The following is a 55,525-nucleotide window of genomic DNA, read 5'->3' on the forward strand; positions in this document are numbered from 1 at the left end:
TGCAGTCATGCGTAAATACCTGACTGGCGTCTGGGCTTGCCTGAAGCTCGGTGTGCCTTTCGATTCATCCGAGCTATTCAGCAATGAACACCTGAAAAACGCTTGACCACTAACAGAGTATCTACTGGTCGATCCTGACGGCATTGTGCAGTCGGCCACTGCCCACGCTCGTGTATTTCCACAGCAGCCGTTCGCCCGGCATCAGGTGCTGTTCCGGGGGGCTCAGCGATTGTGCTCGAGCAGTTTGCGCGCGGCCTCCTGACCGCTGAGCCAGGCGCCTTCGACGCGGCCCGACAGGCACCAGTCGCCGCAGACGTACAGGCCCAGGTCGGCATCGGCCAGGGCGCCCCACTGGTGGGCGCTGGACGGGCGGGCATAGAGCCAGCGGTGCGCCATGGCGAACAGCGGTGCCGGTACCGCGCAGCCGATCAGCTCGGCGAAGGCGCCGTGCAGGTGTTCGATGACCTGTTCCCTGGGCAGATCCAGGTGCTGGCGGCTCCAGCTGCTGGTGGCGTGCAGCACCCAGGTGTCCTGAGCCGCATCGCGGCCGGGCTTGCTGCGGTTGCGGGCCATCCAGTCCAGCGAGTCGCCCTGCACGAAGCAGCCTTCGATCGGGCTCTGCAGGTGTTCGCTGAAGGCCAGGGCCACGGCCCAGGTCGGCTCCATGCTGACCCCGGCGACGGTACCGGCGAGTTTCGGCGCGGCGGCCAGCAGGGTGCTGGCCTGGGGCGCCGGCGTGGCGATGATGACGTGGCTGAACGGGCCGTGGCTCGCACCCTCGGCGTCGAGCAGGTGCCAGTGCCGTTCGCCGCGAAACACCTCGGTGATGCGGCAGGAGAAACGCACCGGCAGGGCACCGAGCATGGCCCGGGTGATGGCGCTCATGCGCGGCTTGCCGACCCAGCGCACCTGCTCGTCGGCGGAAGGGCTCAGCACGCCGTTGGCGAACTGGTACAGGGTGGGCGTCCACTCCTCGACCCAGCCACGCAGTTGCCACTGCTGCACGGCGGCGGCGAAGCGGCGGTCGCGGGCGGTGAAATACTGGGCGCCGAGGTCCAGCGAGCCGACGTCGCTGCGCTTGCTGGCGATGCGTCCGCCGCTGCCGCGGCTCTTGTCGAACAATTGCACGGGCTGCCCGGCGGCATGCAGCGCTTCGGCGGCGGACAGTCCGGCCATACCGGTGCCGATGATGGCGATGGGAACCGTAGGGGTCATGGTCTACCTCACTTCGTATGGCTCCAGGCTACGCTTTGGACAAAAGCTATACAATGATCAGTTTTTGTATAAGCTTATGCGCTGTGTTTCGAGTCAAGCGATCCACGTGGTGCGCTCGTCCGGCCTGGAGGCATCTATTCTTCAGAATAGGCCTGCGCGGCAATAGTTTCCCCGATCTGTCGGACTCTGCGATCGGCAGCAGATTGTCCTTGAGCGTTACCCGCGCATTGGCGTCCAAAGCCGTGAGTCCACCAAGCGAGGAACATGCCATGCATATCCTGATCACCGGCGGCACCGGCCTGATCGGTCGCGCGCTCTGCCAGCAGTGGCTCGAACAGGGGCATCAACTGACGGTCTGGAGCCGCCGGCCGCAGCAGGTGCCGGTCGTGTGCGGCACCCGGGTGCGCGGCATCGGCCGGCTCGAGGAGTTGGGCGACGAGGCGCTGGATGCCGTGGTCAATCTGGCCGGCGCGCCGATTGCCGACAGGCCCTGGACGAAAGCCCGCAAACGCCTGCTCTGGGACAGCCGGATAAAACTCACCGAGCAGTTGCTCGGCTGGTTGCAGCAGCGCGAGCAGAAACCCGCGGTCCTGCTGTCCGGCTCTGCCGTGGGCTGGTATGGCGATGGTGGCGAGCGCGAACTGCACGAGGATTCGCCACCCGGCGTGGATTTCGCCGCCACGCTCTGCGTGGCCTGGGAGGAAACCGCACAACGCGCCGAAACCCTGGGCATCCGCGTGGTGCTGCTGCGCACCGGTCTGGTGCTGGCCAAGGACGGCGGCATGCTCAAGCGCCTGCTGCCGCCTTTCCGGCTCGGCCTGGGTGGGCGCATCGGCAATGGACGGCAGTGGATGCCCTGGGTTCACCTGGCGGATCAAATCGCCCTGATCGATTTTCTCTTGCGGCATGAGCAGGCCAGCGGTCCCTATAATGCCTGCTCGGTACACCCGGTGCGCAACGCCGAGTTCGCCAGCGAGCTCGGCCACGCGCTGCACCGGCCAGCGATCCTGCCGGTGCCGGCGTTCGCCCTGCGCGCCGGCCTCGGCGAGCTGTCCGGGTTGCTGCTGGGCGGCCAGCGCGCCCTGCCGGTGCGCCTCGAGGAAGCCGGTTTCGCCTTTCGTTTCACTCATCTGGATGTGGCTCTGGTGGATCTGCTGAGCCTTCACTAACGGGATATTGCATGACCGATCACGCCCTGCTCCTGGTCAACCTGGGTTCACCCGCCTCCACGCAGGTCGCCGATGTCCGGCGCTACCTCAACCAGTTCCTGATGGACCCCTACGTGGTCGATCTGCCCTGGCCGCTGCGGCGTCTGCTGGTGTCGCTGATCCTCGTGCGCCGCCCGGCCCAGTCCGCCCACGCCTATGCCTCGATCTGGTGGGAGCAGGGCTCGCCGCTGATCGTGCTGAGCCGGCGGCTGCAGGCGGCCATGCAGGCGCACTGGACCCAGGGCCCGGTGGAACTGGCGATGCGTTATGGCGAGCCGTCGCTGGACAGCGTACTGAGCCGCCTGGCGGCGCAGGGGATCGAGCGGGTGACCCTGGCGCCGCTGTATCCGCAGTTCGCCGACAGCACGACGACCACGGTGATCGAGGAAGCCAGGCGGGTGGTGCGTACGCGCAAGCTGCCGATCCGCTTCTCCATTCTGCAGCCGTTCTTCGACCAGCCCGAATACCTCGATGCCTTGGCCGACAGCGCCCGGCCCTATCTGCAGCAGGGGTTCGATCACCTGCTGCTGAGTTTTCATGGTTTGCCGGAGCGGCATATCCGCAAGCTGGTCAAGGGCATCGACCCGCAGCACGACCTGCGCAGCGCGAGCAGCGAAGGGGTCAGCGACGAGGTGCTCGCGGTCTGCTACCGCAGCCAGTGCCTGCGCACCGCCGAGGCGTTCGCCGCGCGCATGGGGCTGCGCCCCGGGCAATGGTCGGTGTCGTTCCAGTCGCGGCTGGGCAAGGACAAGTGGATCGAGCCCTACACCGAGACGCGCCTCGACGAGCTGGGCAGACAGGGGGTGAAGAAGCTGCTGGTGATGTGTCCGGCATTCGTCGCCGACTGCATCGAGACCCTCGAGGAGATCGGTGATCGCGGCCTGGAGCAGTTCCAGGCCGCCGGTGGCGAGCGCCTGGAACTGGTGCCTTGCCTCAACGACCACCCGAGCTGGGTGGAAGCGCTGAACCAGCTCTGCGCGCGCGCGCCGCAGCAGATCTGATCAGCCCGGACCGTCCTGCTCGGCCAGCGCCTTGCCCCGCCAGCCCTGGCCGCCCGGCAGCAGGATATTGAGCAGCAGGGCACAGATGGCGCACAGGGAAATGCCGGAGAGGGCGAAGTCGTTGCCGCCGATGACCATGCCGCCGATGCCGAACACCAGGGTGATGGAGACGATGATCAGGTTGCGCGCCTCGGACAGATCGACCTGGTGACGGATCAGGGTGTTCAGGCCGACCACCGCGATGGAGCCGAACAGCAGGCAGAGGATGCCGCCCATCACCGGCACCGGAATGCTCTGCAGCGCCTCGCCGAACTTGCCGATGAAGGCCAGGGCGATGGCGAAGAGCGCCGCCCAGGTCATGATCTTCGGGTTGTAGTTCTTGGTCAGCATCACGGCGCCGGTGACTTCCGCATAGGTGGTGTTCGGCGGTCCGCCGAACAGGCCGGCGGCCGATGTGGCCAGGCCGTCGCCGAGCAGGGTGCGGTGCAGACCCGGCTTGCGCACGAAGTTCTTGCCGGTGACGCTGCCGATGGCGACCACGCCGCCGATGTGCTCGATGGCCGGCGCCAGCGCTACCGGCACCATGTACAGGATGGCGCCCCAGTGCAGCTCGGGGGCGACGAAGGCCGGCATGGCCAGCCAGGGCGCCGCGGCCACCCGGCTGGTGTCGAAGACCCCGCAGAATGCGGCGACGCCGCAGCCGACCAGGATGCCGGCGAGGATCGGCACCAGGCGGAACAAGCCGCGGCCGAGGGCGGCCACCAGCACCGTGGTCACCAGGGCCGACATGGAGATGATCATGGCGGTCTCGTAGGGCACCAGCTGCGCGCTGGCGTCGCCGGCCTTGCCCATGGCCATGTTCACCGCCACCGGCGACAGTGCCAGGCCGATGGAGATGATCACCGGGGCGATCACCACCGGCGGCAGCAGGCGGTCGATGAAGCCCGGCCCCTTGAGCTGAACCGCCAGGCTCATGGCGATGTACACCAGCCCCGCGGCGACGATGCCGCCGAGCACCGCCGGCAGGCCGAACTCGCCCTTGGCGGCGAGGATCGGCGCGATGAAGGCGAAACTGGAGGCGAGGAACACCGGTACCTGGCGGCCGGTCACCAACTGGAACAGCAGGGTGCCGACGCCCGCGGTGAACAGCGCCACGTTGGGGTCCATGCCGGTGATCAGCGGCATCAGCACCAGGGCGCCGAAGGCCACGAAGAGCATCTGCGCGCCCGACAGCAGCTGCCGCCACAGCGGGTCGTTGAATTCGTCGCGCATCGATCAGGCGTCCTTCTGCTTGGTGCCGAAGATCTTGTCGCCGGCATCGCCCAGGCCGGGGATGATGTAGCCGTGTTCGTTGAGGCGCTGATCGATCGAGGCGGTGTAGATCTTCACGTCCGGGTGGGCGTCGCTGACCGCCTTGATGCCCTCGGGCGCGGCGACCAGCACCATGGCGCGGATTTCCCGGCAACCGGCCTTCTTCAGCAGGTCGATGGTGGCGACCATGGAGGCGCCGGTGGCGAGCATCGGGTCGATGATCATGGCCAGGCGCTCGTTGATTTCCGGTACCAGTTTCTCCAGGTAGGTATGCGCCTGCAGGGTCTCCTCGTTGCGCGCCACGCCCACGGCGCTGACCTTGGCCCCGGGGATCAGGCTGAGCACGCCGTCGAGCATGCCGATGCCGGCGCGCAGGATCGGCACCACGGTGATCTTCTTGCCGGAGATCTTTTCCACCTGTACCGGGCCGGCCCAGCCCTGGATCTCGTAGGTCTCCAGGGGTAGATCCTGGGTCGCCTCGTAGGTGAGCAGGGCGCCCACTTCCTGGGCCAGTTCGCGGAAGTTCTTGGTGCTGATATCGGCGCGACGCATGAGGCCGATCTTGTGGCGGATCAGCGGGTGGCGGATCTCGAGGATGGACATTGCGGGATCTCCGGCAAATTGGGCAAAAATCGCGTTAGATTAAAGCATTGCAGCTGCCGATGGGCGTTGTGCGGCGGGACTTTTTCCGTGGCCCGCCCGGGGGCCGCCGCCGTGCGTCGCCTGCCGGCGACAGGGCTTGCCCCGGCGCCGGCGGATGGGTACCTTTGCCGGCTTTTATTCTGACCCAGTGATCAGGTTATGGCGGCGGTTGCGCCGGCCGCCACAGGTCGCTACCCGAAGAGGACATGACATGCCCGCCGATCTCGCCCATATCCGCCAGGTGATGGCCGAAGCCGATTGCCTGTACAACGAAGCCGAGGTCGAAGCGGCCATCGAGCGCGTCGCCGCGGCCATCAACGCCGAACTGGCGCAGCGCAATCCCGTGGTGTTCTGCGTGATGAACGGCGGCCTGATCTTCTCCGGCAAGCTGCTGACCAAGCTCAACTTCCCCCTGGAAGCCTCGTACCTGCACGCCAGCCGCTACCGCAACCAGACCAGTGGCGGCGAACTGTTCTGGAAGGCCAAGCCGGAAGTGTCGTTCATCGATCGCGATGTGCTGATCATCGACGACATCCTCGACGAGGGGCACACCCTGGGCGCGATCATCGACTTCTGCCGCCACGCCGGCGCCCGCGCGGTGCACACCGCGGTGCTGATCGACAAGGATCATCAGCGCAAGGCTCGCCCGGACCTCAAGGCCGACTACGTCGGCCTGCCGTGCGTCGACCGCTACATCTTCGGCTACGGCATGGATTACAAGGGTTACTGGCGTAACGCGCCGGGCATCTACGCGGTCAAGGGGCTTTAGGGCCAGGGGGTAACTGCCCGCCTCCTGATTCTTGGCCTGCGCAACACCAGTAGGAGCGTCGCCCCCGGCGCGATGCGCTGGCAGCCATGCTGCGAGAGTCGCGGCATGGCCACGATTCGCCGCGAGGTCGCGGCTCCTACGCAACTGTGCGCTTCGCAGGGCGTATTCGCCGAACGTCTCGACAGGCTATGCCATCACCCTTGCATGCGCTCCTTGCGTAGCCCGGGTCGAGCGCAGCGACACCCGGGAAACCGCCCCCTGGGTATCGCTGCGCTCAACGCCAGGCTACGAGGCAAGCCGAAAGGCCGCTAGCGCCTTAATCGCCGCTATTTCGAAGACCTTGAAAGGCGCCTGTCAACGCCAGTCCAGGGCCATGCTCCTGGCCCGGGGCAGGTCGCGGGCATAGGCCAGTTGCCCGTGCTCGCGCTGCAGGCCGGCACGGCGCAGTTTCAGGCGCAGTTGCGCCGAGGCGCCGCTGAGGATCAGGCCGACGCCGTGCTTGCGGTAGTCGTGCAGCACGCTCTGCAGGGCGGCGAGGGCGGTCATGTCGAGCATCGGCACGGCGCTGATGTCGAGGATCACCACCTTCACCTGGGGATCGAGGCGGCGCAGCACGCTGAGCGCCTTCTCCGCCGCGCCGAAGAACAGCGGCCCGCGGATGGCATAGGCCAGGACATGCTCGGGTAGCGCCGGCAGCGCCTGGTGCGTGTGCCAGGGCAGGCTGGTGGTGTCGGTCAGCTCGCTCATGCGCTTGATGAACAGGCCGGCGGCCAGCAACAGGCCGACCCCGACGGCCAGCACCATGTCGAACAGCACCGTGAGGCTCAGGCAGGTGAGCAGTACCAGCACATCGTTGCGCGGCGCGATGCGCAGCGTGTGCACCACGTGGGGGGCTTCGCTCATGTTCCAGGCGACCATCAGCAGCAGGGCCGCCAGGGCCGCCATCGGCAGGTAGCTGAACAGCGGGGCGAGGAACAGGATCGCGCCCAGCACCACGGCGGCGTGGATGATCGCAGCCAGTGGCGAACAGGCGCCGGCGCGCACGTTGGCGGCACTGCGGGCGATGGCCGCGGTGGCGGTGATGCCGCCGAACAGCGGCGCCACCAGGTTGCCGATGCCCTGGCCGAGCAGTTCGGCGTTGGGGTCGTGCTTGCTGCCGGTCATGCCGTCGGCCACCACCGCGCAGAGCAGCGATTCGATGGCGCCGAGCATGGCGATGGCGAAGGCCGGTGCCAGCAACTGGCGGATCAGCTCGAAGGACAGGGTCAGTGGCTGGCCGTCGGCGCCCGGCAACTGCCAGGGCCAGGCGAACGTCGGCAGCATGGGGGGGATGCCCGGATGGGTGACGCCGTCGAGGCTGTAGCTGAAACGTTCGCCGAGCGTCGCCACCGGCAGGCCGCCGCGCTCCAGGAGCAGGCCGAGCAGGGCGCCGACCGTCAGCGCCACCAGGTGGCCGGGCACGCGGGGTACCCAGCGTGGCCAGAGCAGCAGCACCGCCAGGCAGGCGAGGGCGACCAGGCTGTCGCCCAGCTGGATGCCGGGCAGGGCCTGGACCAGCAGTTCGAGCTGTTCGAGGTAGTGGCTCGGCTGGCTGGCCAGCTGCAGGCCGAACAGATCCTTGATCTGCAGGGTGGCGATGACGATACCGATGCCGGCGGTGAAGCCCAGGGTCACCGGGTAGGGGATGAATTCGATCAGGCGCCCGGCGCGCAGCAGGCCCAGGGCGATCAGGATCAGCCCGGCGAGCAGGGTGCACAGCAGCAGGCCGCCGATGCCGAACTGCTGGGTGATCGGCAACAGGATCACCACGAAGGCCGCGGTCGGCCCGGAGATATTGAAGCGCGAGCCGCCGAACAGGGCGATCAGCGGGGCGGCGATCAGCACCGTGTACAGGCCGTGCTGGGGCGCCACGCCCACGGCGATGGCCAGGGCCATGGCCAGCGGGATGGCGATGATGCCCACGGTGAGGCCGGCGCCCAGGTCGCCGCGCAGGCTCGCCCAGGAATAACCGGCACGCAGAGTTTGACGCCAGGCAGCGAACAGTGGGGGCAATGACATGACGGCTCCAGATTGGCTGGGACGGAGTATACGGCCTGGACGGGATTGGCAGTGTTGACCTAAGTCGGCTACTGCGTCACCGGCTCTGCATGATAAAAGATCCGGCTGCCCCGCTTGCGCCGTGACGGGCGAAGCTGGACGCCGCGTTGAGCCGCTGCGCGGCCAGGGTTACACTGCCGCCCCGTGTGGTCTGGTCAGTTGGAGTGAACGATGCGCAAAGACAAGAAGCAGGTGATTGGCGATGAGGTGAGCGACGAGCAGATCAAGCTGTTTCTCGCCGTGGAGCCGGCGGATGCCTCGCCGCCGCCGCTGCACAAGCTGATCAAGGCCTACCGGGGCCTGCGTGCCCATGACTTCGAGCGCTTCATCGGCTTTTTCGTCGAGGCCGGCTACGACCTCGGGGCCAAGGATGCCAATGGCAATGACTTCGTCGCGCTGATCCGCGATCAACGCCAGTCCGAGCCCTACATCGAGGCGGTCGAGGCCGCCCGCCGCTGATTGCCTGTCCTCGACGCTTGGCGCGCTTTGACCGCTACGGCGGACGAGAAGCGCGCCCTCCCCCTCGGGGCGCGACAACGGTCATGTGTCGGCCAGGGTGGTAGTAGATGTGCCCGGGGCGGTGAACGGGGCAATCGTGGATGGCAGCCATAAGGCGGAAGCGGCCGTTCGTAGGGTGGACGACGCTTGCCTGCGCGGCCCGATCCGTCCACCGCCCCGCAATCGCAATGGTGGACAAAAAGAGCGTTGTCCACCCTACGTCTGAACGACAAGCAAACCGCACAGGCTCTCTCGTCCAGCTTTCCAGCCTCAAGCGCTTTTGATCGAAGGCCGAAGGCCGCTATCGCTTTTGAGGTCCACTCAGCCCGTTCGCTCTGATACGACATTTGATCTGTGATGCGGCACTAGACGGGATTCAATCTGTAGGATGGGTGATAACCCATCGGCAAATTGATGGGTTGCCACCCATCCTACATGCCTGTTTGCTGCGCTACAGGGCTGCGTGCCCCTCCCACAGTCACAGTGCCTCATCCACAAATGACCGCTTTCGCCAGCGGATTCAGTGGCAAGTGCCGCGGATGATTTTGCCGGATGGCCGCGATCGGGGGCCAGGCTCCTGCGGGTCAAGGATCGAGACATTGCCTCTCCGGGTATCTTTTGCCTACAGCACGCCGGCCTTTTTCCAGGCCAGGTAGCGGCTGACCAGCTCGGGTCCCAGTTCGCCGGGGCGGGCGTCGAGCACCGGGACGTTGTGAGCCTGCAGGCGCTCGTGCAAGGCGTTGCGCGCGTTCAGGTAATCCACCGCGCCGCAGTAGTCCAGTGCCGAGTCGTAGTGCTGCACCGGTTCCTGGCGCAGGCCGTCGAGGACCTCCTCGCGCAGGCTGGCGATCAGCACCCGGTGCTGGCGGCCGAGGCGTTTGACCGCACCGAGCAGCTCCTGATCGTCCTCGTCGCGCAGGTTGGTCACCAGCACCACCAGGGCGCGGCGGCGCTGGCGACTGAGCAGCGCATCGGCGGCGGCGCCGAAGTCGGCGGGGCGCTGGGTGCTCTGCAGGTCGTACACGGCGTTGAGCAGCACATTGACCTGGGCCTGGCCCTTGACCGGTGGCAGGAAGCGGCTGTGTTCGCCGGCGAAGGTCATCAGGCCCACGGCATCGCCCTGGCGCAGGGCCACGTAGCTGAGCAGCAGGCTGGCGTTGAGGGCATGGTCGAAGTGCGACAGCTCGCCATCCTGGCTGCGCATGCGGCGCCCGCAGTCGATGAGAAAGAGGATCTGCTGATCGCGTTCGTCCTGGTACTCGCGGGCGATGGGCGTGCGTTTGCGCGCGGTGGCCTTCCAGTCGATCTGGCGCAGCGTGTCGCCGTCGCGGAATTCGCGCAGTTGATGGAATTCCTGGCCCAGGCCCCGGCGCTGCTGCTGGCGCACGCCGAGCTGGCTGACCCAGTCGTCCACGGCCATCAACTGGGCGCCATACAGGCGGGCGAAGTCCGGGTAGACCCGCGCCTCGTCGCGCACCGGCAGGTAACGCCGCGCTTGCCAGAGCTGCAGCGGGCTGGGCAGGGCGATCTCGCACTGGGCGAAGACGAAATGCCCGCGCAGCAGCGGCCGCACCCTGTAGCTGAAGCGGGTCTGCTCGCCCGGGTGCAATGCGACGCGCTGGGGCAGGTGCTCGAAGGCCATGTCCGGCGGCACGTGATCGAACACCTGCAGCTGCAGCGCCCGGGCGTAGCCGTGATGGGCGGTCAGTTGCACCTCGCTCCAGCGCCCCAGCGGCAGGTTGCCCGGTAGCTGCCGCTCCAGGCGTGGCGAGGGTTGGCGGGACAGGCGCAGGGCGTCGACCAGCGCCGTGCCCGCCAGCACCAGCAGGGCGCCCCACCATAGCGCCTGGAGGGTCTCCGGCACGGCGATGGCGAGGGCGTCCAGAGCGCCGAGCAGGATGGCCACGGCGAGCAGGACGCCGAGCAGGGCGAGCAGAGTCGACGAAGGTTTCATGCCGCGCTATCCGGGGTCGAGGCGTTCATAGGCGCGGGGCGGGAACCTGGTCGAGCAGTTGCTGCAGCACCTGGTCGATCGACAGCCCTTCGATATCCAGCTCCGGCGCCAGGCGTACGCGGTGGCGCAGCACGGCCAGGGCGCAGCCCTTGATGTCGTCCGGCAGGACGAAGTCGCCGCCGCGCAGCAGGGCACGGGCGCGTCCCCCACGGACCAGGGCGATGGAGGCGCGCGGGCCGGCGCCGATGGCCAGGCCCGGCCAGCTGCGGGTGGCCCTGGCCAGGCGCACGGCATAGTCGAGCACCTGCTCGTCCAGCGGCAGGTCGCCGGCGATCTTCTGCATCACCTGGACGTTCTTGGCTTGCAGCAGGGTACGCAGCGGCGTGACCTCGAGCATGTCGGCCTTGGTCGAGCGGGTCACCTGGCGCACCATGCTCAGCTCTTCGTCCTGCTCGGGGTAGTCCATGTGCAGTTTGAGCATGAAGCGATCCAGCTCGGCTTCGGGCAGCGGGTAGGTGCCTTCCTGCTCGATGGGGTTCTGCGTGGCCAGCACCATGAACGGCAGCGGCACCGGCAGGGCGCGGCCCTCCAGGGTCACCTGGCGTTCCTGCATGACTTCCAGCAGCGCCGCCTGGGTCTTGGCCGGCGCGCGGTTGATCTCGTCGGCCAGCAGCAGGTTGGTGAAGATCGGCCCCTTGCGCAGCTTGAACTGCTCGCTCTGCAGGTCGTACACGGCGTGGCCGGTGATGTCGCTGGGCATCAGATCCGGGGTGAACTGGATGCGCGCGAACTCACCGCCGAAGCAGCGGGCCAGGGCGCGTACCAGCAGGGTCTTGCCGAGGCCGGGCACGCCTTCGAGCAGCACGTGGCCGCCGGCGATCAGGGCGGTGAGGACATCCTCGATCACCGCGCCCTGGCCGACCACCGCCTTCTGCAGCTCCTGGCGCAGTGCCTGGGCCAGCTGGCTGGCACGCTGACGCTGGACGGCGATGTTGCTGGCCGTCGGCGCCGCGGTGGCGGCGCTCGCGGGCGGGGTGGTCGGACTGCTCGGCTGGTCGGGCGTGTGTTCGCTCATAGGGCATTCCTGAGTGTTTGCAGGTGGGCGACCTGACGGGTGAAGTCGCTGGCGGTGAGGCGCTTTTTCGCCGGTGGCCGCATGGCCTGGCCGATGGCGCTGGAAGGCAGGCGGCTGAGACGGCCGAGTACCTGCCATTGTTCGGCGACGCCCAGGCGTTCGAAACCGGGGTGACGGCGCCGCGCACGGCGCAGGATATCCTGCTGCAGGCCCTGCAGCAGGCTGTGCTGGCCGCCATGCCGGAGGAGGAAGTCGGCACTGCCGCGCAGGTGCTCCTGCAACTGCCTGCGGCTGGGCGGCAACGGCTGTCGCAGCGGGCCCTGGCGCAGCCCGACGTGCCACAGCAGCAGGGCGACCAGCAGGGCGAAAGCCAGGAGCGCCGCCGGGAAGTGGCGTAGCAGCAGGGTGGCCAGGCCGTCGCGCTCGGCATGGTAGACCAGGGTCACGTCGCTGTCCTGGCTCAGGTACCAGAGCAGCCAGGCATTGTCGTAGTCGCCGAGTTGGTCGTTCTGCCAGATCCAGGCGTCGGTCAGCACGCTGACCAGGCCGTCGCCATGATAGATCTGCAGCAGGTGCGTGGCCCCGCCGCTGTTGGCCCAGACGTGGGCCAGGTCGTTGGCGTCGTAGAGGTGGAAGTCGGTGGCGAAGCCGATGTAGGCCGGGGCCTGTTCGTTTTCCAGGTAGAGCTTGGTCAGCTCGGGGTAGGCGTCCCGTGCCTCGGCTTCGACCTGATCCGCCTCGCTGCTGGCGGCCGCGTCGTCGCCGGCGACGCTTTCATCGTCTTCGTCGAGGTCTTCGACCGGGTACTGTTGCACGCCGAGGCTGTCGAGCAGCAGGTCGCCGCTCTTGCCTTCGTCCTCATCCCACATGCGCTCGGCGACGAACAGCAGGTGCCCGCCGTTCTCGGCCCATTGCAGCAGGCGCTCGCTCTGGCGCGGCGTGAGGTTGCTGCGGTTGCCGAGCAGCAGCAGGGTCTGCCCGCGGCTGGGCAGCGTCGACAGGCTGTTGAGATTCTCGGCGTGGCGTACCTTGAGGCCCTGCTGGCGCAGGAAGTGTTCGGCGCCGAGGTAGGGATTGGCGCGGGCCTGCGGCGAGGGGCCGTGGAGGATCACCTCATCGTAGGGCTCGGCGCGCCCCAGCAGGTAGCTGCCGAGCAGGCCGAGGGCGAGTACCAGGGCGGCACCGAGGGCGAAGCGCCATGGCCGGCTCATGGACGCCTCCCGTGTTCGACCAGGCGCCGCCAGTCGTTGCACAGCAGCGCGCGCGCTTCGCCCGGTGGCGGGCGGTGGCCATAGGCGAGGTTCTGCCAGTGGCGGGTCAGGGTCTGGCTGAAGTTGCTCAGCTCGGGATCGTCCAGGGTTTGCACCAGGGCGAGCACTTCAGCTTCGGTGTGCGCGCTTTTCAACGCCAGGCGCTGGTCGTGGATCAGCCGGCTGAGCAGGGCGCGATAGAGCAGGCCGAGCGCGGCGCGGGGATTTTCCTGCCAGAGGCGTTCGGCGCTGCCGGCAATGTCGTCGGGCAGGCTCTGCGGGGCGACTTCCAGGCCGAACAGCTGGCTCGGCGGGCTGGCCGTCTCGCGCTTCGGCAAACCGATGCGTCCGGCGAAGGTGTTGAGCCAGTCGCGGTAGCGCCAGATCAGCAGGGCGATCAGGCCGAACAGCAGGGCCCAGAGCACGGCTTCGAAGAACCGGGCGATGCCGTGCATGGCCTGCCAGTTCTCGCTCATCCTGAGCAGTTTTTCCAGACTCTCGGCGAAGTCCTTGCCGGCCTTTTCGTCGTCCTTGTCGGCGTCGCCGAGACGCCAGCGGGTGACCGTCTCGCGGTTCTCGAAGGGCGGCTCATCGAGTATCCGCATGGCGGCTTCGCGTGACGCCTGGCTGCTCAGCGGCTGAGCCAGCAGGCGCGGTGCGTCCGGGCCATCGGGGTCGTCGGCGGGGAGCGGGCAACTGCTTGGGGATGGCGCGGCCAGCGCCGGCGCGGGCGCCTGCAACGCCAGCAGCCCGATGCCCAGCAGCAGGGCATAGGCCACGCCGGTCAGGCGCTGGCGCAGTTGGCGGAACACCAGTTCGATATCCCAGGCTTCCAGCGCGGTGCGCCGGTTGAGGTACAGGCTGAACCCGCAAGCCACGTAGATCGGCTCCCAGAACACCAGGATCAGGGCGTAGGACAGGTTGGACAGGTGTTCCAGCCACAGCCAGTCGGTGGCGTCGGCATTGATCAGCGACTGCCAGCTCCACTCCAGCTCGACCTGCTGCGGCAACAGCAGGTAGGCCAGGGTGACCAGGCCGATCCACAGGGCCATTTCCAGGTGCACGCCGACCAGGGTCAGCCAGGTCGCGGCGCCGGCATCCTTTTGCGCCAGTACGCCCAGGCGCTGGCCGCGGGCCTTCCCGGCGAGGCCCTCGAGCTGCAGCACGGGCAGGTCGAAACTGCGTGTCGGGCTGAGGCGGCGCCAGGTCAGGCTGGCCAGCAATTGCGCTTTGAGCAGCCCCGGAAAGGCTCGCAACGCTTGCTTGAGCGTGGGCGTATCGCCGAACAGGGCGCGCGACAGGATATACAGTGGCAGGCGTTCGTAAGCCGGCTTCAGCCACCAGAAGACGAACACGGCCCAGGACGGCGATTGCCACAACAGCGCGCAGATCACGGCGAAGATCGGCAAGGTCACCAGCGCCCAGCTGGCCATCAGCAGGCCGGCATGACGACGGGCCATGAGCACGCCGAGATCCATGGCTTCCCAGGGATTGCGCGGGCGAATCGCCACGTCGGCGTCAGTCAGGCGCATGGCGCCCCCTGCCGGCCAGGCCCAGGTAGGCCAGTACCAGCAGCCACAGGCCGGCACCGACGATGTATTTGATATGCACGCTGGCAAAGGTCATCGATGACCAGTAGGCCTCGATGAAGGCGGCGATCAGCAGGAACAGCGTCGCGCCACCGACCAGCCGCACCGCGCGCCTGGCCGCCAGGCGCAGCGCCTCGCCGCGCGGCAGGCGGCCGGGAGCGAGCAGCGCCCAGCCCAGTTTCAGGCCGGCGGCGCCGGCCAGGGCGATGGCGGTCAGTTCGAAGGCGCCATGGCCGATGACGAACGACCAGAAGGTTTCGCTGTAGCCCAGTTGCGTCAGGTAGCCGGCCACGGCGCCGATCATCAGGCCGTTGAACAGCAGGAAGAACAGGCTGCCGAGGCCGAACAGCAGGCCGCTGGCGAAGGTCTGGAAGGCGATGCCGATGTTGTTCATGATGTAGAAGCCGAACATCATCCAGTCGTCGCCGGAGTCGCGTTCGCCGAAGCGGCCCAGGCGGCTGGTGTCGGGGTCGTACATGTTCTCCATCTCGCCGACCCGGCCGGGGTCGAGCAGGCTGTAGATCAGCTCGGGAAACAGGTAGACCAGCGTGCCCATCAGCGCCAGGCTGCCGAAGAACAGCAGGCTGGCAGCCATCACCAGGCGCCACTCCTCACGTACCAGGCGCGGAAAGCCGACGAGTACGAAACCGATCAACTGGGCGCCCAGCGGGCTGCGATGGCGATAGAACTGCTGGTGGCCGCGCAGCGCCAGTTGCTGCAGCTCGTCGATCAGGTGATTGCTGTAGCCACGTTCCCTGGCCAGGGCCAGTTGCTGGCACAGGCGCCGGTAGTCCGCGGCGAAGCCCTTGCCCTGCTCGGCTTCGCCCTTGCCGCGTTCGAGCCTGTCGAGTCGCTCGCCGAAGGCCTGCCATTCGCCCTGGTGCCTGCTTTCGAAAAGGCTCTGTTTCATGTCGGGCCCAACAAGCCGCGGGCGATGCCGTTGATCCGCGCTTCGGCCTGTTCGGCGTCGACCTGCAGGGGCTCGGCGAGAATCGCCGCCAGCTCGGCGCGGCGCGCGCTGGACAGGCCCTGGGCGCGCTCGGCGAAACCGAGCAGGGCGCGTTGTTCGCTCAGGTCGAGCGGCAAGGGCGCACGCACGGCCTCGGCCTCGGGCAGATCGGGGCGCGCGGCGGGCAGGTCGCGATACACCACCAGGGTGCCCGCGGCGATATCGCCCAGGCGCTTGAAGGCGCGGTGGCTGAGGCAACTGATGATCCCCAGGCTGTAGGCGAACGGCAGCAGGTCGACGAAGCGCAGCAGGTTGCGGGTCAGCGACGCGGCCCAGCCGACCGGGGTGCCATCGTCATGCACCACGCGCAGGCCGAGCAGTTGCTTGCCCGGCGAGCGCCCCTGATTGAGCACCTCGAACAGCACCATGTACCACCAGGTCAGCAGAAACAGCAGGATGGTCGCCAGGCCCATGCCGAACTGCCCGAGCAGGCCCAGCAACAGGTAGACGACGCCGAGAATGCAGCCGCGTATGAGCAGGTCGATGCCGAAGGCCAGCGCTCGCGGAACCAGTCCCGCCGGGCGCAGCATCAGATCGATGCCTTCGGGGGTTTCCACCTGATAACGCGTATCCAGCACCGGGCGCTGTGGTTGACGGGAATGGAGCGTCGAGGAAAAGGGCATCGTCACACTGCGCAGGGGAAAGCCCGATGCTAGGGGCTGTTGACGTTTCAGCGCAAGCCGCGTCGTCGCGAAAACAGGTCCCTGGCCAGCAGCGGGTAGAGGGAGCGGCCTGGCCGCCTGGCGGCCAGGTCACGCTACGCGGAACCTTCAGCGTGCTACGGGCAGTACGCCGAAGATGGTGCGGTACAGCACACCCATGGCCACCACGAACAACGGGATGGTCCAGATCAGGCCGATACCCAGCGGGATGGCGCTGATGGCCACGATCAGGCCGAGCAGCAGGAACAGGCCGAAGACCTTGAACCAGTGCTGGCTGAGGGCCTTGCGCGAGGTTTCCAGCGCCTGCCATGGCGACAGGCCACGCTCCACCACCAGCGGAATCGCCAGCATGTAGGCGACCGCCAGGTAGATGCCCGGGAGCAGCAGGAGGAAGAAGCCGAGGTAGACCAGCAGCATCATGACGATGGCGGTGATCAGCAGCGGTACGGTACGACCGAAGTGGCTGAAGATCTCGTTGAAGCTGAACGGCTGGCCGGCCGCGCGGCGGATGCCGACCATGTTCAGGCCCGCCATGAAGGGGTAGGACAAGGCCGAAGCGAAGAGGGTGGTGGCGATCTGGGCCAGGATGACCATGGCGACGCTTTCGCTGAGCGCGCTGAACAGGCCGAGCACGCCGCCGATGATGAACGAGGCGACGAACAGCACCACGTAGAACACCAGGAAGCCGCCGATGATGATGCCTTTGGTGCCCTTGGTCAGTTGCCAGGCTTCGCTGATCAGCTCGCCGATGCTGAAGTCGTAACCGCGGCTCAGCGCCTGTTCGATGCTCGGAACCAGGTCGGTGCCTGGCGCATCCTGCAGGGCGCTGTTGGGGATGGCGTAGGGGTTTTGCGAGATGGCGTCACTCATGAGTCATCCTTGGTTGAGTGTGGATAAGATTGTTTCGCAATGTTAGCGGCGCTGCCGGGAGCTAACAAGGGGCTCATGCCACGAGCATTCCCAGGTGTGCGGCCGGTCAAGTTTTGCCGTCGATGCTAGACTGCCGCGTCCTTTTGTCTACTGCTGCATTCTTTGCCTACAGGAAGCCACCGTGACCTCCAGCCTGTTCTGGTACGACTACGAAACCACCGGCATCGACCCGCGCCGTGACCGCCCGCTGCAAGTCGCCGGTATCCGTACCGACGAGCAGCTCAACGAGATCGGCGAGCCGCTGAACCTGTATTGCCAGCCCAGCGACGACATCCTGCCGCACCCGGCCGCCTGCATGATTACCGGTATCGAACCGCAGTTGCTGGCCAGCAAAGGGCTCGGCGAAGCCGAATTCATGACCCGCGTGCATGCCGAGCTGGCGCTGCCAGGCACCTGCGGGGTGGGTTACAACAGCCTGCGCTTCGACGACGAGGTGACGCGCTACAGCCTCTATCGCAATTTCTTCGATCCCTATGCGCGCGAATGGCAGGGTGGCAACAGCCGCTGGGACCTGATCGATCTGCTGCGAACCGCCTATGCCTTGCGCCCCGAGGGCATCGAATGGCCGCAGGAGGACGGGCGCGTGAGCCTCAAGCTCGAGCGCCTGACCGCGGCCAACGGCATCGACCACGGCCAGGCCCATGACGCCCTGTCCGACGTACGCGCGACCATCGCCCTGGCGCGCCTGCTGCGTGAGCGCCAGCCGAAGCTCTATGACTACCTCTATCGCTTGCGCAGCAAGCAGCGGGTGCTCGACCAGGTGCGTCTGCTGCAGCCCATGCTGCATGTCTCCGGACGTTTCGCCGGAGCGCGGCACTACCTGGGGCTGGTCCTGCCGCTGGCCTGGCACCCGCGCAATCGCAACGCGCTGATCGTCTGTGACCTGCATCTCGACGCGGCGCCGCTGCTCGAGGACGACGCCGAGAGCCTGCGCCGCCGTCTGTACACCCGCCGCGAAGAGCTGCCTGAGGGCGAGTCGCCGGTGCCGCTGAAGCTGCTGCACATCAATCGTTGTCCGGTGGTCGCGCCGCTGAACGCGTTACGTCCCGAGGATTGCGCGCGGCTGCAACTGGACAAGGCCGAGTACCTGGGGCGAGCCCAGCGTCTGATCGAGGCCCAGGCCGTGTGGCAGGACAAACTGGCGCAGGTCTATGGCGACGAAGCGTTCGCTTCGGCCGAGGACCCGGAGCAGCAGTTGTACGACGGTTTCATCGGCGATCGCGACCGGCGCCTGTGCGAGCGCGTGCGCAATGCCGATCCGCTGCAACTGGCTGGGGACACCTGGCCGTTCGATGATCATCGCCTGCCCGAACTGTTGTTCCGTTATCGGGCGCGAAACTTTCCCGCGACATTGAACGCGGATGAACAACAGCGCTGGCGGGATTTCTGCCGGCAGCGCCTGACCCGGCCCGAACACGGCGCGCCGAATACGCTGGCAAGTTTCGAGGCGGCGCTGAACGACGCGTTGCCGGTGGCGACGGAGCGCCAGAGAAAGGGGCTGGAAGAGTGGCGCGAGTATGCCCGGCAGTTGCGTCAGCGTTATGCGCTGTAAACGCGGCGCAATTATATCGGCGCGCTGTTCGCCGCGCTGCTTTTAGCCGTGTGCATAGGCCATGCGAGTTCCCGGGAGAAATTTTAATGTCGCGTAGCGACTTCTGCTATTCGCCCATCAGGGTGCGCAGCTTGCCTTCGCGCAGCGGGCAGGTCGCGATACAACACCAGGTCACCAGGAACGGCGCAATGGTCGCGATGCCCATGCCGAGTTGGCCGAACGAACATGCCTGGCGTCAGGTCGACGACCGCGAGAATATCGCCGCGGATCAGCAGGTCGATGCCTTCCGGAGTTTCCACCTGATAGTGCGTATCCAGCACCGGATGCTGTTGTCGTGTGAGAGGAGGCAGGCGGCATCGTCACGTCATATGAGCGAAGTCCGATGCTAGCCAGCAGCGAGGCAGGAAGCGACCTGGCCGCGAGAAGCGTGGCCAGGTAAGGAGGCGCTTAGCGTGCGACCGGCAGTACGCCGAAGAGGGTGCGATACAGCACGCCCATGGCCACGACGAACAGTGGCACGGTCCAGATCAGACCGATACCCAGCGGGATGGCGCTGATGGCAAGGATCAGACCGAGCAGCAGGAGCAGGCCGAATACCTTGAACCAGTGCTGAGTGATGGCCTTGCGTGACGCTTCCATGGCTTGCCAGGGCGACAGACCACGCTCGACCACCAGCGGGGCCGCCAGCATGTAGGCAACGGAAAAGTAGATGCCCGGCAGGATAAACAGCAGGAAACCGACATAGATAAGTACCACCATCAGAACACCGGTGATAAGCAACGGCACGGTACGGCTGAAACAGCTGAAGATATCGTTGACGCTGACGGGCTGCCCGGCCGCGCGGCGAATGCCGATCATGCCCAACCCGGTGAGAATCGGATAGCACACGGCCAAGGTGAGCGCGATGGTCACGACCAGGGAAAGGAGGATCAATATCAGGCCTTCACCCAGGCCATCGAATATGTCGAAGATGACGTTGATGGGGAACGAGGCGAGGACAAAGGCTAGGTTGAAAACCAGAAGTCCGGCGAAGATCACGCCTTTGGTGCCCTTGGTCAATTGCCAGGCTTCGCTGATCAGCGCGCCGATGCTGAAATCGTAGCCACGGCTCAGGGCTTGCTCGATGCTCGGCGCCTGATCGTTGTTGGGCGCTTCCTGCAATTCGCTGCCGGGAACGGCATAGGGGTTCGTAGAGCTGGCGTCGCCCATGATTCATCCTTGGCGAGTGTGAGTAAGACTGTTTCGTAATATTAATGGTGGAGGTGGTACGCCACAAGCGCATCGTGATCGCGACCGGCGCCTGTGCGAACGTGTGCGTAATGCCGATCCGCTGCAGCTATCAGGGACACCTGGCCGTTCGAGGATTATCCTGCCCGAACTGTTGTTCCGTTATCGGGCGCGAAACTTTCCCGCGACATTGAATGCGGATGAACAACAGCGCTGGCGGGATTTCTGCCGGCAGCGCCTGACCCGGCCCGAACACGGCGCGCCGAATACGCTGGCAAGTTTCGAGGCGGCGCTGAACGACGCGTTGCCGGTGGCGACGGAGCGCCAGAGAAAGGGGCTGGAAGAGTGGCGCGAGTATGCCCGGCAGTTGCGTCAGCGTTATGCGCTGTAAACGCGGCGCGATTATATCGGTGTGCTGTTCGCCGCGTTGAAAAAGGCACTTGCGTATCAGGGGTATTCGCACGGGGTGTGACGCGGTTCGCTTTCGCCGCGCGGTTTTTCAACCGTGAAGCCTCCGCCATGAGAAGTTTCCGGAAGACGTATTTTAACCTCGCGCCGCGATGGCCCGCCGGGTGGCCGCCCGGGATGGCTGGCCATAAAAAAACGCCAGCGATGCTGGCGTTCTTGTGGACTCATATCCCTGAGCGATGGATCAACCCAGCAGGGTGGCCCAGCCTTCGACGGTGTCGGCGCCCCACTTGGCTTTCCACTCTTTCAGCGTCTTGTGGTTGCCGCCTTTGGTTTCGATCACTTCGCCGGTGTTCGGGTTTTTGTACTGCTTAACTTTGCGTGCGCGTTTGGTGCTGGTGGCGGCCTTGGCATTGCGCGGCGCCTTGCCAACTTTGGCTTCCGGATCGAGCAGCGCGATGATGTCGCGCAGCGACTTCTGGTATTCGCCCATCAGGGTGCGCAGCTTGCCTTCGAATTCCAGTTCTTTTTTCAGTTTATCGTCTTGCGACAGGTTCTTCAGACGCTCTTGCAGCTCTTTGATGGCTTCTTCGGTGGCACGGTATTCATTGATCAGGGACATGGGCTTACCTTAATTCTGTTCAGGGGAGTGGCCAAGTGTCGCTAATAGTAGACAGGCACTAATTACAAGTAAACCAGTTTGTAAGGAATTGGCACAGTTAAACCAAATAAGCGTGCACCGCCGCGCCCGAACAACGGATTTATTGGCGGCTGTAATAGCGACACTTATTAAACCCGCCACGGCCCTCGGCGTTGCGGCGGGACGGCGAACATGCGCGACGAGCCGCGGCCCCGGCCAATTGCCACAGGAATACTGCAGTTTTTTCTTGGTGTGGCTAAAATGCGCGACTTTGCTCATTTCCTGGAGTTGCTCATGCGCACTTTTCGGCTGGTCATCGCCTGCCCGGACCGCGTCGGTATCGTGGCCAAGGTCAGTAACTTTCTGGCGACCTACAACGGCTGGATCACCGAGGCGAGCCATCACTCGGACACGCAGAGCGGCTGGTTCTTCATGCGCCACGAGATTCGCGCCGACTCGCTGCCTTTCGATCTCGATGGCTTCAGGCAGGCGTTTTCGCCGATCGCCCGCGAGTTCTCCATGGAGTGGCGAGTCACCGATTCGGCGCAGAAGAAACGCGTGGTGCTGATGGCCAGTCGCGAGTCGCACTGTCTGGCGGATCTGCTGCACCGCTGGCACAGCAACGAGCTGGACTGCGAGATTCCCTGCGTCATCTCCAACCACGACGACCTGCGCAGCATGGTCGAATGGCACGGTATCCCGTTCATCCACGTGCCGGTCGACGCGCAGAACAAGCAACCGGCCTTCGACGAGGTCTCGCGTCTGGTCGAGGAGCACCGGGCCGATGTGATCGTGCTGGCGCGTTACATGCAGATCCTGCCGCCCAAGCTGTGCCAGGACTATGCCCAGCGGGTGATCAACATCCACCACAGCTTCCTGCCGTCCTTCGTCGGCGCCAAGCCCTATCATCAGGCTTCATTGCGCGGCGTCAAGTTGATCGGCGCCACCTCGCATTATGTTACCGAGGAGCTGGATGCCGGCCCGATCATCGAGCAGGACGTGGTGCGTGTCAGCCACCGCGAAAGCATCGAGGAGATGGTGCGTCTGGGCAAGGATGTGGAAAAGATGGTGCTTTCCCGCGGACTGCGCTATCACTTGGAAGACCGGGTATTGGTGCACAACAACAAGACCGTCGTATTCGATTGATCCGTCCGACCGTTCGCATTAGGAGTTCATGTTCATGCTCAAGTCCGTCAAGGTGCGCGATTACATGACCCGTCACCTGGTGACTTTTCGTGCCGATACCGACCTGTTCACCGCCATCGACCGCTTGCTGGAGCACCGTATTTCCGGGGCCCCGGTGGTCGATGCCCAGGGCCGCCTGATCGGTCTGCTGTCGGAAGGCGACTGCCTGCGCGGCATTCTCTCGGGTGCCTACTACGAGTCGATCGGTGGGGACATCAGCTCCTACATGACCACCCAGGTCGAGACGACCTCTCCCGAGGCGGACATCATCGATATTTCCGAGCGCTTTCTGCAGGGGCGGCGTCGGCGCATCCCGGTGGTGGAGGGCGGCAAGCTGATCGGCCAGATCAGCCGCCACGATGTGCTGCGCGCGGTGAAGGAATTCGCCCAGCATGAGCAGGGCCACCGTTCGCGCGGCCATGAGTGACGCCCCCCGCGACCGCGCCGCCGCGCAGCCGCCGGCGACGCTCGGAGAAGGCTGCGTGCGCCGCTACGACCCCGAGGCCCTGACCGAGGAGGATGGCGCCGACTTCGCCGAGGCCGCCGAGCTGTGGCAGCGCCTGCAGCGCGAGCAGGAACCCGCGGGGGAGAAATAGCCCCCGCAGGCTTCTTTCCTGTCAGATGCGGAAGCTGTCGACCAGCTGTTTCAGGCGCGCGGCCTGCCGTTCCAGATCGGCGCAGGCGTGCAGGGTCGCCTGCAGGTTTTCCACGCCTTCCTGGTTGAGGGTGTTGATTTCGGTGATATCCATATTCAGGGCCTCGATCACCGAGGTCTGTTCCTCGGTGGCGGTGGCCACCGACTGGTTCATGCCGTCGATCTCGCCGATTCTCGTGGTGACGCTGCCCAGGCGTTCGCCGGCCTGGTTGGCGACTGCCACGCTCTGTTCGCTGTAGCGCTGGCTTTCGGTCATGCTGGTGACCGACTCGCGAGAGCCGACCTGCAGTTCCTCGATCATCTTCTCGATTTCCTGCGCCGACTCCTGGGTGCGGTGGGCCAGGTTGCGCACCTCGTCGGCCACCACGGCGAAGCCGCGGCCGGCTTCGCCCGCGCGTGCGGCCTCGATGGCGGCGTTCAGGGCGAGCAGGTTGGTCTGCTGGGAAATGCTCTTGATCACCTCGAGGATCTGGCCGATATCCGCCGTCTTGCCGTTGAGCATCTCGATCTTGGCGCAGGCATCGCTGACCTTGCCCGACAGCTCGCTCATGGACTGGATCGCCTGTTGCACCACCCTGCCGCCGTCCTCGGCCTGATGGCGGGCGTCGGAGGCCTGGCTCGACGCGTCGGCGGCGTTGCGGGCGATTTCCTGGGCGGCGGCGCCGAGCTCGTTGATCGCCGCTGCCACGCTGTTGGTGCGGCTGCTCTGCTCGTCGGAGTTGCTCATGGACGAGTTGGAGGCATTGAGCACCAGCCGGGCCACCTCGTTGACCTGGGCCGTCGCCGAGGACACCTCGCGGATGGAGCCGTGGATACGCTCGACGAAGTGGTTGAACGAACGGGCCAGGGCGCCGAACTCGTCGTTGGAGTGGATGGTCAGGCGTTTGGTCAGGTCGCCTTCGCCCTGGGCGATGTCCTCCATGGCCTTGCCCATGGTGTTCAGCGGCTGCATCAACACGCGGATCAGCAGGCCGAGCAGGGCGATGATCAGCGCCACGGCGATCAGCGTGGCGACGGCCGCCGACAGGCGGAATTCATCCAGGGCCGCATAGGCCAGCCCCTTGTCGACGGACAGGCCGACGAACCATTCGACGTCGGGCAGGCCTTTGACCGGGGCGAAGGTCAGCAGGCGCGCCTGGCCAGCCTGGTCGACCTCGGTGAGCTGGCTGTCGAGGCCGATGCTCGTGTCGGGATACAGTTCGCGCAGGTTCTTCATCACCAGCTCGCCCTCGGGGTGAACCAGCACGGTGCCATCCTTGCTGACCAGGAAGGCATAGCCGAGATCGCCGAGGTCGATGGCGTTGATGATCCTGACCAGGGTATCCAGGCTCACATCGCCACCGGCGATGCCGAAGGGCTTGCCGTCGGCGCCACGCACGGGGGCGATGGGCGAGATCACCAGGGTGTTGGTGATCTGGTCGACATAGGGCGGCGTGAGGATGCTGCGATTGCTGCGCGCGGTATCCTGGTACCAGGGACGCGTGCGCGGATCGTATCCGGCCGCCATCTGCGCGGGCGGGCTGGCGAGGAAGCGGCCATCGCTCTGCAGGCCGACGTAGGTGGAGAGGAACGCGCTTTTGTATACCGGCCTGGCGATGACCTCCTGCAGGTCGCCACGCTCGATGGCCAGCTCCAGGTTCTGCGCCATGCTCTCGATCAGCAGGACGCGCCCCGACAGCCAGCTCTCGATGTTGCCGGCCGCCGCCGTGCTGGCCTGGCTCAGGTTGGCCTGGAGGCCCTGGTGGATGCTGGTACGCTGCCGGGTGTCGTTGTACAGGCTGAACAGGGCGAAGGCGAGCGTGACGACCAGGGTCGCGGCCAGCAGGATTTTATGGCTGAACTGCAGGTTTCTCATCATGGTGTCTTGCGTCCGGAGTTATCTGGAATCAGTCTTGTCGTGCGCACCAGGGCCTGAGTGGCCGCCCTGTGGATGCTGCACGGAGGGGGCGAGGGTCATTCGTCCATGGTCTGGCGCCTGTATCGGCATCAGGGCGGTAAAGCTTAACTTCAGGGAGTCACAGTATGTCTTCGACGCCGCAGTTCATTTTGGGGGCCGGCAGCGATGGCCAGCCCATTGGCCAGTCGTTACGCCTGGCCAACCGCCATGGCCTGATCGCCGGGGCGACCGGCACCGGCAAGACGGTGACCCTGCAGCGCCTGATCGAGACCTTCAGCGATGCCGGCGTGGCGGTATTCGCCGCCGACGTCAAGGGCGATCTGTGCGGCCTGGGGGCGCTGGGCGCCCCCCAGGGCAAGATCGCCGAGCGCATCGCCAGCATGCCCTGGCTGGAACACCGGCCGCAGGCCTATCCGCTGACGCTGTGGGATGTGCACGGGCAGAGCGGGCACCCGCTGCGCACCACCCTGAGCGAGATGGGTCCCCTGCTGCTCGGCGCCTTGCTGGAGCTGACCGACAGCCAGCAGGCGGCGCTCTATGCGGCGTTCAAGGTCGCCGACCGCGAAGGCCTGCTGCTGCTCGACCTGAAGGATCTCAAGGCGCTGCTGAGCCACCTCAAGGATCATCCGCAGGTGCTCGGTGCGGACAGCGCGCTGTTCACCAATACCTCGGCGCAAGCGCTGTTGCGGCGTCTGGCGGGCCTCGAGCAGCAAGGCGCCGAAGCCCTGTTCGGCGAGCCGGCGCTGCAACTGGAGGACATCCTGCACCCGGATCGCGACGGGCGTGGCCGTATCCACCTGCTCGATGCCAGCCGCCTGGTGCACGAGGCGCCCAAGGTCTATGCGACGTTCCTGCTCTGGTTGCTGGCCGAACTGTTCGAACAACTGCCGGAGCGGGGGGATGCCGACAAGCCGCTGCTGGCGCTGTTCTTCGACGAGGCGCACCTGTTGTTCGCCGATACGCCGAAGGCCCTGCAAGAGCGCCTGGAGCAGGTGGTGCGGCTGATTCGCTCCAAGGGCGTCGGGGTGTATTTCGTCACCCAGTCGCCGGGGGATCTGCCGGACGACGTACTGGCTCAACTCGGTCTGCGCATTCAGCACGGCTTGCGCGCCTTCACGGCCAGGGAGCAGAAAGCCTTGCGTGCCGTCGCGGACGGTTTCCGCCCCAACCCGGCTTTCAGCAGCCTGGCGGTACTGACCGAACTCGGCATCGGTGAAGCGCTGGTGGGAACCCTGGAGGACAAGGGAACCCCGGCGATGGTGCAGCGGGTGGCCATCGCGCCGCCGCAGTCGCGTATCGGCCCGCTGAGCGAGGACGAGCGCTCCGCACTGGTGCGCCAGTCACCCTTGGCCGGCCGTTACGACAAGCCCTTCGACCGGGAGTCGGCCTACGAGATTCTCACCGCCCGGGCAGCCAGGGCCAGCGCCGAGGCGGTCGAGCAGACCACGGCCGGCAAGGCGGGCAAGGAGCGGACGGGTAGCGCTGGTACGGCCGGCGAGTTTCTTGGCGGGCTCGCCAGTCAGGCCATGAAGACCGCGGTGCGCCAGGTCGCCAACCAACTGGGTCGGCAACTGGTTCGTGGCCTCCTGGGTTCGCTGTCGGGCAGCAAGCGGCGTTAGGCAATACCGGGCCTGTGGTTGCCCGGTAGCGCTAAAGGCTGGCGTTGTCGGTCTTGGCGGACAGATCTTTTTCGATCTTCTCGATTTCTTTTTCGAATGCCTGGTCGAGCAGGCTGGCTTTCTTGCGCCACGGCTTGCGTTCCGGATCCGGTTGAGCGGCGTAGGTGATGACTTCACCGCCGTATACATCCTTGTAACGCTGCGCCTGGCGCTCGAGTTCGGCGCGCAGTTCGTCTTTCGTCACGTTATTACCCATGGTTTCTATATGGAGAGGGCGACAACGTAAGACCGGGCGGTCTTACTGCTACGGTCGCCACTTGCGTTTGAAGCGTCCAGCCCCGCCAAGTTCCGGAAATATCCTGGAAGTTATTTCGCTAACTTTGCGGGAGGGCGTCTGATTATCGCCAAAGTTCAGCGAAAGTCCAATGAGTGCAGCATTCTTTATCGGCGCTCAAGTCAAGGCGCTGTACCGCAGGCTGAAGTCGAGTTGCAGGCTCTGATCCTTGTGCAGCAGCTCGAGCCCGGGTCTCCCTGGCAGGTGGTGGGCGTTGACCGGGTGGCTGACCGGTTCGAAACAGAAAAATGCCATGTCCTTAGGGCAGAACAGCAGGTAGAAGTCGCAGCCGCTGGCCTCGATGTCCAGGCGGTAGCCGGCGTCGGCCTGGACGATACTGGCGCGCCCGTCCCAACCGCTGAAGGCGTTGTCGGTGGCGACGTCCGGCAGGGCGCGTGTCTGGCGCAAGTCCCAGTGTTCCGGCAGTTCGCTCAAGTGGGTGGGCAGGCGATCGTCGTCGCAGTGCCAGACGGCCTCGGCATGGGCCTGCAGGCGCGTATGGGGCGTGCGCGGAAAATAGGGGTGCAGACCCAGGCCGTGCCAGTTCGCCGACTCGGCCTTGTGGGTGACGCGCAACTGGATATGCAGGCGACCGTCGTGCAGATGCACACGTTGTTCGGCCTGGTAGGCGAAAGGAACCTGGCTGTCCAGGCGCAACAGGGCTTCGTGCGCCGAGTGTTCGACCACCTGCCAGGCCTGTTGCCAGGCGCTGCCATGGATCGGCAGGGGCGAGTTGTCGGCATTGGCTTCCAGGGCGAGCCAGCCGTGCGGCGTGTCGAAGCCACCCTTGGCGATGCGGTTCGACCAGGGCGCCAGGGGGTAGCAGCCCAGCCGCCGCGGCGTTCCCGCCAGCAGGGCGGCCTGGTCGCTGTGGCGCAGCAAGGGTTGGCCGCTGGCCTTGACTGTCCAGTTGACGATGCTGCCGCCGATTCCGGGAGCCAGGGTGAGGTGCGTCAGACGGTCTTCCAGTTGCAGGGTGGTGACGGGCATGGGCAGTACCTTGTGCGATCGATCGTTCATTGCGTACATCGCCTTATAGATTTTTTTCCGGACTCACTCTGTGTCCAATGCTTGCAGCTTGCAGCTTGCAGCTGAAGATGCGTGTCATCGTACAACCGCCTGATATATGATGGCGCCTTAGCCGCCAGCCGATAAGACCTGCCGATATGGATAATCAGACCCCCCCGCCACGTGTGCGCCGCAAGCATCGCAGCCTCGCTCAGGAGCTGGTGACGGAGCTTTCCCAGCGCATTCGCGATGGCGTGATCAAGCGTGGTGAGAAGCTGCCGACCGAATCGGCGATCATGGAAGAGCAGGGTGTCAGCCGCACCGTGGTGCGCGAGGCGTTGTCGCGGCTGCAGGCTTCCGGGCTGGTGGAGACCCGGCACGGCATCGGCACCTTCGTGCTGGACACGCCGAGCCCCAGCGGTTTTCGTATCGACCCGGCGACCATCGTCACCTTGCGTGAAGTGCTCGCGGTGCTCGAGTTGCGTATCAGCCTGGAAGTGGAATCGGCCGGTCTGGCCGCCCAGCGGCGCAGCCCCGAGCAGCTGGCGGCGATGCGCCAGGCGCTGGATGCGCTGAGCGACAGCGCGGCGCATGAGCGTGATGCGGTGGTGTCCGACTTCCAGTTCCACCTGCAGATTGCCGAGGCGACCGGCAATCGCTATTTCACCGATATCATGAGCCACCTGGGCACCAGCATCATTCCGCGCACACGCTTGAACTCGGCGCGCATCGCCCATGACGACCATGCCCATTACATGGCGCGCCTGGAGCGCGAGCACGAGCAGATCTTCGAAGCCATCGCCCGCCAGGATTCCGATGCCGCCCGTGCCGCCATGCGCCTGCACCTGACCAACAGCCGCGAGCGGCTGCGTCAGGCCCACGAAGCGGCGGAAGTGGTCGCCCAGCAAGCCTGAGCCTTCCAGACCAAGGGGGCCCCTTGGACTCTGTTTACGATCTTGCGGGCCAGGCTCTTCATTACAACGAGAATCGCCATCATGGAGTTGTACCTCTGGTTGACCTTTTCCCTGGCATACCTCGCCACCACGTTGACACCCGGGCCGAACGTGCTGCTGATCGTGCGTAACGCCTTGCGTTACGGGCCATATGCCATGGGGCTGACCTTCGTCGGCAACCTTGTCGCGCAACTGCTGGTGATCAGCGGGGTCGCCTTGGGCGTGGGCGCTATCCTCATTGCCGTGCCCTCGGCCTTTCTGGCCTTGAAGATCGCTGGTGCCGGTTATCTGATATACCTCGGCGTGTGCCAACTGTTCTTCCGTGCCCCAGCCACCGGGGCAACGGGCGAGGTGCCGGCGTTTCCGCCGAGCGCGAAATGGAGGATTGGCGCGGAGGCGTTTCTGGTCTCGGCGAGCAACCCCAAGACGTTGATCTTTCTTTGCGCTTTCTTACCGCAGTTCCTCGATCATGGCCGACCCATTGCAGGGCAGTTTCTGGTGATGTACCTCACCATCGCGGCTATCGTGGTCACCGTCCATTCGCTCTACTGTTACACCGCCTACCGATTCAGCAAGCGCCTCAACGCCGCCCACTGGGCGGCGATATTGAAGCGCATCAGCGGGGCCGTTTTCATTGGCCTGGGCGTGCGGCTTCTCAACACCAAGGCAGTGTGAGCCGAGGTGGCGAACCTCTGATGCCGAAGAGCCGACGTGCAGCAGCCATTGGGCGGGTTCTCAGGCGTCCTTGCGATAGGTCAGCAAGACGATGCCGGCGAGCACGATGGCGCCGCCGAGCATCTGCATGCCGCTGAGTAGCTGATCCAGCAGCAGCCAGCCGAACAGCAGCGTGGCGATGGGCTCCATGTTCATCACCGGGGCGTTCCTGGCCATGTTCAGGCGCGGCAGCGTGACGAACAGCAGGCAGAAGGCGACGCCATAGAGCAGCACCAGCGCGCCCAGGGCCAGCCAGCCGCTGTCGTTGCCCGGCGGGTTCATGCCGCCGGGGATCAGGTCGGCGCTGCCGGCGATGGCCATGCTGGCGAAGACGATCATCAGGGTCAGCATGCTGCGCACCGAACCGCGCAGGTTCGACAGTTTGTGATCGGTGATCCACAGGGCGCAGGCGAACACGCAGGCGGCGAGCAGCGACACGCTCACGCCGATCAGCCACTGCGGGCCGGCGGCTTCGCTCGATCCCAGGCGTGCCGGCAGGTCGAGGGCGAACACCAGGCCGAGCAGAATCAGCCCCATCAGCATCAGCGTGCGCCGGGATGGCGCCGAGCCGCCCAGGGCCCAGGTCAGCAGGGCGAGGATGATCGGGAAGGTGTTGCCGATCAGCAATGCCAGGGCCACGGGAATGCGTGCCACCGCCGAGTACAGGCAGATGCTCTGGGTGGCGATGAGCAGGCCCAGCAGCAGTTGCCAGCGCCAGCCACCGCTGGGCATCCGCAGCGGCTGGCGCTGCCACAGCACGATACCCAGCAGTACCAGCATGGTCACGCCCGAGCGGCAGAGGATGGCCAGCAGCAGGCCGGTGTCGTTGTCGAAGGCGATGCGCGCGGCGATATGGTTGCCGGCGAAGGAGCAGGCCAGCAGGGCGAGCAGCAGCACGGCGATATGGCGGGGGAACAGGGCAGGCGAAGACATGGCGGCAATTTCCGTATTGTTGAGCCGTGCGCGAGGCCGACGGTCAGGTGGCCGTTCTGGTCGCGCTAAAAAAACGGCGGGTCGCGTTGTGCACGCGACCCGCCGCGGGTGTAGCCGTATCAGAGGACGACGCTGGGCAGCCAGAGCGAGATCGCCGGGATGTAGGTCACGGCCATCAGCACCATGAACAGGGCGACGTAGAACGGCAGCAGCGCCTTGACGGTGGCTTCGATGGTCACCTTGCCGATCGCCGCGCCGACGAACAGCACCGCGCCCACCGGTGGCGTGATCAGGCCGATGCCCAGGTTGACCAGCATGATCATGCCGAAGTGCACCGGGTCGACTCCGATGGAGGTGACCACCGGCAGCAGGATGGGGGTGAGGATCAGGATCAGCGGCGCCATGTCCATCACCGTGCCCAGGGCCAGCAGCATGAAGTTGACGCACATCAGGATCACGTAGCGATTGTCCGAGATGGTCATGAACGCGGTGGTGATCTTCGACGGAATCTGCATCAGGGTCATGATGTAGCCGAAGCTGGCGGCGAAGGCGATCAGGATCATCACGATGGAGATGGTGCGCACCGTGCGGTGCATCAGCTTGGGCAGGTCGCGCCACTTGTAGTCGCGGTAGATGAACATGGTGACGAAGAACGCCCACAGCACCGCGATGGCCGCCGATTCGGTGGCGGTGAAGACGCCGGAGATGATGCCGCCGAGGATGATCACCATGGTGAACAGGCCCCAGATGGCGTCCACGCAGATCTTCAGCGCTTGCCTGAGCGGGATGACCTCGCCCTTGGGATAGTTGCGCTTCTTCGCGAAGTACATGCACATGCCCATCATCACGGCGCTGAGCAACAGCCCCGGGCCGATGCCGGCGATGAACAGCGAGGCGATGGACACGGTGCCGCCGGCGGCCAGCGAGTAGATCACCGAGTTGTGGCTCGGCGGGGTCAGCAGCGCCTGTACCGAGCCACTGACCGTGACGGCGGTGGAATACTCGCGCGGATAGCCGTTCTTTTCCATTTCCGGGATCAGCACCGAGCCCACCGAGGCGGTGTCGGCCAGGGACGAGCCGGAGATGGCGCCGAAGAAGGTCGAGGCCATGATGTTGACCAGCGACAGGCCGCCGCGCACGAAGCCCACCAGCACCCCGGCGAAGGCCACCAGGCGGCGGGACATGCCGCCCTCGGCCATGATCGCGCCGGCGAGCACGAAGAACGGAATGGCCAGCAGGGAGAACTTGCTGACGCCGCCGGTGACGGAAATCATCACCGCGTGCAAGGGCATGTCGATCCACCAGGCGCCGATCAGCGCGGCGAGGCCCAGGGCATAGGCTACCGGCATGCGCAGCAGAATCAGCAGTACGAAGCTGCCAAGCAGGATGAGCGCGTCCATTTACACGGCCTCCTTGCTGTCTTCGGTCTGTTCGTAGTTGGTCACCCGGCGATGGCTCTGATCGCCGAACAGCAGCCTTTCGAGGATAAAGATCAGGGTCACGAAGCCACCGATGGGAATGGGGGAGTAGGCGAGGCCTACACGCAGCGAGGTCAGCGTGCTGAGGTACTGGTTCCAGGTGGCCATGCACAGCTTGACGCCCCAGATGAGCATGAACAGGCAGACGGCGGCCATGAGCAGTTCCACCAGCAGGGTGATCGCGCCGTGCCAGGCCTTGGGCAGGCGATCGGTCAGGGAGGTCACGGCCATGTGCGCGCCTGCGCGGTAACTGGCCGCGGCGCCGACGAAGGTGAACAGGGTCATCAGCAGAATGGCCACCGGCTCGGGCCAGCCGGAGCCACTGCCGAGTACGTAGCGGGCGAAGATGCCCCAGGGGATGATCAGGGCCATGACCACGATGGACAGCCCGGCTATCCAGATACAGGTCATGTACAGAGCGTCGGAGGCACGCAAGAAGATGTTCTTCATAGACTTCACCACAGCGTGACGGCGCGGGACGCGCCGCCACGGCATTCGTCGGAGTGATCGGATTACTTGACGGCTTCGATGCGCTGGATCAGCTCGGCGTAAGGCGCGCCGTACTTCTCGCGAACCGGAGCGGTGGCGTCATAGAAGGGCTTGGTGTCGACCTCGATGAACTCCACCCCCGCGGCCTTCAGCTTCTCGACGCTGGCGGCGCTCTTCTCGTCCCACAACTGGCGCTCTTCGAGTTGTGCTTCCTTGGCGAACTTCTTCACCAGCTCCTGCTGTTCGGGCGTCAGTTGTTCCCAGGTGGTCTTGGACATCATCAGCGGTTCCGGCAGGATCAGGTGATGGGTCTGGGTGTAGTACTTGGCGGATTGATAATGGTTGTGCTCGAGCAGGGTCGGCGGGTTGTTCTCGGCGCCGTCGACCACGCCGGTCTGCAGGGCGCTGAAGATCTCGCCGGTATCCATGGCGATGCCGTTGGCGCCCATGGCGTTGAGGGTATCGATGAACAGCGGGTTGCCCATCACGCGGATCTTCATGCCCTTGAGGTCTTCGATCCTGCGTACCGGTTTCTTGGTGTAGATGCTGCGGCTGCCGCCGTCCATCCAGGCCAGGCCGACCATGTTGAATTCGGAGTCGGTGATCTTGTCGAGGATCTCCTGGCCGATTTCGCCGTCGATGACCTTGCGCATGTGCTCGACGTCGCGGAACACGAACGGCATGTTGAACACGTTGGTGTCCGGCACCACCGGGCCCACCGAGCCGAGGCTGACGCGGGTCAGTTGCACGGCGCCGATCTGGGTCTGCTCGATCACTTCCTTCTCCGAACCCAGTACGCCGCCGGAGAACATGCGGTAGGTGATTTCGCCGTTGGTGGCCTCCTCGAGTTTCTTGCCGAGGTTTTCCATGGCGACCACGGTCGGGTAGCCCGCCGGGTGGATTTCCGCGATCTTCAGGGTGGTGGCGGCCTGGGCCAGGCCCGCCAGGCAGAACGCCACGGGAAGCGCGGCGATGAGCAACTTGCGTTTGAAATTCATGGTGAATCTCCATCTTGTTGTTGTAAGTGCGTGCAGCGTTGCAAGAAACCGGAGCGATGGCCGATCAGGCCGGTCTCCGGGTGGGGTCAGAAAGCGAAAGGCGTTTCCTCCAGGCCGGTGACGCCGCTCTGCAGGGCGAACACGCCACCGGCCAGGGGCTGGTCGTGCACATCGCCGCCAGGACGAATCGAGGTGACGAACAGGGTGTCGAGGTTGCGCCCGCCGAAGGCGCACATGGTCGGTTTCTTCACCGGTACGGCGAGGGAGCGATCGAGGCGGCCGGCGGGGGTGAAGCGATGGATCAGGCCGGCGTCATTGGCGCAGATCCAGTAACAGCCATCGGCGTCCACGGCGGCGCCATCCGGGCGGCCCGGGTAATCGTTCATGTCGACGAACAGGCGGCGGTTGTGCGGCATGCCGCTGTCGATGTCGTAATCGAAAGCCCAGATGGCCTGTACCGAGGGGTGCGAGTCGGAGAGATACAGGGTGCGGCCATCGGGGCTGAAGGCCAGGCCATTGGGCACGATGAAGTCATCCAGCAGCGCCGGCAGAGTGCTCTGACCCGCGCCGCTGTAACGGTACATGGCGCCGACGTTGGCCCCCGCGGCCATGTCCATCAGCATGCTGCCCGCCCAGAAGCGGCCCTGACGATCACAGCGGCCGTCGTTGAAACGCATGTTGTCGCGCGCATGGGCCACGCCGACCAGGCGTTCGCCGGCCAGCCTGCCGTCGCTGCCGGCCGTGAGTCGGAACAGGCCACTCTGCATGCCGGCGATCCAGCGACCGTCGGCCGTGCGGGCGATGCAGGCGAGCATTTCATCGGCTTCCCAGCTCTGTGCGCTGGCGTCGGCCAGGCTCCAGCGGTGCAGGCGCCGGGCCGGGATATCGACCCAGTACAGGGCCTGTTCCTGGGCACTCCACACCGGGCTTTCGCCCGTGGCGTTGCGTGCGTCGAGAATCAGTTCGGCGTGCATGGCATATCCGTTCTACGTTGTTGTTCTTGTCGGGCGTGCGCGTCGCGTCGGCTCAGTCGTCGCCGAACGGGCCGCAAGCGACGAAGGCGCCTCCCTGGTAGATCGCTGCCGGATCGTCGGCGGCCGGCAGCGGCTGCGCTTCGATCTTGTCGCGGAACACTTCGGAGCTGTCCTTCGGCTGGAAGCCCAGGTGCGCTGCCAGGTGGTTGTCCCACCACAGTTCCTTGTTCGCCGAGGCGCCGTAGACCACGGTGTGGCCCACGTTCGGCGTGGTCAGGGAGCGCTCGATGAGCTGGGTCAGGTCATCGAAGCTCAGCCAGGTGCTCATCATGCGGCGATTCTGCGGCTCGGGGAACGAGGAGCCGATACGGATGCTGACCGTCTCGATGCCGTAGCGGTCGAAGTAGAAGCTGGCCATGTCTTCGCCGTAGGACTTGGACAGGCCGTAGTAGCTGTCCGGGCGGCGTCCGGCCTGCGCGTCGAGGGTTTCGCTCTGCTTGTAGAAGCCGATGACATGGTTGGAACTGGCGAAGACGATGCGCCTGACGCCATGTCGACGCGCCGCTTCGTAGATGTGGAACACGCCGCAGATGTTGGCGCCGAGGATTTCCTCGAAAGGGCGCTCCACCGAGACGCCACCGAAATGCACGATGGCGTCCACGCCCGCGACGAGCTGGTGCACGGCCTGCTTGTCGGCCAGGTCGCAGACCCGCACTTCGAGAGCGTCGCTGGTGGCGGGCGCCATGTCGGCGATGTCCGAGATGCGAAGAATCGTGGCCAGGGGCTGCAGGCGTTCGCGCAGTACCTTGCCCAGTCCGCCTGCCGCACCGGTGAGCAGCAGGCGATGGAAGGGTGGTTGGGCGTGGGAAGTCGTCGTCATGGCTGGGCTGATTCTCTGGTTGTTATTATTGAGAGATGGTCATCTGTTGTCGTATGACTTGGGCAAATTATCGACATCTCCCGATTCCTTGTCAATGCGCCGGGAAATCGGCCATATCCCCTCGTCATCGCGGTTCAATCGGCTGAACCACACGGGATAGAAGGGCGAACCCTCAGGTTTCGTGGCGCTCGACGGCAGCGGAAATACGCTGAAATCTAAAGGCTACGTTGTCCGACAACAGCGTGTGGCTGGCCGCATTCACCTCCTGGCGCCTTGCACGACGCTCGACGCTTACGAGCGGGCTCGACGGGCCAGCCGCCGCGCGTGGTGCGGATTGACCGCGCCTTCCGGGATTTCCCCGGCCAGGATCAGGCGTGCCTGCTGCACGGTTTGGCGAGCCTGGCAGGCGATGGCTTCCGGCACCATGCCGCCGATATGAGGAGTGGCGAGTACCTCGGCGCGATAGGCCAGCGTGGCGGTCGGCTGATCATCGTAGCCGCGTCCGACGTCGATGGCGGCCCCTGCCAGGTGGCCATCGGCCAGGCAGCTGGCCAGTGCCTCCTCGTCCACCAGGCCGCCCCGGGAGGCATTGATGAAGAACGAGCCCGGCTTCATCTTCGAGAAGAAGGCGCCGTTGGCCATGTTGTCCGTCTCCTGGCTGTAGCGGGCCAGGCAAATCACCTGATCCGCTTCGCCGAGCAGGGTCTCGAGGTCGACGCGCTCGACGCCGGGCGGCGTGTCGACCAGGTAGGGGTCATGGGTCAGCACGCGCAGGCCCAGGGCCTGCAGGACGGGGGTCAGGGTGGCGGCGATGTTGCCGAAGCCGATGATGCCTGCCGTCATGCCGGCAAGCTGTCGACCCATGCGCTGCGCCGGGGTGCGCCTGCGCCGGTAGTCGGCGAAGTAGTGGGGCAGCTCGCGGCTCAGGTTGATCATCTGGGCCACGATCAGTTCGCTGACGGCGTGTACGAAGCTCGGCCCGGCCTGGGTCACCAGTACGCCATGGCGCGAGGCGGCGGCGATATCGATGCTCTTGATGTCCATGGCGCAGCGCAGGAAGGCGACCAACGTGTGGTTTTCGCGGAACAGCCGTTCGGTTCCCGCCGTCGGCTTGTCCGAGATGATCAGCTCGCAACCGCGCGCCAGGTCGAGCAGGTCGTCTTCGCTCAAGTCCGGCTCTTGCTGGCGCAGCACCAGTTCGCCGAGCTGGGCCAGTTCGTTCAGCGCGCTATCGCCGTACCAGGTTGCCCGCGCCGAAGGCGGGTAGGTGAGAAGAATGCGGGGCATGCGCGTGTCTCCTTCAGAAACCGTAGAGCCGGGCCGGATTGCTGACCTCGATCCGCTGGCGTTGGCGGGCGTCCGTTACCCAGTCGCACAGCCGTTCGTGCAGCCGGCGCGTTGTATCGGGGTGGCGCTCGCGCAGTGCCGGATGGGGCCAGTCGGTCGCCCACAGCAGGCGTTCCGGCATCACTGCCAGGCCGTGTTCGGTAAACGCCCGGTAGTGCTCCAGGGCTGCCGGGGAGCAATCGCTGAGCAGGTAGGGCGCGGACAGTTTGATCCACAGGTTCGTCTGCCGTGCGGCCAGCTCGAACAGTGCATCGAGCGTAGCTGCAGCCGTCCTCGGCGAGCAGGAGGCGAAGTGGTCGAGTACCACCGGGCAGCCGATCGTCTCGAGCCGTTCCAGGGCCGCTGGCAGCGCATCCTCCCGCAACAGGAGTTGCAGGTGCCATCCCTGGGGCTGGATCAATTGTTCGAAACGGGGCAGCTGATCCAGCGACGGGCCGTTGGTCGCGAGCGTGTTCAGCCGGACCCCGCGCACACCCCGCTGGTGCAGGCTGTGCAGGTGTTCGAGCGGCGTATCCGGCGCTATGACGGCGACCCCTCGCGCACGGGGTGCGAGCTATTCCAGCGCGTCCAGCAGGCAGCGGTTGTCGGTGCCGTACACGCTCGGCTGTACCAGCACGCAGCGGGCGATCTGCAGGCTGTCGAGCACGGTCCGGTATTCGTCGACCGTGGCGTGGCCGGGGCTGTAGTCGGCCCCGGGCGCCAGTGGATAACGCGCCTGGTCACCGAAGACATGGGCATGGCAGTCGCAGACGCTATGGGTTTCGGGGGGCATGCACGGGCCTCCTTCGGATGCTCGGAGCGCGTCGATCGTCATGCGGGCGCCCGGCTTACTCGACCGCCTCGATGCGTTGGATCAGGTCGGCATAGGCGGCGCCGTATTTATCGCGTACCGGCACGGTGGCTTCATAGAAGGGCTGGCGGTCGACGTCGATGAACTCGACGCCGGCAGCCTTGAGCGCCTGCTCGCTTTCGGCGACCTGTTTGTCCCAGAGCTGGCGCGGTTCCATCTGTGCTTCGCGGGCGAATGTCTTCACCAGCGTCTGGTGTTCCGGCGTCAGCGCTTCCCAGGCGGTCTTGGACATCACCAGCGGCTCGGGAATGATCAGGTGGCTGGTTCTGCTGAAATACTTGGCGACCTGATGGTGGTTCTGCGCGAGCATGACCGGTGGATTGTTTTCGGCGCCGTCGATCACCCCCGTCTGCAGGGCGCTGAAGGTTTCGCCCGTGCTCATGGCAATGCCGCTGCCGCCCAGCGCGTTCATGGTGTCGAGGAACAGGGGATTTTCCATCATGCGCATCTTCTTGCCCTTGAGGTCGGCGATGCTGCGGATGGGCTGTTTGCTATAGAAGTTACGCGAACCGGCATCCATCCAGGCCAGGCCCACCAGGTTGAATTGGGAGTCGGTGATCTTGTCGAGTATCTCCTGGCCGATCTCGCCGTCGATGACCTGGCGCATGTGCTCGCCGTCACGGAACACGAAGGGCATGTTGAAGACGTTCACGTCCGGCACCACCGGCCCCACCACGCCAAGCGACACGCGCGTCAGTTGAATGGCATTCAGCTGCGCCTGCTCGATGGCTTCCTTTTCTCCACCGAGCACGCCGCCGGCGAATATCTGCAGGGTGATCTGGCCGTCGCTGGCGGCTTTCAGCTTCTCGCCCATGCGTTCGATGGCGGTGGTGGCCGGATACCCCATGGGTTGGGTGTCGGCCACTTTCAGGGTCACGGCGCTGGCCAGTGTGGGGACGTTGAAGGCCAGGGGCAGCGCCGTGGCCAGCAGCAGGTGTCTGAGTTTCATGGGCATGTTCCTTCTTGTTGTTGTTTTTGTTGCAGCTATGCATGCACGAGCGAAGCTTGGGCATATGGAACGGCAGCCGATACCGTCTGGGCCCGTTAGCAGGCAGAGGGGGGACGTTTGTAGGAGCGTCGCCCCCGGCGCGATGCGATGGCGGCCATCCCGCAAAGTCCGCGTCACGGCCACCATGCGCTGCGAGGTCGCTACACAAGCCTGGTCATCCTCTGCGCTTATCGCTGAATCCGGTGCAAGGGTGCGTCGGCCATGGGCATGCAGACGATTTATCGTCATCTGTCGTCATATGACCAAATATGCGCAGCTGTGCCGATCCTTGTCAACGCCATGCCTGTCAGGAGCGCAGCAGGGGGCTCTGGCTTCCTTTGGGTGGTGGCAGGGGTCGGCCAGGCGCGTTGAAAAGGTTGGCTTTAATCTATGTTGTACGATAACGTATCTCTACAGCTGCGGCTGACCTTTCCACCACAACTCGCGTTACAGGGTGTTCCCATAATGAATCCACAAGAACTGAAGTCCATCCTTTCTTCCGGCCTGCTGTCGTTCCCGCTGACCGATTTCGATGCCAGCGGTGAGTTCAACCCGGCCGGTTATGCACGGCGTCTGGAGTGGCTGGCGCCCTATGGTGCGACCGCCTTGTTCGCAGCCGGCGGTACTGGCGAGTTTTTCTCCCTGGCGGCCGACGAGTACGCCTCGGTGATCAAGACAGCCGTCGACACCTGTGCCAACAGCGTGCCGATCCTGGCCGGCGTGGGCGGTTCGACCCGGCAGGCCATCCAGTACGCCCAGGAAGCCGAACGCCTGGGCGCCAAGGGCCTGCTGCTGCTGCCGCATTACCTGACCGAAGCGTCCCAGGAAGGCGTGGCCGCCCACGTCGAGCAGGTCTGCAAATCGGTGAAGATCGGTGTGGTGGTCTATAACCGTAACGTCTGCCGCCTGACCGCGCCGCTGCTCGAACGACTGGCCGAGCGCTGCCCCAACCTGATCGGCTACAAGGATGGCCTGGGCGATATCGAGCTGATGGTCTCGATCCGTCGCCGTCTGGGTGATCGCTTCAGCTACCTGGGCGGCCTGCCGACCGCCGAAGTCTATGCTGCCGCCTACAAGGCGCTGGGCGTACCGGTCTACTCCTCGGCGGTGTTCAATTTCATCCCGAAAACCGCGATGGATTTCTATCAGGCGATCGCCCGTGACGATCACGCCACCGTCGGCAGGATCATCGACGACTTCTTCCTGCCTTACCTGGACATCCGCAACCGCCGCGCCGGTTATGCCGTGAGCATCGTCAAGGCCGGCGCGAAGATCTCCGGTTACGACGCCGGCCCCGTACGTGCGCCGCTGACCGATCTGCTGGCGGACGAGTACGAGCGGCTCGCCGCGCTGGTCAGGGCCCAGGGCGCCCAGTAATACGCTCAGGCGCTGCGTAACGACACGGCCCGACAGCGATGATCCGGGCTGTATCGCTGGCGTCGACCGCTTTACCCGATAACAACAAGCACAGGTAATCGGCTATGCACATCCTTTACTCACGCTTCACCCGCAGCACCCTCGACAATGCCCTGCCGCACCCTGCCGACGCCGTGCATGAACGCCCGGGTATCGATATCCGCAGACCCTGAAGCGCCGTTTTCTGCAACCTATCGACCCGTCAATTCAGGGGACAGTCATGAACGATCAAGCACAGCACGACGACGCGCCACGCATCACCGAACTGCAAGTGATCCCGGTGGCCGGCCACGACAGCATGCTGCTCAACCTGAGCGGCGCCCATGGCCCGCTCTTCACCCGTAACATCCTCATCCTCAAGGACAGCGCCGGTCACGTCGGCGTCGGCGAAGTACCCGGTGGCGAAGCCATCCGCCAGACCCTCGAGGAGGCCCGGCCACTGCTGCTCGGCCAGGGGATCGGCCACTACAACGGCCTGCTCAACCGCGTACGCCAGGCTTTCGCCGACCGTGACTCCGCTGGCCGTGGCCTGCAGACCTTCGACCTGCGCATCGCCATCCATGCCGTAACGGCGGTGGAGTCGGCATTGCTCGACCTGCTCGGCCAGCACCTGGGCGTACCGGTGGCGGCGCTGCTGGGCGAGGGGCAGCAACGCGATGCCGTGGAAATGCTCGGCTACCTGTTCTTCGTCGCCGACCGCGACAAGACCGATCTCGGCTACCGCAGCGAGGACGACGCCGATGAGGCCTGGTTCCGGGTGCGCAACCAGGAGGCGTTGAACGCCGAAAGCATCGTACGCCAGGCCGAGGCCGCCCATGCGCGCTACGGTTTCAACGACTTCAAGCTCAAGGGCGGGGTATTGCGCGGCGAGCAGGAGGTCGAAGCGGTGCGCGCCCTGGCCGAGCGCTTCCCCGAGGCGCGGGTCACGCTCGACCCGAATGGCGGCTGGCTGTTGCGCGAGGCCATTGGCCTGTGCCGCGATCTGCATGGCGTACTGGCCTATGCCGAAGACCCCTGCGGCGCCGAAAACGGCTACTCCGGGCGTGAGGTGATGGCCGAGTTCCGCCGTGAAACCGGACTGCCTACCGCGACCAACATGATCGCCACCGATTGGCGGCAGATGGGCCATGCCATTCAGTTGCAGTCGGTGGACATTCCCCTGGCCGACCCGCATTTCTGGACCCTGCAGGGTTCCGTGCGGGTGGCGCAGATGTGCCACGACTGGGGGCTGACCTGGGGCTCGCATTCGAACAACCACTTCGATATTTCCCTGGCCATGTTCACCCATGTGGCGGCTGCCGCGCCGGGCAAGGTCACGGCCATCGACACCCACTGGATCTGGCAGGACGGCCAGCACCTGACCCGCAATCCGCTGCGCATCGAAGGCGGTCTGGTGCAGGTGCCGCAGACCCCGGGGCTTGGCGTCGAACTGGACTGGGATGCCCTGGCCACCGCCCATGCGCTGTACCGCAACATGGGCCTGGGGGCGCGCAACGATGCCATCGCCATGCAGTACCTGATCGACGGCTGGACGTTCGATAACAAACGGCCCTGCCTGGTCAGGTGAGGGGAGGGCCGATAGGAGCGCTAAAGGCTGGAGGCTGAACGACAAGCAAACCGCATGGGCTCTTTCGTCCAGCCTTCCAGCCTCAAGCGCTTTTGATCGAAGGCCGAAGGCCGCTTGCCCCTTTGAGCAACCACCCAGCCCGTTCGCCCGGATACGACATTTGATCTGCGCTAGGTGTAAACCCATGTGGCCGGTAAGATGCGACTTCCCTTGTGAAGCCGTCTGCCCGCCATGGCGAAGAAAACCACCCGAACTCCATCCACACCCTCCGCCGCCACCGGGAGCCTGACCCTGATCGACGTCGCCAGAGTGGCCGGTGTATCGCCGATCACCGTGTCGCGGGCGCTGCACCGGCCCGAGATCGTCAGCGAGAAAGCCCGTAACAAGGTGCTCGAGGCGGTGCGCCAGACCGGCTACGTGCCGAACATGCTGGCTGGCGGCCTGGCTTCGAACAAGAGCCGGCTGATCGCCATCTTCGTGCCGACCATCGCCCACTCGATCTTCGCCGAAACCGTGCAGTCGCTGATGGATCACCTGACCGCCGCCGGTTACCAGACCCTGATCGGCCTCACCGGCTATAGCGCCGAACAGGAAGAGCGTCTGCTGGCGGCGGTGCTGGGGCGGCGTCCGGATGGCATCGTCCTCACTGGAACCCTGCACACCGCCGAAAGCCGCAACCGCCTGACCGCTGCCGGGATTCCGGTGGTGGAGGCCTGGGATCTGGGCAAGTCGCCCATCGACATGCAGGTCGGCTTCTCCCACGAGAAGGTCGGCAAGGCCATCGCCAGACACCTGCACCAGAAGGGCTATCGGCGTTTCGCCATCGTGTCGGTGGACGACTCGCGGGCGTTGAAACGCGGGCGCAGCGTGGTGGCGCAGTTGAAGAAACTGGGTATCGATGAGGTGCCGATGGCGGTGCTCACGGCGCCCGCGACAGTCGGCTCCGGGCGCGAAGGGCTCAGGCAGTTGCAGGCCGAAGGTCATCGGCCGCAGGTGATCGTCTGCAGTTCGGACACCGTGGCCCAGGGGATTCTCGCCGAAGCGGCCAGCCAGGGCCTGCGCATCCCCGAGCAACTGGCGGTGATGGGCTTTGGCGACCTGTCCAGCGCCGCCCATGTCTTCCCCGCGCTATCGACGGTGAACGTGGATGGCGCGAGCATCGGCAGGCATGTCGCCAGCGCCCTGTTGCAGCGTTTTCGCGAGGGGGCCATGCAGGCGTCTGTCAGCCTGGATACCGGCTTTACCCTGATCGATCGCGCCAGCACCTGAACCTCTCGTCCGCCGGGCGGAAATTGCTGCGATTCGGGCTTGAATGATTGCGCAATCATAGTAAAGTCATTGGTGTGGCACACCCAGTAGTGGCGCGTTTCAGGTTGAATTGATTGCGCAATCATCCGTGCCGTCGATCGCGACGCCGCCACTGCCGCACAATAAGGATAAGAATCGTGAAAAACGCCAGTACCCGCATCGCCTTCCGGCGTCCGCCAACGGACCCCGCACCGCGCTCCATGCCCCTCGAACCGACCACGGGGCAGGGCGCCTTGCCGCTTCCCGGCCGGGATCGTCGAACGCACTAACGCACCCCGTTCCACCCGCTCATCGCCGTCATCCGGTCGGCCTTGCCGTGCCCGATTGCGACCCACAAGAACAAAAGTCGAGGTGATACCCCATGGCAGACACCAAGAAAACCCACGTCCGCTACCTGATCCTGCTCATGCTGTTTCTGGTGACCACGATCAACTACGCCGACCGCGCCACCATCTCCATCGCCGGTTCCAGCATGCAGAAGGATCTGGGCATCGATGCGGTGACCCTCGGCTACATCTTCTCCGCCTTCGGCTGGGCCTACGTCATTGGCCAGATCCCGGGCGGCTGGCTGCTCGACCGCTTCGGCTCCAAGCGCGTGTATGCCGCCGGCATCTTCATCTGGTCGCTGTTCACCCTGCTGCAGGGGTTCGTCGGCATGATGCCGGTGGCCTGGGCCGTGGTGACCCTGTTCGTGCTGCGTTTCATGGTCGGTTTCGCCGAAGCGCCATCGTTCCCCGGCAACGCGCGCATCGTCGCCGCCTGGTTCCCCACCGCCGAGCGCGGTACGGCCTCGGCGGTCTTCAACTCGGCGCAGTATTTCGCCACCGCGCTGTTCGCCCCGCTGATGGGCTGGATCGTCTACAGCTTCGGCTGGGAGCACGTGTTCATGGTCATGGGCGTGCTGGGCATTCTCTTCGCCGGCCTCTGGATGAAGACCATCTACAACCCCAAGGAACACCCGCGCATCAGCGCCGGGGAAATCGAGCATATCGAGCGCAACGGCGGCCTGGTCGACATGGATCAGGCGAACAAGGGCGGCGGCGGGCCGAAGTGGAACTACATCGCCCAGTTGCTCAGCAACCGCATGATGGTCGGCGTCTACCTGGGGCAGTACTGCATCAACGCCATCACCTACTTCTTCCTCACCTGGTTCCCCGTGTACCTGGTGCAGGAGCGAGGCATGACCATTCTCAAGGCCGGTTTCATCGCCTCGTTGCCGGCAATCATGGGGTTCATCGGCGGTGTGCTCGGCGGGATCATTTCCGACTGGCTGCTGCGCCGCGGCCATAGCCTGACCCTGGCGCGCAAGCTGCCCATCGTCTGTGGCCTGATGCTGTCCACCAGCATGGTGCTGTGCAATTACGTGTCGGCCGAGTGGATGGTGGTCGGCTTCATGACCCTGGCCTTCTTCGGCAAGGGGCTGGGCGCGCTGGGCTGGGCCGTGGTGTCCGATACCTCGCCCAAGCAGATCGCCGGCTTGTCCGGTGGCCTGTTCAATACCTTCGGCAATATCGCCTCGATCACCACGCCGATCATCATCGGCTACATCATCAGCGCCACCGGTTCGTTCAAGTGGGCGCTGGTGTACGTCGGTGCCAATGCGCTGGTGGCCGTATTCAGCTATCTGTTCATCGTCGGCCGCATCCAGCGCGTCGTGCTCAAGGATGAAAACGGTCAAGCGCTCAACGACCCGGCTTCGCCCGCGCCGGCGTCGGCCTGAGACAGGAAAAGGAGTAGCCCGATGGAGCTCATTCAACACCAGGACTCGCCGCGTTACATCCGCCTGCACGCCGATGACAACGTGGCCATCGTCATCAACGAGCAGGGCGTCGCCGCCGGCGGGCGTTTCCCCGATGGGCTGGTCACCCGGGAGGCCGTGCCGCAGAGTCACAAGGTCACCCTGGTCGATATCGCCAGGGGGGGCGCGGTGCTGCGTTACGGCACCATCATCGGTCACGCGCTGGAGGCCATACCCCGTGGTAGCTGGGTGCGCGAGGAACTGCTGAGCATTCCCGAGGCGCCGCATCTGGATGATCTGCCCATGGCCACCGAAGGCAGCCGGCAGGTGGAGCCCCTGGAGGGTTATACCTTCGAGGGCTTTCGCAATCCGGACGGTACGGTCGGCACGCGCAACATCCTCGGCGTGACCACTACGGTGCAGTGCGTCACCGGGGTGCTCGAGCACTGCGTCGAGCGGGTGCGCAAGGAACTGCTGCCCAGGTACCCGAACGTCGACGATGTGGTCGCCCTGAGCCACAGCTACGGCTGTGGCGTGGCGATCAACGCGCCGGATGCGGTGGTGCCGATCCGCACCCTGTACAACATCAGTCGCAACCCCAACCTCGGTGGTCAGGCGCTGGTCATCAGCCTCGGCTGCGAGAAGCTGCAGGCCAGCCAGTTGATGGACGGCGATGCGCTGACCAACGGCATGGACGAGGAAGACTGGCTGTTCCGTCTGCAGGATTCCAGCAACGGTTTCAGCGGCATGGTCGAGCAGATCATGGCGATGATCGAGGAGCGCCTGAAGGTGCTCGACCGGCGGCGTCGGGAAACCTGCCCGGCCGCCGAACTGGTGGTGGGCATGCAGTGCGGCGGCAGCGACGCCTTCTCCGGCGTTACCGCCAATCCGGCCCTGGGGGTGGCTGCCGACCTGCTGGTGCGCGCCGGCGCCACGGTGATGTTTTCCGAGAACACCGAGGTGCGTGACGGCATTCATCTGCTGACGCCACGGGCGGTCAACCGCGAGGTGGCCGACGCGCTGGTGCGGGAGATGGACTGGTACGACCGCTACCTCGAGCGCGGCATGGCCGATCGCAGCGCCAACACCACGCCGGGCAACAAGAAGGGTGGCCTGAACAACATCGTCGAGAAGGCCATGGGCTCCATCGCCAAGTCCGGCTCCAGCCCCATCGCCGGCGTGGTCGCGCCGGGCGAGCGGGTCCGCGGCAAGGGCCTGTACTACTGCGCCACGCCGGCCAGCGATTTCATCTGCGGCACCCTGCAACTGGCCGCCGGCATGAACCTGCACATCTTCACCACCGGCCGTGGCACGCCCTACGGCCTGGCCATGGTGCCGGTGATCAAGGTGGCCACGCGCACGCAACTGGCCGAACGCTGGCCGGATCTGATCGACGTGGATGCCGGCCGGGTGACCTCGGGACGGCTGTCGCTGGAGGAACTGGGCTGGGAGATCTTCCAGTTGTATCTCGACGTGGCCAGCGGCAGGACCAGGACCTGGGCGGAACAGCACCGCCTGCACAACGACCTGGTGTTGTTCAACCCGGCTCCGGTGACGTGACCGCGATCCCGCGCGCCGGGATCGGCGCCCTCGGTAGCGCGCATAAGCGCTATCATCCGAGCTTTCGCCAGGAACAGAGGAGAGCAGCATGAGTCGCCCGAACGTGCTTCAGGTCGGTCGCTTCCCGAATCGTTTCAACGAGCGCCTGCAGCGTGACTACCAGCTGACCCGCCTGTGGGAGCAGCCGCAGGACTTCCTCGCCGAGCACGGCGCCACTGTCGATATCGTGGTGACCTCGGCCCGCTATGGCTGCTCGGCCGAGCAACTGGCGCAGATGCCCAACCTGCGCGCGATCTGCAGCTTCGGGGTCGGCTACGACTCGATCGCCGTGGAACAGGCCAAGGCCCGTGGCATCCAGATCAGCACCACGCCGGACGTGCTCAACGATTGCGTGGCCGATCTGGCCATGGGCCTGATCATCGACAGCGCCCGGCAGATGTCGGCGTCCGACCAGCATGTGCGCCAGGGCAAATGGCTCAAGGGCCAGTACCCGCTGACCCGCAAGGTCAGCGGCAAGAACCTGGGCATCGTCGGCTTCGGCCGCATCGGCAAGGACATCGCCAAGCGCGCTGCCGGTTTCGACATGGCGATCCGTTACCACAACCGTCGCCAGGACCCGGGCAGCGACTACGGTTACGAAGCCGATCTCAAGGCGTTGGCGCGCTGGGCCGACTTCCTGGTACTGGCCTGCCCGGGCGGCGCGGCCACCCACCATCTGATCGACGCGGCCGTGCTCGAAGCCCTGGGCGCCGATGGCATCCTGATCAATATCGCCCGTGGCAGCGTGGTGGATGAGCAAGCCCTGGTCGCGGCCCTGCAGGCCGGCACCCTGGGCGGTGCGGGGCTGGATGTGTTCGAGGACGAGCCGCGGGTGCCCGAGGCGCTGTTCACGATGCCCAACGTGGTCCTGCTGCCCCATGTCGGCAGCGCCACCGAGGAAACCCGCCTGGCCATGGAGAACCTGGTGTTCGACAACCTCGATGCCTTCATCGAGCGTGGTGAGCTGGTCACCGCGCTATAGGCGCTGTCCCTTGAGGGCATCTCTTCGTATCCGCGCGAACGGGCTGAATCCGCCGGCGCAAGCGGCCGGTCGTAGGATGGGTGCAACCCATCGGCAATTGATGGGTTGCACCCATCCTACGGGCTGCCTCGCTTCTAGCTTGAAGCTTGCGGCTTGCAGCTCAATGGCTGCCATCCCCATTACGATTGCCCCATTCGCCGCCTCGGGCATATCGACTACCCTGGCCGACATATGACCGTAGACGCCTCAGGCGCCGGGTTTGCTGTCGAGGGCCTTGCAACTGGCGGCGTAGTTCTGGCGGCAGGCGCTCTGGAACAGGCGCCTGGCCTGGTCGGGATCGCGGTCCACGCCTTCTATGCCGCGCAGATAGAGGTTGCCGAGAATGTGCTGGGCCATCGGGTTGCCGCTGCTGGCCGACTGGTTGAGGTACTTGAGCATGGCCGGCGGATTGCCGAACTCCGGATTGTCACGTCCGGTATAGAGGTAGGCGAGGCTGACGGCGGCTTCGGCATGACCCTTGTCGGCGGCCATTTTCCACCAGTACTCGGCCTGCTTGAGGTCCTTCCGCGGTTTGCCGACGAAGTAGAAACTGCCCAGTTGGAACTGGCTGTCGAGGTCGCCACGCTGGGCCTGGCTGCGCAGGCGCTCAAAGTCGCCGTCGGCGGGCTGCTGCTCCGGCGTCGTGGCCGTGGGGGCCTCGGGCGCCGGCGTCCGTTGCTGCGTTTCGTGGTTGACGCAGCCGGCGATCAGCAGCAGGCCACAGGCCAGGGCAAGCAGGGGCGTCGCGGGCATGAATCGGATCATCGGGTATCTCCTGGGGCGGTAGCCGCTGGCGCTGGGTGAGTCGGTGTCGGCTTGGCCAGCGTCAGGGCCTTGATTGTTGTGGGTCTTCGACCCGGCCGCTGGATAACGGTTCGATCCTGGGCGCTCGGATGTGTCCGCGGCGGTCCGTGGTTGGTTTAATGAAAATATTCGTGTATTTTTCATGAAATATATTCTGAATAATTTCATGGCCCGCTGCCCATGTTCAAGCAATCCGCCCAGCATGTCGGTACTTGCTACGCCGCCACCTACCCCGGTTCCATCGCCTTGCGTCCGCGCCTGGAGGCCAGCCTCGATTGCGATGTGCTGATCGTCGGCGCCGGTTTCAGCGGGTTGCACACCGGTTTGCGCCTGGCCCTGAGCGGCAAGCGCGTGGTGTTGCTGGAGGCCAGCCGGGTAGCCTGGGCCGCGTCCGGGCGCAACGGCGGGCAGGCCTTGCTGGGCTGGTCCTGCGACATGCCACCGCTGCAGAAGGCGCTCGGCCTGGACGGCGCGCGGCGCTTGTGGGACAGCATGTGCTGGGCCGCCGAAGAGCTGCGCGCGTTGCCGCAGCGGCATGGCTTCGAGGTCGACTACCGGGTGGGCAGCCTGTGGACGGCCGTGCTGCAGCGCCGCGTCGGGCAGTTGCGTGAGGCTCAGCACGAGGCACGGCAGACGTGGGGCTACCACGGTCTGCGCTTTATAGAGGGGGCGGAACTGCGCGAATGGATCGACAGCCCGCGTTATCGGGCCGCGCTCTACGATCCCCAGGGCGCCCACCTCGATCCGCTGAAGCTGGCCCACGGCCTGGCCGACGCCATCGAGAAGGCCGGCGGGCGGATTTTCGAGCAGAGCCAGGTGCTCGGCTACGAGGAGGTGGCGGGCGGCTACCGCGCCCGCACCGAGTTGGGCGAGGTACGCGCCGATGTGCTGGTGCTGGCCTGCAATGCCTATATCGATCGGCTGGATAGCCGCTTGTCCCGCCGCCTGCTGCCCGTGGGCTCCTATCAGGTCGCCACCGCGGTGCTCGATGCGCAACTGGCGCGTTCGGTGTTGCCACGCAACAGCTGCGTGATCGACAACCAGTTCGTCCCCGACTATTTCCGCCTGACCCCGGACAACCGCCTGCTGTTCGGCGGTGGTTGCACCTACCTGGGTGGTCTGCCCAGGGATGTGCCGGCGGCGACCCGGCCCTATCTGGAGCGGGTATTTCCGCAGCTCACCGGCGTGGATATCGAGTTCGGCTGGGGCGGGCATATCGACGTGACCATGAAGCGCACGCCGGATATCGGCCGGCAGGGGCAACGCTACTGGTTGCAGGGCTTTTCCGGACATGGCGTGCTGCCGACCCTGGCCGGCGCCCGTGCGGTGGCCGATGCCATTCTCGGCGACGAGCGGTTGCTGGGGCTCTACCAGGCCATCGGCAATCCGCGCTTTCCCGGCGGCGCCTGGCTGGCGGCGCCGCTCGAAGCGGCCGGCAAGGCCTGGTACCGTCTGCGCGACAGCGTCTGAAGCAGGAACGAGCCCATGGACATGCAAGACGAAATCGAAGGCCTGGCGATCCTCATCCGTGACCTGCGCAAGCACAAGAATCTGACGCTGGGCCAACTGGCGGCCCGCATCGACCGCTCGGTGGGCTTCCTGTCCCAGGTCGAGCGCGGCCTGTCGCGACCCACCGTGGCCGATCTGACCGCCATCAGCGAAACGCTCGGGGTGCCGACCACCTACTTCTACAGCCTGAGCAAGCCGCGGGCGCTGCCCTGGGTCACCCGTCCGGGCGAGCGGCGTACGCTGTACTACGCCGGGGGCATCACCGATGTGCTGGTGTCGCCGCGCATGTCGGCCGGCTTCTCCATGCTCGAGAGCCACCTGGCGCCTGGCGCCAGCAGTGGCGAAGGGCACCTGGACGACAGCTCGGAGCAGGGCGGTTTCGTCCTCGAGGGCGAGCTGAGCATCTGGCTGGACGACCAGCAGGAGCCGGTGACCCTCGGCCCCAACGACAGCTTCCAGCTGCCGCCGCACAGCCAGTTCCGCTACGCCAACCTCACCGACCAGCCCGCACGGGTACTCTGGGTGTTCCGCTGAGCGGACACAGGATCTCGACATGACCACCGACAACCTGCTCGACGAAGTCCGCACTTTTCGCGCCGCTCACCCAGACGTTCGCTATGTCGATCTGATCTGCCTGGACATTCCCGGCCATTTCTATGGCAAGCGCTATCCCATCGAGATGCTGGAGAAAGTCGCTGCGGGCAGCCTGCTCAAGCTGCCGCAGAACTGCGTGCTGCTCGGTGCCCAGGGTGGCCTGCATCCGATCGGCGACTACTGCTTCAACGATGGCGATCCGGACGCGCCGCGCCGGCTGATTCCCGGCACGCTCAAGCCGGTGCGCTGGGAAAGCCAGCCCCTGGGGCAGATGCTGATCAGTTCCGACGGCACCGAGTCGCCCATCGAGTTCGAACCCCGCGAAGTGCTGGCGTGGGTGCTGCGGCGCCTGGCCGCGCGCGGCATCCGCCCGGTGGTGGCGTTCGAGCTGGAGTTCTACCTGTTCGACCGCGCGCTCAAGGACGGTCTGCCGCAGTTCCCGCGCGACCCCCTGTGCGATGACGAGGACGATCAGCCGAACCTGCACATCGAGCGCCTGTCGCGCTTTTCCACGGTGCTGCACGAAATCGTCGACGCGGCGAACGAACTGGGCATCGATGCCAACGTGATCACCGCCGAGATCGGCCCGGGGCAGTTCGAGATCAATTTCGGCCACTGCGCCGACGGCATGCTGGCGGCCGACTGGGCCGCCCTGTTCTGCCGCAGCACCCGGGGCGTGGCGCTCAAGCACGGTCATCGCGCCAGTTTCATGAGCAAACCCTACCTGGATGCGCCGGGCAGCGGCATGCATGTGCATGTCAGTCTCTACGACGACGCCGGCAACAATCTGCTGGCCGCCGACGAGCAGCGTCCACTGCGGCACGCCGTGGCCGGCTGCCTGGAGTTGCTGCCGCACTGCATGCCGATCTTCGCCGCCAACCACAATGCCTATCGGCGCTACGGTTCCCGGGTCAATGCCGCGAGCCGCGCCAGCTGGGGCTACGAGGACCGGGACGCCTGTATCCGCATTCCCGATTCCGATGCGCGCAATCTACGCATCGAGCATCGCCTGGCCGGCGCCGATGCCAATCCTTACCTGGTGCTGGCGGCCATTCTGGTCGGCATGGAGCATGGCCTCGAGGTGCAGCGCGAACCTATCGCGCCATTGAACGAGAACCGCCAGAGCGGCATCGACTTTCCCATGGACATGCTCTCGGCCGTGGCCGCGATGCGCGATCAGCCGGTCGTCAAGCGCGGCTTGGGCGAGGAGTTCGTGATGGTCTACTGCGAAAACAAACGCCAGGATCACCTGGCGTTCATGGACGCCATCCACGCCCGGGAGTATCGCTGGTTCCTTTGAGGCAGCCCCAAGCCCAAGCTGCAAGCCTCAAGTTTGAAGCTTCCCGCGGCGCTCTTACTTGCAGCTTGAGGCTTGCAGCTTGTAGCTGCTTCTAGCGGAACAGCGACCAGCTGACCGCGTAGTCGTCGAAGCCCAGGCCCCAGAGCGCCACGGTCAGCGCCAGGATCAGCTCCAGCAGCAGCACGCCGATGGCCAGGGTGCCGCCGGAGATGGTCAGGGCTTCGTTGACCGGAATACGCAGGAAGGCCGGCATGCCCACATAGAGCAGGTAGCCGCTGTAGGCCAGGGCGATGATCCCCACCGCGACCAGCAGCCAGGCCTTGGGATACAGCAGCGACAGACCGGCGATGAACAGCGGGGTGGCGACGTAGCCGGCGAAGACGATGCAGCGGCGACGGCTTGGACGGCTGGCGAAGGAGTCCGACATCCAGTGGATGACGTTGCCCATGATCGCCACGCCGAGCAGCATCAGGATATAGAAGGTGATCCCCAGCACCGCGCCGGTGGGCATGGCGACCTTGGTGACTTCTCCACCCAGGTGCCAGCCGATCTGCGTGGTGCCGATGAAGGCGCTGACCACCGGGATCAGCGCCATCAGCAGGACGTGGTGGGCGTAAAGGTGGGTGATGCTTTCCTTTTCGCTGTCGATGTTGCGCCATTCGCGGCCCGGGTGGGCCAGCAGACCCCATATATGGTTGATCATTGCTCTTCTCCTCTGGCTCCGGCTTTGCCGCCGGCATGAGTCGTCTGAGAACTGACCCCTATGCCTCGGACGGTCGTGTCGCACCGCCAGTTTCTTCAGCCCTCACAAGGTATGAGTGAAGTTCACCCGGATAGGTTTGACCAGAAATTCGCCCGCCAGCCGATCCGCCCGTCGCTCGCCCCCGGTCGGCCCGCTGGAGCGCCCGCCATTGGCGCGGTCGCGACCTGGTAACCAGGTATGTCCGCAGGCCCCGGTGCGCCGTCGGTGAACCTCGCCTCGACGGCCGTCGGGGCCGCAGCCAGGCGGCATGTGGCGAAGGGCGGGCTAAGTCCCTGCAACTCGTGTGTGCGTTTTGGCCCCTGCCGTGACCGGAGCAAAAAATGCTATGTTCCGCACCCTCTTGAGCGAGGGTTCGGCATGAGTGGCAGCAAACGGCACAACGATTCGGCGGATCAGGGCGACAACGGCAAGCGTAGCGGTTGTCTGTGGCTGATCCTGCTCGGGATCGCCTTCATCGTCCTGGTGTTCGGCATCATCATCTATTCCATCACCCGCGATCAGACCGCAGAAGTGCAGGCCAACGAAGTGCGGGCCATCCAGGCATGCTGGGTCAAGGCCAATGACCCGTCGGCCACGCCGACCTCGCGCGCCTTCGCCACCGACAGCTGCAAGGAAATGGAAAAGCAGTTCCGCATCAAGTACGGCCGTGAGCCTGAATAGGGCGAGCATGCACAACGTGCCTTCCAAGCGTTTTCTTCTGATCCTGTGCCTGCTGGCGGCGCTCGCGGTGCTGGCCATCGCCGTGTGGAGCTGGTCGCGTTTCGGCGTGGCCTACCTGAGGCCGTTCAGCGAACAGGATCAGCAGGCCGTGTTCTTCCAGGGCGGCGGGCTCAGGCTGCCTGACGAACTGGCCGGCCCTGGGCCGATCCGTGTGGTGCACTTCTGGGACCCGCAGTGTCCTTGCCACAAGGAGACCGACGCCCATCTCAATTACCTGATCAGTCTCTACCGGTTCTCCGGCGTCGAGTTCTACAGCGTGCAGAAGCCCGGCAGCGAAGGCGAGATGCTGCCCTTCCTGCGCGGCAAGCTGACACCGCTGGAGTCGCTCGAGGGCATGCAGGCGATTCCGGCCAGCCCGGCCATCGCCATCTGGGATCAGGCGGGGCGTCTGGCCTATGCCGGTCCCTACAGCGAGGGGCTGGTATGCAATTCTTCGAACAGTTTCGTCGAGCCGATTCTCGATGCGCTGTCGGCCAATCGCCCCGTGTCCGCCGCCAATACCATGGCGGTCGGTTGCTACTGCGATTGGGCTTCTGGCGGACGTCCATGATGCAGCTCAATAACCATGCTTATTTTGTGGTTATTGGTGTGCGACATAATGCCGCGCGGTTTGTGCGGGTTGAGCCACTAATATGATCCACGAGCCGTGCGCCGGCTTGCTGCGGGCAGCCGATGGAACTTCGCGGAGGTGCTGCAGGCGTGGTCACATGGGGCTTTGCGGGAAATCATGGTGGGTGCGCACAGCGCCGTTCGAGGCGAGCCGGGCCGACGCCGCTGCGCCGGTGCGCTTGGCAGGACCGGACTATTTGTCCGTCCATCGTCGTTAGGCGGTTGGTTTTTTTGCCGCCGTAACCGAAAATGTCGCCCCCTCCGTTTAGTGGTTTCGATACGCTGAGCCGATTGCGGTGCCCGTGGCACCGTTTTCCTGGCATGCCCGGTTGTATTGGCTATCAGGCTGAACAAAACGATATGTGGGATATCACTTTGCTGAAGGTCGTGAAATGAGAGAAGAGAAGTACCACCGCTTGTTCCGCACGCTTCTGACGATTGTCGTGGCCGTCTCCCTGAGTGGCTGCGACTGGGTTCTTTTCGATTCGAAAGGACAGATCGGCATCGAGCAGCGCAACCTCATCATTACCGCCACCCTGCTGATGCTGATCGTGGTGGTTCCCGTCATCTTCATGACCATTCTGTTCGCCTGGCGCTACCGCTCCTCGAACAAGGACGCGACCTACGCGCCGGAGTGGGCTCACTCGCACAAGATCGAGGCCCTGGTATGGGGTATTCCCTGCGTGATCATCGCGGTTCTGGCCGTGATCACCTGGAAGACCACCCATTCGCTGGACCCGTATCGTCCGATCGAGTCCTCGGTGAAGCCGGTGACGGTCGAAGTGGTCTCGCTCGACTGGAAATGGCTGTTCATCTACCCGGAGCAGGGCATCGCCAGCGTCAATGAACTGTATATCCCGGACAACACGCCGATCAGTTTCCAGATTACCTCGCAATCGGTGATGAACACCTTCTTCATCCCGCAACTGGGCGGCATGGTCTACGCCATGGGCGGCATGCGCACCCAACTGCACCTGATCGCCAACGAGCCGGGCGAGTTCTTCGGCCTGTCGGGCAACTACAGCGGTCACGGTTTCTCGGGCATGAAGTTCGCCGTGCACGCGACCAGCAACGAAGAGTTCGAGCAGTGGGTGGCCCAGGCCAAGCAGTCGCCGAACACGCTGGATTTCGACAGCTACAAGCTGCTGGCCAAGGCCAGTGAAAACAATCCCGTCGAGTACTTCAACGCTCAGCCTGGTCTGTTCCGGCAGATCCTCGGCCAGTACATCGACTATACGAGCAAACATGTGAGCGAAGCCGCGCACGATTCAGGTGCGGAGGAATAAACGATGTTCGGAAAGCTGACACTAGACGCAATACCCCTGCACGAACCCATCCTGGTGGTCACGATGATTGCCGTGGCCCTGGGCGGGATCGGGCTGTTCGCCGCGCTGACCTACTTCAAGAAGTGGGGCTACCTGTGGCATGAGTGGCTGACCTCGGTCGACCACAAGAAGATCGGCGTGATGTACATCCTCGTCGCCCTGGTCATGCTGGTCCGTGGTTTCGCCGACGCCATCATGATGCGTACCCAGCTGGCCATGGCCACTGGCGGTTCGGAAGGGTATCTGCCACCGCACCACTACGATCAGATCTTCACCGCCCACGGCACGATCATGATCTTCTTCGTGGCCATGCCGCTGGTGGTCGGTCTGATGAACATCGTCGTGCCGCTGCAGATCGGTGCGCGCGACGTCGCCTTCCCGTTCCTCAACTCGCTGAGCTTCTGGCTGTTCGTGGTCGGCGTGCTGCTGACCAACATCTCGCTGTTCGTCGGTGAGTTCGCCATGACCGGCTGGGTCGCCTATCCGCCCTTGTCAGGTATCGAATACAGTCCCGGGGTCGGGGTCGACTACTATATATGGGCGTTGCAGATATCCGGTATCGGTACGCTGCTGACCGGGGTGAACTTCTTCGTCACCATCATCAAGATGCGTGCCCCCGGCATGACCCTGATGAAGATGCCGATCTTCACCTGGACCATCCTGTGCGCCAACGTCATCATTCTCGGTGCCTTCCCGATCCTCACCGCCGTGCTCGGCATGCTGACCCTGGATCGCTACCTGGATTTCCACTTCTTCACCAACGAAGCGGGCGGCAATCCGATGATGTACGTCAACCTGCTGTGGGCCTGGGGCCACCCGGAGGTGTACATCCTGATCCTGCCGGCCTTCGGCGTGTTCTCCGAGGTGACCGCGACCTTCGCCCGCAAGCGTCTGTTCGGTTATGCCTCGATGG

Annotated in this window: 52 protein-coding genes and 1 pseudogene (1 of these 53 cut by a window edge); 26 read left to right on the top strand and 27 right to left on the bottom strand. The window is 65.2% G+C overall.

Features of this window, described 5'->3' with window-relative positions; translation table 11 throughout:
- Positions 1 to 222: 222 nt before the first annotated feature.
- On the bottom strand, positions 223 to 1,215 hold the full coding sequence (locus DNK34_RS22340; protein WP_131177475.1) for an NAD(P)/FAD-dependent oxidoreductase: 993 nt from the start codon (positions 1,213 to 1,215) through the stop codon (positions 223 to 225).
- A 269-nt stretch (positions 1,216 to 1,484) separates the two neighbouring features.
- Here DNK34_RS22340 and DNK34_RS22345 point away from each other — a divergent pair, with 269 nt between their 5' ends.
- Both DNK34_RS22345 and hemH read left to right on the top strand, forming a co-directional pair.
- Positions 1,485 to 2,384: a TIGR01777 family oxidoreductase gene (locus DNK34_RS22345; protein WP_131177474.1), complete on the top strand. Its 900-nt coding sequence runs from the start codon at positions 1,485 to 1,487 to the stop codon at positions 2,382 to 2,384.
- An 11-nt stretch (positions 2,385 to 2,395) separates the two neighbouring features.
- A complete protein-coding gene (hemH, locus tag DNK34_RS22350; RefSeq protein ID WP_131177473.1) occupies positions 2,396 to 3,424 on the top strand; it encodes a ferrochelatase in 1,029 nt (342 codons plus the stop codon).
- On the opposite strand, the gene DNK34_RS22355 is transcribed toward hemH, so the two are convergent.
- On the bottom strand, positions 3,425 to 4,696 hold the full coding sequence (locus tag DNK34_RS22355) for a uracil-xanthine permease family protein (protein ID WP_131177472.1): 1,272 nt from the start codon (positions 4,694 to 4,696) through the stop codon (positions 3,425 to 3,427).
- A 3-nt stretch (positions 4,697 to 4,699) separates the two neighbouring features.
- Positions 4,700 to 5,338, bottom strand: coding sequence for a uracil phosphoribosyltransferase (gene upp / locus DNK34_RS22360; protein ID WP_131177471.1), 639 nt, complete (start codon positions 5,336 to 5,338; stop codon positions 4,700 to 4,702).
- Positions 5,339 to 5,588: 250 nt separating this feature from the next.
- On the opposite strand from upp, the gene DNK34_RS22365 reads away from it, so the two are divergent.
- Positions 5,589 to 6,146, top strand: coding sequence for a hypoxanthine-guanine phosphoribosyltransferase (locus DNK34_RS22365; RefSeq protein WP_131177470.1), 558 nt, complete (start codon positions 5,589 to 5,591; stop codon positions 6,144 to 6,146).
- A gap of 354 nt (positions 6,147 to 6,500) precedes the next feature.
- On the opposite strand, the gene dauA is transcribed toward DNK34_RS22365, so the two are convergent.
- Positions 6,501 to 8,204: a C4-dicarboxylic acid transporter DauA gene (dauA, locus tag DNK34_RS22370; protein WP_131177469.1), complete on the bottom strand. Its 1,704-nt coding sequence runs from the start codon at positions 8,202 to 8,204 to the stop codon at positions 6,501 to 6,503.
- Positions 8,205 to 8,414: 210 nt separating this feature from the next.
- Between dauA and DNK34_RS22375 the strand changes: the two genes are divergently transcribed.
- Positions 8,415 to 8,702, top strand: coding sequence for a PA4642 family protein (locus tag DNK34_RS22375; RefSeq protein ID WP_131177468.1), 288 nt, complete (start codon positions 8,415 to 8,417; stop codon positions 8,700 to 8,702).
- 661 nt (positions 8,703 to 9,363) lie between these two features.
- On the opposite strand, the gene DNK34_RS22380 is transcribed toward DNK34_RS22375, so the two are convergent.
- The 7 genes from DNK34_RS22380 to DNK34_RS22410 all read right to left on the bottom strand — a co-directional run bounded on the left by DNK34_RS22380 (position 9,364) and on the right by DNK34_RS22410 (position 17,150).
- Positions 9,364 to 10,695, bottom strand: a complete 1,332-nt coding sequence (locus DNK34_RS22380; protein WP_131177467.1) for a DUF58 domain-containing protein — start codon at positions 10,693 to 10,695, stop codon at positions 9,364 to 9,366.
- A gap of 25 nt (positions 10,696 to 10,720) precedes the next feature.
- The gene (locus DNK34_RS22385; protein WP_131177466.1) at positions 10,721 to 11,770 is read right to left on the bottom strand and encodes an AAA family ATPase; all 1,050 of its coding nucleotides are present in this window, start codon (positions 11,768 to 11,770) and stop codon (positions 10,721 to 10,723) included.
- Positions 11,767 to 12,981 (bottom strand): DUF4350 domain-containing protein, encoded by a 1,215-nt coding sequence (locus DNK34_RS22390; protein WP_131177465.1) that lies wholly within the window; start codon positions 12,979 to 12,981, stop codon positions 11,767 to 11,769. The genes DNK34_RS22385 and DNK34_RS22390 overlap by 4 nt, the downstream gene beginning before the upstream one ends.
- Entirely contained in the window at positions 12,978 to 14,552 is a 1,575-nt protein-coding gene (locus DNK34_RS22395; RefSeq protein ID WP_131177464.1) for a DUF4129 domain-containing protein, read from the bottom strand. Before DNK34_RS22395 ends, DNK34_RS22390 begins: the two co-directional genes overlap by 4 nt.
- Positions 14,539 to 15,519: a stage II sporulation protein M gene (locus DNK34_RS22400; protein WP_131177463.1), complete on the bottom strand. Its 981-nt coding sequence runs from the start codon at positions 15,517 to 15,519 to the stop codon at positions 14,539 to 14,541. Before DNK34_RS22400 ends, DNK34_RS22395 begins: the two co-directional genes overlap by 14 nt.
- Positions 15,516 to 16,241, bottom strand: coding sequence for an RDD family protein (locus DNK34_RS22405; protein ID WP_131177462.1), 726 nt, complete (start codon positions 16,239 to 16,241; stop codon positions 15,516 to 15,518). Before DNK34_RS22405 ends, DNK34_RS22400 begins: the two co-directional genes overlap by 4 nt.
- Positions 16,242 to 16,388: 147 nt before the next feature.
- Complete coding sequence (locus DNK34_RS22410) at positions 16,389 to 17,150, bottom strand: hypothetical protein (RefSeq protein WP_131177461.1); 762 nt, start codon at positions 17,148 to 17,150, stop codon at positions 16,389 to 16,391.
- Positions 17,151 to 17,331: 181 nt separating this feature from the next.
- Here DNK34_RS22410 and sbcB point away from each other — a divergent pair, with 181 nt between their 5' ends.
- Positions 17,332 to 18,762 carry an exodeoxyribonuclease I gene (sbcB, locus tag DNK34_RS22415; protein WP_131177460.1) on the top strand — a complete coding sequence of 477 codons (1,431 nt, stop codon included), beginning with the start codon at positions 17,332 to 17,334 and terminating at the stop codon, positions 18,760 to 18,762.
- Between the two features lie 86 nt (positions 18,763 to 18,848).
- Complete coding sequence (locus tag DNK34_RS22420) at positions 18,849 to 19,151, top strand: hypothetical protein (RefSeq protein ID WP_131177459.1); 303 nt, start codon at positions 18,849 to 18,851, stop codon at positions 19,149 to 19,151.
- 58 nt (positions 19,152 to 19,209) lie between these two features.
- Here DNK34_RS22420 and DNK34_RS22425 read toward each other — a convergent pair whose 3' ends face one another.
- Positions 19,210 to 19,971, bottom strand: coding sequence for a DUF975 family protein (locus DNK34_RS22425; protein WP_131177458.1), 762 nt, complete (start codon positions 19,969 to 19,971; stop codon positions 19,210 to 19,212).
- Between the two features lie 40 nt (positions 19,972 to 20,011).
- Between DNK34_RS22425 and DNK34_RS22430 the strand changes: the two genes are divergently transcribed.
- Complete coding sequence (locus DNK34_RS22430; protein WP_278248887.1) at positions 20,012 to 20,380, top strand: hypothetical protein; 369 nt, start codon at positions 20,012 to 20,014, stop codon at positions 20,378 to 20,380.
- Positions 20,381 to 20,641: 261 nt separating this feature from the next.
- Here DNK34_RS22430 and mvaT read toward each other — a convergent pair whose 3' ends face one another.
- A complete protein-coding gene (gene mvaT / locus DNK34_RS22435) occupies positions 20,642 to 21,019 on the bottom strand; it encodes a histone-like nucleoid-structuring protein MvaT (protein ID WP_131177456.1) in 378 nt (125 codons plus the stop codon).
- 312 nt (positions 21,020 to 21,331) lie between these two features.
- Between mvaT and purU the strand changes: the two genes are divergently transcribed.
- From purU to DNK34_RS25495, 3 genes are read left to right on the top strand one after another with little or no spacing between them, the layout of a single operon-like run.
- Positions 21,332 to 22,183, top strand: a complete 852-nt coding sequence (gene purU, locus DNK34_RS22440; RefSeq protein WP_131177455.1) for a formyltetrahydrofolate deformylase — start codon at positions 21,332 to 21,334, stop codon at positions 22,181 to 22,183.
- 34 nt (positions 22,184 to 22,217) lie between these two features.
- Positions 22,218 to 22,649 (top strand): CBS domain-containing protein, encoded by a 432-nt coding sequence (locus DNK34_RS22445; protein ID WP_131177454.1) that lies wholly within the window; start codon positions 22,218 to 22,220, stop codon positions 22,647 to 22,649.
- Positions 22,642 to 22,818, top strand: coding sequence for a hypothetical protein (locus tag DNK34_RS25495; protein ID WP_165496875.1), 177 nt, complete (start codon positions 22,642 to 22,644; stop codon positions 22,816 to 22,818). Before DNK34_RS22445 ends, DNK34_RS25495 begins: the two co-directional genes overlap by 8 nt.
- Before the next feature lie 21 nt (positions 22,819 to 22,839).
- Here the strand turns inward: DNK34_RS25495 and DNK34_RS22450 are convergent, their stop codons facing one another.
- Positions 22,840 to 24,735 (bottom strand): methyl-accepting chemotaxis protein, encoded by a 1,896-nt coding sequence (locus DNK34_RS22450; protein WP_131177452.1) that lies wholly within the window; start codon positions 24,733 to 24,735, stop codon positions 22,840 to 22,842.
- A gap of 164 nt (positions 24,736 to 24,899) precedes the next feature.
- Here DNK34_RS22450 and DNK34_RS22455 point away from each other — a divergent pair, with 164 nt between their 5' ends.
- Positions 24,900 to 26,393: a helicase HerA-like domain-containing protein gene (locus DNK34_RS22455; RefSeq protein ID WP_131177451.1), complete on the top strand. Its 1,494-nt coding sequence runs from the start codon at positions 24,900 to 24,902 to the stop codon at positions 26,391 to 26,393.
- A gap of 31 nt (positions 26,394 to 26,424) precedes the next feature.
- Here DNK34_RS22455 and DNK34_RS22460 read toward each other — a convergent pair whose 3' ends face one another.
- Both DNK34_RS22460 and DNK34_RS22465 read right to left on the bottom strand, forming a co-directional pair.
- Positions 26,425 to 26,637 carry a hypothetical protein gene (locus DNK34_RS22460; RefSeq protein ID WP_131177450.1) on the bottom strand — a complete coding sequence of 71 codons (213 nt, stop codon included), beginning with the start codon at positions 26,635 to 26,637 and terminating at the stop codon, positions 26,425 to 26,427.
- Positions 26,638 to 26,844: 207 nt separating this feature from the next.
- A complete protein-coding gene (locus DNK34_RS22465; RefSeq protein WP_131177479.1) occupies positions 26,845 to 27,717 on the bottom strand; it encodes an aldose 1-epimerase in 873 nt (290 codons plus the stop codon).
- Between the two features lie 176 nt (positions 27,718 to 27,893).
- Here DNK34_RS22465 and DNK34_RS22470 point away from each other — a divergent pair, with 176 nt between their 5' ends.
- The gene (locus tag DNK34_RS22470) at positions 27,894 to 28,649 is read left to right on the top strand and encodes a FadR/GntR family transcriptional regulator (protein WP_131177449.1); all 756 of its coding nucleotides are present in this window, start codon (positions 27,894 to 27,896) and stop codon (positions 28,647 to 28,649) included.
- Between the two features lie 81 nt (positions 28,650 to 28,730).
- On the top strand, positions 28,731 to 29,363 hold the full coding sequence (locus tag DNK34_RS22475; protein WP_131177448.1) for a LysE family translocator: 633 nt from the start codon (positions 28,731 to 28,733) through the stop codon (positions 29,361 to 29,363).
- Between the two features lie 60 nt (positions 29,364 to 29,423).
- Here DNK34_RS22475 and DNK34_RS22480 read toward each other — a convergent pair whose 3' ends face one another.
- From DNK34_RS22480 to DNK34_RS22525, 9 genes and pseudogenes are all read right to left on the bottom strand, one after another.
- Positions 29,424 to 30,335, bottom strand: a complete 912-nt coding sequence (locus tag DNK34_RS22480; protein ID WP_131177447.1) for an EamA family transporter — start codon at positions 30,333 to 30,335, stop codon at positions 29,424 to 29,426.
- 119 nt (positions 30,336 to 30,454) lie between these two features.
- The gene (locus DNK34_RS22485; RefSeq protein WP_131177446.1) at positions 30,455 to 31,735 is read right to left on the bottom strand and encodes a TRAP transporter large permease; all 1,281 of its coding nucleotides are present in this window, start codon (positions 31,733 to 31,735) and stop codon (positions 30,455 to 30,457) included.
- The gene (locus tag DNK34_RS22490; protein WP_131177445.1) at positions 31,736 to 32,263 is read right to left on the bottom strand and encodes a TRAP transporter small permease; all 528 of its coding nucleotides are present in this window, start codon (positions 32,261 to 32,263) and stop codon (positions 31,736 to 31,738) included.
- A 62-nt stretch (positions 32,264 to 32,325) separates the two neighbouring features.
- Entirely contained in the window at positions 32,326 to 33,300 is a 975-nt protein-coding gene (locus tag DNK34_RS22495) for a TRAP transporter substrate-binding protein (protein ID WP_131177444.1), read from the bottom strand.
- An 86-nt stretch (positions 33,301 to 33,386) separates the two neighbouring features.
- Entirely contained in the window at positions 33,387 to 34,274 is an 888-nt protein-coding gene (locus DNK34_RS22500; protein ID WP_131177443.1) for an SMP-30/gluconolactonase/LRE family protein, read from the bottom strand.
- A 52-nt stretch (positions 34,275 to 34,326) separates the two neighbouring features.
- Positions 34,327 to 35,154, bottom strand: coding sequence for an NAD-dependent epimerase/dehydratase family protein (locus tag DNK34_RS22505; protein WP_131177442.1), 828 nt, complete (start codon positions 35,152 to 35,154; stop codon positions 34,327 to 34,329).
- 291 nt (positions 35,155 to 35,445) lie between these two features.
- Positions 35,446 to 36,441 (bottom strand): NAD(P)-dependent oxidoreductase, encoded by a 996-nt coding sequence (locus tag DNK34_RS22510; RefSeq protein WP_131177441.1) that lies wholly within the window; start codon positions 36,439 to 36,441, stop codon positions 35,446 to 35,448.
- A 13-nt stretch (positions 36,442 to 36,454) separates the two neighbouring features.
- Positions 36,455 to 37,315 (bottom strand): annotated as a pseudogene (locus DNK34_RS22515) (amidohydrolase family protein).
- A 13-nt stretch (positions 37,316 to 37,328) separates the two neighbouring features.
- Positions 37,329 to 38,300, bottom strand: a complete 972-nt coding sequence (locus DNK34_RS22525; RefSeq protein ID WP_131177438.1) for a TRAP transporter substrate-binding protein — start codon at positions 38,298 to 38,300, stop codon at positions 37,329 to 37,331.
- A gap of 504 nt (positions 38,301 to 38,804) precedes the next feature.
- On the opposite strand from DNK34_RS22525, the gene kdgD reads away from it, so the two are divergent.
- The 6 genes from kdgD to DNK34_RS22555 all read left to right on the top strand — a co-directional run bounded on the left by kdgD (position 38,805) and on the right by DNK34_RS22555 (position 46,949).
- Entirely contained in the window at positions 38,805 to 39,716 is a 912-nt protein-coding gene (gene kdgD, locus DNK34_RS22530) for a 5-dehydro-4-deoxyglucarate dehydratase (RefSeq protein ID WP_131177437.1), read from the top strand.
- Between the two features lie 259 nt (positions 39,717 to 39,975).
- Positions 39,976 to 41,322, top strand: a complete 1,347-nt coding sequence (gudD, locus tag DNK34_RS22535; RefSeq protein ID WP_131177436.1) for a glucarate dehydratase — start codon at positions 39,976 to 39,978, stop codon at positions 41,320 to 41,322.
- Between the two features lie 231 nt (positions 41,323 to 41,553).
- Positions 41,554 to 42,591 carry a LacI family DNA-binding transcriptional regulator gene (locus tag DNK34_RS22540; RefSeq protein ID WP_131177435.1) on the top strand — a complete coding sequence of 346 codons (1,038 nt, stop codon included), beginning with the start codon at positions 41,554 to 41,556 and terminating at the stop codon, positions 42,589 to 42,591.
- A 400-nt stretch (positions 42,592 to 42,991) separates the two neighbouring features.
- Positions 42,992 to 44,350: an MFS transporter gene (locus tag DNK34_RS22545; protein ID WP_131177434.1), complete on the top strand. Its 1,359-nt coding sequence runs from the start codon at positions 42,992 to 42,994 to the stop codon at positions 44,348 to 44,350.
- Between the two features lie 21 nt (positions 44,351 to 44,371).
- Positions 44,372 to 45,928, top strand: coding sequence for a galactarate dehydratase (garD, locus tag DNK34_RS22550; protein ID WP_131177433.1), 1,557 nt, complete (start codon positions 44,372 to 44,374; stop codon positions 45,926 to 45,928).
- Positions 45,929 to 46,016: 88 nt separating this feature from the next.
- Positions 46,017 to 46,949 carry a 2-hydroxyacid dehydrogenase gene (locus tag DNK34_RS22555; RefSeq protein ID WP_131177432.1) on the top strand — a complete coding sequence of 311 codons (933 nt, stop codon included), beginning with the start codon at positions 46,017 to 46,019 and terminating at the stop codon, positions 46,947 to 46,949.
- A gap of 246 nt (positions 46,950 to 47,195) precedes the next feature.
- Here DNK34_RS22555 and DNK34_RS22560 read toward each other — a convergent pair whose 3' ends face one another.
- The gene (locus DNK34_RS22560) at positions 47,196 to 47,753 is read right to left on the bottom strand and encodes a tetratricopeptide repeat protein (RefSeq protein WP_207390737.1); all 558 of its coding nucleotides are present in this window, start codon (positions 47,751 to 47,753) and stop codon (positions 47,196 to 47,198) included.
- A gap of 219 nt (positions 47,754 to 47,972) precedes the next feature.
- On the opposite strand from DNK34_RS22560, the gene DNK34_RS22565 reads away from it, so the two are divergent.
- From DNK34_RS22565 to DNK34_RS22575, 3 genes are read left to right on the top strand one after another with little or no spacing between them, the layout of a single operon-like run.
- The gene (locus tag DNK34_RS22565; RefSeq protein ID WP_131177431.1) at positions 47,973 to 49,262 is read left to right on the top strand and encodes an NAD(P)/FAD-dependent oxidoreductase; all 1,290 of its coding nucleotides are present in this window, start codon (positions 47,973 to 47,975) and stop codon (positions 49,260 to 49,262) included.
- Between the two features lie 15 nt (positions 49,263 to 49,277).
- Entirely contained in the window at positions 49,278 to 49,835 is a 558-nt protein-coding gene (locus DNK34_RS22570; RefSeq protein ID WP_131177430.1) for a helix-turn-helix domain-containing protein, read from the top strand.
- A gap of 19 nt (positions 49,836 to 49,854) precedes the next feature.
- The gene (locus tag DNK34_RS22575; RefSeq protein WP_131177429.1) at positions 49,855 to 51,195 is read left to right on the top strand and encodes a glutamine synthetase family protein; all 1,341 of its coding nucleotides are present in this window, start codon (positions 49,855 to 49,857) and stop codon (positions 51,193 to 51,195) included.
- A 91-nt stretch (positions 51,196 to 51,286) separates the two neighbouring features.
- Here DNK34_RS22575 and DNK34_RS22580 read toward each other — a convergent pair whose 3' ends face one another.
- The gene (locus DNK34_RS22580) at positions 51,287 to 51,898 is read right to left on the bottom strand and encodes a Yip1 family protein (RefSeq protein WP_207390738.1); all 612 of its coding nucleotides are present in this window, start codon (positions 51,896 to 51,898) and stop codon (positions 51,287 to 51,289) included.
- Between the two features lie 417 nt (positions 51,899 to 52,315).
- On the opposite strand from DNK34_RS22580, the gene DNK34_RS22585 reads away from it, so the two are divergent.
- From DNK34_RS22585 to cyoB, 4 genes are all read left to right on the top strand, one after another.
- Complete coding sequence (locus DNK34_RS22585) at positions 52,316 to 52,618, top strand: hypothetical protein (protein ID WP_131177428.1); 303 nt, start codon at positions 52,316 to 52,318, stop codon at positions 52,616 to 52,618.
- Positions 52,619 to 52,625: 7 nt separating this feature from the next.
- Complete coding sequence (locus DNK34_RS22590) at positions 52,626 to 53,228, top strand: DUF6436 domain-containing protein (RefSeq protein WP_165496881.1); 603 nt, start codon at positions 52,626 to 52,628, stop codon at positions 53,226 to 53,228.
- 451 nt (positions 53,229 to 53,679) lie between these two features.
- Complete coding sequence (cyoA, locus tag DNK34_RS22595) at positions 53,680 to 54,573, top strand: ubiquinol oxidase subunit II (RefSeq protein ID WP_131177426.1); 894 nt, start codon at positions 53,680 to 53,682, stop codon at positions 54,571 to 54,573.
- 3 nt (positions 54,574 to 54,576) lie between these two features.
- Positions 54,577 to 55,525, top strand: the 5' portion of a protein-coding gene (gene cyoB / locus DNK34_RS22600) for a cytochrome o ubiquinol oxidase subunit I (RefSeq protein ID WP_131177425.1). The gene runs 1,025 nt beyond the window's last position; 949 of the gene's 1,974 nt are visible here — the first part of the coding sequence; its start codon is at positions 54,577 to 54,579; its stop codon lies off the right edge, out of view.

The organism is Phytopseudomonas dryadis, assembly GCF_004327355.1.
Taxonomy (GTDB): Bacteria; Pseudomonadota; Gammaproteobacteria; order Pseudomonadales; family Pseudomonadaceae; genus Aquipseudomonas; species Aquipseudomonas dryadis.

What these genes read in the sequence shown, in the direction of transcription:
- DNK34_RS22505 (WP_131177442.1), bottom strand. Translation starts at nt 35,154, where the DNA reads ATGACGACGACTTCCCACGCCCAACCACCCTTCCATCGCCTGCTGCTC.
- DNK34_RS22495 (WP_131177444.1), bottom strand. Translation starts at nt 33,300, where the DNA reads ATGAATTTCAAACGCAAGTTGCTCATCGCCGCGCTTCCCGTGGCGTTC.
- DNK34_RS22380 (WP_131177467.1), bottom strand. Translation starts at nt 10,695, where the DNA reads ATGAAACCTTCGTCGACTCTGCTCGCCCTGCTCGGCGTCCTGCTCGCC.
- mvaT (WP_131177456.1), bottom strand. Translation starts at nt 21,019, where the DNA reads ATGTCCCTGATCAATGAATACCGTGCCACCGAAGAAGCCATCAAAGAG.
- DNK34_RS22565 (WP_131177431.1), top strand. Translation starts at nt 47,973, where the DNA reads ATGTTCAAGCAATCCGCCCAGCATGTCGGTACTTGCTACGCCGCCACC.
- DNK34_RS22525 (WP_131177438.1), bottom strand. Translation starts at nt 38,300, where the DNA reads ATGAAACTCAGACACCTGCTGCTGGCCACGGCGCTGCCCCTGGCCTTC.
- upp (WP_131177471.1), bottom strand. Translation starts at nt 5,338, where the DNA reads ATGTCCATCCTCGAGATCCGCCACCCGCTGATCCGCCACAAGATCGGC.
- DNK34_RS22570 (WP_131177430.1), top strand. Translation starts at nt 49,278, where the DNA reads ATGGACATGCAAGACGAAATCGAAGGCCTGGCGATCCTCATCCGTGAC.
- cyoA (WP_131177426.1), top strand. Translation starts at nt 53,680, where the DNA reads ATGAGAGAAGAGAAGTACCACCGCTTGTTCCGCACGCTTCTGACGATT.
- DNK34_RS22455 (WP_131177451.1), top strand. Translation starts at nt 24,900, where the DNA reads ATGTCTTCGACGCCGCAGTTCATTTTGGGGGCCGGCAGCGATGGCCAG.
- hemH (WP_131177473.1), top strand. Translation starts at nt 2,396, where the DNA reads ATGACCGATCACGCCCTGCTCCTGGTCAACCTGGGTTCACCCGCCTCC.
- DNK34_RS22545 (WP_131177434.1), top strand. Translation starts at nt 42,992, where the DNA reads ATGGCAGACACCAAGAAAACCCACGTCCGCTACCTGATCCTGCTCATG.
- DNK34_RS22390 (WP_131177465.1), bottom strand. Translation starts at nt 12,981, where the DNA reads ATGAGCCGGCCATGGCGCTTCGCCCTCGGTGCCGCCCTGGTACTCGCC.
- gudD (WP_131177436.1), top strand. Translation starts at nt 39,976, where the DNA reads ATGAACGATCAAGCACAGCACGACGACGCGCCACGCATCACCGAACTG.
- DNK34_RS22465 (WP_131177479.1), bottom strand. Translation starts at nt 27,717, where the DNA reads ATGCCCGTCACCACCCTGCAACTGGAAGACCGTCTGACGCACCTCACC.
- DNK34_RS22470 (WP_131177449.1), top strand. Translation starts at nt 27,894, where the DNA reads ATGGATAATCAGACCCCCCCGCCACGTGTGCGCCGCAAGCATCGCAGC.
- DNK34_RS22400 (WP_131177463.1), bottom strand. Translation starts at nt 15,519, where the DNA reads ATGAAACAGAGCCTTTTCGAAAGCAGGCACCAGGGCGAATGGCAGGCC.
- dauA (WP_131177469.1), bottom strand. Translation starts at nt 8,204, where the DNA reads ATGTCATTGCCCCCACTGTTCGCTGCCTGGCGTCAAACTCTGCGTGCC.
- DNK34_RS22365 (WP_131177470.1), top strand. Translation starts at nt 5,589, where the DNA reads ATGCCCGCCGATCTCGCCCATATCCGCCAGGTGATGGCCGAAGCCGAT.
- DNK34_RS22580 (WP_207390738.1), bottom strand. Translation starts at nt 51,898, where the DNA reads ATGATCAACCATATATGGGGTCTGCTGGCCCACCCGGGCCGCGAATGG.
- DNK34_RS22510 (WP_131177441.1), bottom strand. Translation starts at nt 36,441, where the DNA reads ATGCCCCGCATTCTTCTCACCTACCCGCCTTCGGCGCGGGCAACCTGG.
- DNK34_RS22590 (WP_165496881.1), top strand. Translation starts at nt 52,626, where the DNA reads ATGCACAACGTGCCTTCCAAGCGTTTTCTTCTGATCCTGTGCCTGCTG.
- DNK34_RS22475 (WP_131177448.1), top strand. Translation starts at nt 28,731, where the DNA reads ATGGAGTTGTACCTCTGGTTGACCTTTTCCCTGGCATACCTCGCCACC.
- DNK34_RS22540 (WP_131177435.1), top strand. Translation starts at nt 41,554, where the DNA reads ATGGCGAAGAAAACCACCCGAACTCCATCCACACCCTCCGCCGCCACC.
- DNK34_RS22500 (WP_131177443.1), bottom strand. Translation starts at nt 34,274, where the DNA reads ATGCACGCCGAACTGATTCTCGACGCACGCAACGCCACGGGCGAAAGC.
- DNK34_RS22445 (WP_131177454.1), top strand. Translation starts at nt 22,218, where the DNA reads ATGCTCAAGTCCGTCAAGGTGCGCGATTACATGACCCGTCACCTGGTG.
- DNK34_RS22410 (WP_131177461.1), bottom strand. Translation starts at nt 17,150, where the DNA reads ATGAGTGACGCCATCTCGCAAAACCCCTACGCCATCCCCAACAGCGCC.
- DNK34_RS22420 (WP_131177459.1), top strand. Translation starts at nt 18,849, where the DNA reads ATGTCGCGTAGCGACTTCTGCTATTCGCCCATCAGGGTGCGCAGCTTG.
- DNK34_RS22405 (WP_131177462.1), bottom strand. Translation starts at nt 16,241, where the DNA reads ATGCCCTTTTCCTCGACGCTCCATTCCCGTCAACCACAGCGCCCGGTG.
- DNK34_RS22425 (WP_131177458.1), bottom strand. Translation starts at nt 19,971, where the DNA reads ATGGGCGACGCCAGCTCTACGAACCCCTATGCCGTTCCCGGCAGCGAA.
- purU (WP_131177455.1), top strand. Translation starts at nt 21,332, where the DNA reads ATGCGCACTTTTCGGCTGGTCATCGCCTGCCCGGACCGCGTCGGTATC.
- DNK34_RS22450 (WP_131177452.1), bottom strand. Translation starts at nt 24,735, where the DNA reads ATGATGAGAAACCTGCAGTTCAGCCATAAAATCCTGCTGGCCGCGACC.
- DNK34_RS22490 (WP_131177445.1), bottom strand. Translation starts at nt 32,263, where the DNA reads ATGAAGAACATCTTCTTGCGTGCCTCCGACGCTCTGTACATGACCTGT.
- DNK34_RS22555 (WP_131177432.1), top strand. Translation starts at nt 46,017, where the DNA reads ATGAGTCGCCCGAACGTGCTTCAGGTCGGTCGCTTCCCGAATCGTTTC.
- DNK34_RS25495 (WP_165496875.1), top strand. Translation starts at nt 22,642, where the DNA reads ATGAGTGACGCCCCCCGCGACCGCGCCGCCGCGCAGCCGCCGGCGACG.
- DNK34_RS22585 (WP_131177428.1), top strand. Translation starts at nt 52,316, where the DNA reads ATGAGTGGCAGCAAACGGCACAACGATTCGGCGGATCAGGGCGACAAC.
- DNK34_RS22385 (WP_131177466.1), bottom strand. Translation starts at nt 11,770, where the DNA reads ATGAGCGAACACACGCCCGACCAGCCGAGCAGTCCGACCACCCCGCCC.
- DNK34_RS22395 (WP_131177464.1), bottom strand. Translation starts at nt 14,552, where the DNA reads ATGCGCCTGACTGACGCCGACGTGGCGATTCGCCCGCGCAATCCCTGG.
- garD (WP_131177433.1), top strand. Translation starts at nt 44,372, where the DNA reads ATGGAGCTCATTCAACACCAGGACTCGCCGCGTTACATCCGCCTGCAC.
- DNK34_RS22480 (WP_131177447.1), bottom strand. Translation starts at nt 30,335, where the DNA reads ATGTCTTCGCCTGCCCTGTTCCCCCGCCATATCGCCGTGCTGCTGCTC.
- DNK34_RS22345 (WP_131177474.1), top strand. Translation starts at nt 1,485, where the DNA reads ATGCATATCCTGATCACCGGCGGCACCGGCCTGATCGGTCGCGCGCTC.
- DNK34_RS22340 (WP_131177475.1), bottom strand. Translation starts at nt 1,215, where the DNA reads ATGACCCCTACGGTTCCCATCGCCATCATCGGCACCGGTATGGCCGGA.
- DNK34_RS22375 (WP_131177468.1), top strand. Translation starts at nt 8,415, where the DNA reads ATGCGCAAAGACAAGAAGCAGGTGATTGGCGATGAGGTGAGCGACGAG.
- DNK34_RS22560 (WP_207390737.1), bottom strand. Translation starts at nt 47,753, where the DNA reads ATGATCCGATTCATGCCCGCGACGCCCCTGCTTGCCCTGGCCTGTGGC.
- kdgD (WP_131177437.1), top strand. Translation starts at nt 38,805, where the DNA reads ATGAATCCACAAGAACTGAAGTCCATCCTTTCTTCCGGCCTGCTGTCG.
- DNK34_RS22355 (WP_131177472.1), bottom strand. Translation starts at nt 4,696, where the DNA reads ATGCGCGACGAATTCAACGACCCGCTGTGGCGGCAGCTGCTGTCGGGC.
- DNK34_RS22485 (WP_131177446.1), bottom strand. Translation starts at nt 31,735, where the DNA reads ATGGACGCGCTCATCCTGCTTGGCAGCTTCGTACTGCTGATTCTGCTG.
- DNK34_RS22575 (WP_131177429.1), top strand. Translation starts at nt 49,855, where the DNA reads ATGACCACCGACAACCTGCTCGACGAAGTCCGCACTTTTCGCGCCGCT.